This window comes from Vibrio sp. J1-1 (genome assembly GCF_021728395.1).
GTDB lineage: Bacteria > Pseudomonadota > Gammaproteobacteria > Enterobacterales > Vibrionaceae > Vibrio.
Map to the genome: position 1 here is coordinate 17339 of NZ_JAKKCM010000007.1, position 57671 is coordinate 75009.

The 57671-nt window shown below is 43.8% G+C and carries 48 protein-coding genes and 2 tRNA genes (1 of these 50 cut by a window edge); 21 read left to right on the forward strand and 29 right to left on the reverse strand.

The window, feature by feature from the left end:
- The first annotated feature begins 184 nt into the window (after nucleotides 1-184).
- Both L3V31_RS12485 and L3V31_RS12490 read left to right on the forward strand, forming a co-directional pair.
- Nucleotides 185-269: transfer RNA gene (locus L3V31_RS12485), tRNA-Tyr, on the forward strand.
- Nucleotides 270-375: 106 nt separating this feature from the next.
- Nucleotides 376-460, forward strand: a tRNA-Tyr gene (locus tag L3V31_RS12490).
- A 449-nt stretch (nucleotides 461-909) separates the two neighbouring features.
- Here L3V31_RS12490 and L3V31_RS12495 read toward each other — a convergent pair.
- Entirely contained in the window at nucleotides 910-1785 is an 876-nt protein-coding gene (locus L3V31_RS12495) for a Tim44 domain-containing protein (protein ID WP_237316353.1), read from the reverse strand.
- A 317-nt stretch (nucleotides 1786-2102) separates the two neighbouring features.
- On the opposite strand from L3V31_RS12495, the gene L3V31_RS12500 reads away from it, so the two are divergent.
- The 3 genes from L3V31_RS12500 (at nucleotide 2103) to L3V31_RS12510 (ending at nucleotide 5646) form a co-directional block, all read left to right on the forward strand.
- Nucleotides 2103-2696: a TetR-like C-terminal domain-containing protein gene (locus tag L3V31_RS12500; protein WP_237316354.1), complete on the forward strand. Its 594-nt coding sequence runs from the start codon at nucleotides 2103-2105 to the stop codon at nucleotides 2694-2696.
- Nucleotides 2697-2706: 10 nt separating this feature from the next.
- A complete protein-coding gene (locus L3V31_RS12505; protein WP_237316355.1) occupies nucleotides 2707-4581 on the forward strand; it encodes an MFS transporter in 1875 nt (624 codons plus the stop codon).
- A 132-nt stretch (nucleotides 4582-4713) separates the two neighbouring features.
- Complete coding sequence (locus tag L3V31_RS12510) at nucleotides 4714-5646, forward strand: putative sulfate exporter family transporter (RefSeq protein WP_237316356.1); 933 nt, start codon at nucleotides 4714-4716, stop codon at nucleotides 5644-5646.
- A 25-nt stretch (nucleotides 5647-5671) separates the two neighbouring features.
- Here L3V31_RS12510 and L3V31_RS12515 read toward each other — a convergent pair whose 3' ends face one another.
- From L3V31_RS12515 to L3V31_RS12545, 7 genes are all read right to left on the reverse strand, one after another.
- Entirely contained in the window at nucleotides 5672-5851 is a 180-nt protein-coding gene (locus tag L3V31_RS12515; protein ID WP_237316357.1) for a hypothetical protein, read from the reverse strand.
- Nucleotides 5852-5974: 123 nt separating this feature from the next.
- Nucleotides 5975-7408: an o-succinylbenzoate--CoA ligase gene (menE, locus tag L3V31_RS12520; RefSeq protein WP_237316358.1), complete on the reverse strand. Its 1434-nt coding sequence runs from the start codon at nucleotides 7406-7408 to the stop codon at nucleotides 5975-5977.
- Nucleotides 7393-8382, reverse strand: coding sequence for an o-succinylbenzoate synthase (gene menC, locus L3V31_RS12525; RefSeq protein WP_237316359.1), 990 nt, complete (start codon nucleotides 8380-8382; stop codon nucleotides 7393-7395). Before menC ends, menE begins: the two co-directional genes overlap by 16 nt.
- Nucleotides 8383-8505: 123 nt before the next feature.
- A complete protein-coding gene (gene menB / locus L3V31_RS12530; protein ID WP_237316360.1) occupies nucleotides 8506-9372 on the reverse strand; it encodes a 1,4-dihydroxy-2-naphthoyl-CoA synthase in 867 nt (288 codons plus the stop codon).
- 26 nt (nucleotides 9373-9398) lie between these two features.
- On the reverse strand, nucleotides 9399-10193 hold the full coding sequence (menH, locus tag L3V31_RS12535) for a 2-succinyl-6-hydroxy-2,4-cyclohexadiene-1-carboxylate synthase (protein WP_237316361.1): 795 nt from the start codon (nucleotides 10191-10193) through the stop codon (nucleotides 9399-9401).
- Nucleotides 10180-11889, reverse strand: a complete 1710-nt coding sequence (gene menD / locus L3V31_RS12540) for a 2-succinyl-5-enolpyruvyl-6-hydroxy-3-cyclohexene-1-carboxylic-acid synthase (protein WP_237316362.1) — start codon at nucleotides 11887-11889, stop codon at nucleotides 10180-10182. Before menD ends, menH begins: the two co-directional genes overlap by 14 nt.
- The gene (locus L3V31_RS12545; protein WP_237316363.1) at nucleotides 11886-13193 is read right to left on the reverse strand and encodes an isochorismate synthase; all 1308 of its coding nucleotides are present in this window, start codon (nucleotides 13191-13193) and stop codon (nucleotides 11886-11888) included. The genes menD and L3V31_RS12545 overlap by 4 nt, the downstream gene beginning before the upstream one ends.
- Before the next feature lie 217 nt (nucleotides 13194-13410).
- Here L3V31_RS12545 and L3V31_RS12550 point away from each other — a divergent pair, with 217 nt between their 5' ends.
- The 3 genes from L3V31_RS12550 to L3V31_RS12560 all read left to right on the forward strand — a co-directional run bounded on the left by L3V31_RS12550 (nucleotide 13411) and on the right by L3V31_RS12560 (nucleotide 16641).
- Nucleotides 13411-14625 carry a pyridoxal phosphate-dependent aminotransferase gene (locus L3V31_RS12550; RefSeq protein WP_014231230.1) on the forward strand — a complete coding sequence of 405 codons (1215 nt, stop codon included), beginning with the start codon at nucleotides 13411-13413 and terminating at the stop codon, nucleotides 14623-14625.
- 91 nt (nucleotides 14626-14716) lie between these two features.
- A complete protein-coding gene (gene yfbR / locus L3V31_RS12555; protein WP_014231229.1) occupies nucleotides 14717-15301 on the forward strand; it encodes a 5'-deoxynucleotidase in 585 nt (194 codons plus the stop codon).
- Between the two features lie 17 nt (nucleotides 15302-15318).
- Nucleotides 15319-16641, forward strand: a complete 1323-nt coding sequence (locus L3V31_RS12560) for an anti-phage deoxyguanosine triphosphatase (RefSeq protein WP_237316364.1) — start codon at nucleotides 15319-15321, stop codon at nucleotides 16639-16641.
- Here the strand turns inward: L3V31_RS12560 and L3V31_RS12565 are convergent.
- Complete coding sequence (locus tag L3V31_RS12565; RefSeq protein ID WP_237316365.1) at nucleotides 16638-17261, reverse strand: DTW domain-containing protein; 624 nt, start codon at nucleotides 17259-17261, stop codon at nucleotides 16638-16640. The two genes, L3V31_RS12560 and L3V31_RS12565, sit on opposite strands and share 4 nt — an antisense overlap.
- Nucleotides 17262-17264: 3 nt before the next feature.
- On the opposite strand from L3V31_RS12565, the gene rrtA reads away from it, so the two are divergent.
- A complete protein-coding gene (gene rrtA, locus L3V31_RS12570) occupies nucleotides 17265-17816 on the forward strand; it encodes a rhombosortase (RefSeq protein ID WP_237316366.1) in 552 nt (183 codons plus the stop codon).
- Nucleotides 17817-17897: 81 nt separating this feature from the next.
- Here the strand turns inward: rrtA and L3V31_RS12575 are convergent, their stop codons facing one another.
- The 8 genes from L3V31_RS12575 to L3V31_RS12610 all read right to left on the reverse strand — a co-directional run bounded on the left by L3V31_RS12575 (nucleotide 17898) and on the right by L3V31_RS12610 (nucleotide 27243).
- Complete coding sequence (locus L3V31_RS12575; protein ID WP_237316611.1) at nucleotides 17898-18182, reverse strand: ComEA family DNA-binding protein; 285 nt, start codon at nucleotides 18180-18182, stop codon at nucleotides 17898-17900.
- A 186-nt stretch (nucleotides 18183-18368) separates the two neighbouring features.
- A complete protein-coding gene (ppiD, locus tag L3V31_RS12580) occupies nucleotides 18369-20228 on the reverse strand; it encodes a peptidylprolyl isomerase (protein WP_237316367.1) in 1860 nt (619 codons plus the stop codon).
- A gap of 203 nt (nucleotides 20229-20431) precedes the next feature.
- Complete coding sequence (locus tag L3V31_RS12585; RefSeq protein WP_014231223.1) at nucleotides 20432-20704, reverse strand: HU family DNA-binding protein; 273 nt, start codon at nucleotides 20702-20704, stop codon at nucleotides 20432-20434.
- 191 nt (nucleotides 20705-20895) lie between these two features.
- Entirely contained in the window at nucleotides 20896-23247 is a 2352-nt protein-coding gene (gene lon, locus L3V31_RS12590) for an endopeptidase La (protein ID WP_237316368.1), read from the reverse strand.
- A 130-nt stretch (nucleotides 23248-23377) separates the two neighbouring features.
- On the reverse strand, nucleotides 23378-24658 hold the full coding sequence (gene clpX, locus L3V31_RS12595; RefSeq protein ID WP_014231221.1) for an ATP-dependent protease ATP-binding subunit ClpX: 1281 nt from the start codon (nucleotides 24656-24658) through the stop codon (nucleotides 23378-23380).
- A gap of 70 nt (nucleotides 24659-24728) precedes the next feature.
- Complete coding sequence (gene clpP, locus L3V31_RS12600; protein WP_237316369.1) at nucleotides 24729-25355, reverse strand: ATP-dependent Clp endopeptidase proteolytic subunit ClpP; 627 nt, start codon at nucleotides 25353-25355, stop codon at nucleotides 24729-24731.
- A 105-nt stretch (nucleotides 25356-25460) separates the two neighbouring features.
- Nucleotides 25461-26765 (reverse strand): trigger factor, encoded by a 1305-nt coding sequence (gene tig, locus L3V31_RS12605; RefSeq protein ID WP_237316370.1) that lies wholly within the window; start codon nucleotides 26763-26765, stop codon nucleotides 25461-25463.
- 292 nt (nucleotides 26766-27057) lie between these two features.
- Nucleotides 27058-27243 (reverse strand): hypothetical protein, encoded by a 186-nt coding sequence (locus tag L3V31_RS12610; RefSeq protein WP_237316371.1) that lies wholly within the window; start codon nucleotides 27241-27243, stop codon nucleotides 27058-27060.
- 46 nt (nucleotides 27244-27289) lie between these two features.
- Here L3V31_RS12610 and L3V31_RS12615 point away from each other — a divergent pair, with 46 nt between their 5' ends.
- The 3 genes from L3V31_RS12615 (at nucleotide 27290) to L3V31_RS12625 (ending at nucleotide 30696) form a co-directional block, all read left to right on the forward strand.
- Entirely contained in the window at nucleotides 27290-29098 is a 1809-nt protein-coding gene (locus L3V31_RS12615) for an ATP-binding protein (protein WP_237316372.1), read from the forward strand.
- 2 nt (nucleotides 29099-29100) lie between these two features.
- On the forward strand, nucleotides 29101-30438 hold the full coding sequence (locus L3V31_RS12620) for a sigma-54 dependent transcriptional regulator (RefSeq protein WP_237316373.1): 1338 nt from the start codon (nucleotides 29101-29103) through the stop codon (nucleotides 30436-30438).
- Between the two features lie 75 nt (nucleotides 30439-30513).
- Nucleotides 30514-30696, forward strand: a complete 183-nt coding sequence (locus tag L3V31_RS12625) for a hypothetical protein (protein ID WP_020336139.1) — start codon at nucleotides 30514-30516, stop codon at nucleotides 30694-30696.
- Between the two features lie 40 nt (nucleotides 30697-30736).
- Here the strand turns inward: L3V31_RS12625 and L3V31_RS12630 are convergent, their stop codons facing one another.
- The 6 genes from L3V31_RS12630 to L3V31_RS12655 form a co-directional block, all read right to left on the reverse strand.
- Complete coding sequence (locus L3V31_RS12630) at nucleotides 30737-32098, reverse strand: TRAP transporter large permease (RefSeq protein WP_237316374.1); 1362 nt, start codon at nucleotides 32096-32098, stop codon at nucleotides 30737-30739.
- A 3-nt stretch (nucleotides 32099-32101) separates the two neighbouring features.
- On the reverse strand, nucleotides 32102-32791 hold the full coding sequence (locus L3V31_RS12635) for a TRAP transporter small permease (protein WP_237316375.1): 690 nt from the start codon (nucleotides 32789-32791) through the stop codon (nucleotides 32102-32104).
- Nucleotides 32792-32860: 69 nt separating this feature from the next.
- Nucleotides 32861-33859, reverse strand: coding sequence for a TRAP transporter substrate-binding protein (locus L3V31_RS12640; protein WP_237316376.1), 999 nt, complete (start codon nucleotides 33857-33859; stop codon nucleotides 32861-32863).
- 292 nt (nucleotides 33860-34151) lie between these two features.
- Entirely contained in the window at nucleotides 34152-34313 is a 162-nt protein-coding gene (locus tag L3V31_RS12645; protein ID WP_237316377.1) for a hypothetical protein, read from the reverse strand.
- Between the two features lie 42 nt (nucleotides 34314-34355).
- Nucleotides 34356-35825: a protein adenylyltransferase SelO gene (locus L3V31_RS12650; RefSeq protein WP_237316378.1), complete on the reverse strand. Its 1470-nt coding sequence runs from the start codon at nucleotides 35823-35825 to the stop codon at nucleotides 34356-34358.
- A gap of 164 nt (nucleotides 35826-35989) precedes the next feature.
- Nucleotides 35990-37219, reverse strand: a complete 1230-nt coding sequence (locus L3V31_RS12655) for a DEAD/DEAH box helicase (protein ID WP_237316379.1) — start codon at nucleotides 37217-37219, stop codon at nucleotides 35990-35992.
- 194 nt (nucleotides 37220-37413) lie between these two features.
- On the opposite strand from L3V31_RS12655, the gene L3V31_RS12660 reads away from it, so the two are divergent.
- The 6 genes from L3V31_RS12660 to L3V31_RS12685 all read left to right on the forward strand — a co-directional run bounded on the left by L3V31_RS12660 (nucleotide 37414) and on the right by L3V31_RS12685 (nucleotide 46808).
- Entirely contained in the window at nucleotides 37414-38727 is a 1314-nt protein-coding gene (locus tag L3V31_RS12660) for a hemolysin family protein (RefSeq protein WP_237316380.1), read from the forward strand.
- A gap of 399 nt (nucleotides 38728-39126) precedes the next feature.
- Nucleotides 39127-40617, forward strand: coding sequence for a site-specific integrase (locus L3V31_RS12665; RefSeq protein ID WP_237316381.1), 1491 nt, complete (start codon nucleotides 39127-39129; stop codon nucleotides 40615-40617).
- 26 nt (nucleotides 40618-40643) lie between these two features.
- A complete protein-coding gene (locus L3V31_RS12670; RefSeq protein WP_237316382.1) occupies nucleotides 40644-43664 on the forward strand; it encodes a VPA1269 family protein in 3021 nt (1006 codons plus the stop codon).
- A 4-nt stretch (nucleotides 43665-43668) separates the two neighbouring features.
- On the forward strand, nucleotides 43669-44421 hold the full coding sequence (locus L3V31_RS12675) for a hypothetical protein (protein ID WP_237316383.1): 753 nt from the start codon (nucleotides 43669-43671) through the stop codon (nucleotides 44419-44421).
- Between the two features lie 381 nt (nucleotides 44422-44802).
- Nucleotides 44803-46200, forward strand: coding sequence for a hypothetical protein (locus L3V31_RS12680; protein WP_237316384.1), 1398 nt, complete (start codon nucleotides 44803-44805; stop codon nucleotides 46198-46200).
- A 206-nt stretch (nucleotides 46201-46406) separates the two neighbouring features.
- Nucleotides 46407-46808, forward strand: coding sequence for a hypothetical protein (locus L3V31_RS12685; RefSeq protein ID WP_237316385.1), 402 nt, complete (start codon nucleotides 46407-46409; stop codon nucleotides 46806-46808).
- 254 nt (nucleotides 46809-47062) lie between these two features.
- Here L3V31_RS12685 and L3V31_RS12690 read toward each other — a convergent pair whose 3' ends face one another.
- From L3V31_RS12690 to L3V31_RS12700, 3 genes are all read right to left on the reverse strand, one after another.
- Nucleotides 47063-49123, reverse strand: coding sequence for an ATP-binding protein (locus L3V31_RS12690; protein WP_237316386.1), 2061 nt, complete (start codon nucleotides 49121-49123; stop codon nucleotides 47063-47065).
- Between the two features lie 553 nt (nucleotides 49124-49676).
- Entirely contained in the window at nucleotides 49677-49955 is a 279-nt protein-coding gene (locus L3V31_RS12695) for a hypothetical protein (protein WP_237316387.1), read from the reverse strand.
- Nucleotides 49956-50061: 106 nt separating this feature from the next.
- Complete coding sequence (locus L3V31_RS12700; RefSeq protein ID WP_237316388.1) at nucleotides 50062-50694, reverse strand: DUF4145 domain-containing protein; 633 nt, start codon at nucleotides 50692-50694, stop codon at nucleotides 50062-50064.
- A gap of 225 nt (nucleotides 50695-50919) precedes the next feature.
- Between L3V31_RS12700 and L3V31_RS12705 the strand changes: the two genes are divergently transcribed.
- A complete protein-coding gene (locus L3V31_RS12705; RefSeq protein WP_237316389.1) occupies nucleotides 50920-51126 on the forward strand; it encodes a hypothetical protein in 207 nt (68 codons plus the stop codon).
- A gap of 221 nt (nucleotides 51127-51347) precedes the next feature.
- Here the strand turns inward: L3V31_RS12705 and L3V31_RS12710 are convergent, their stop codons facing one another.
- A complete protein-coding gene (locus L3V31_RS12710) occupies nucleotides 51348-51809 on the reverse strand; it encodes an NIF family HAD-type phosphatase (RefSeq protein ID WP_237316390.1) in 462 nt (153 codons plus the stop codon).
- A 311-nt stretch (nucleotides 51810-52120) separates the two neighbouring features.
- Nucleotides 52121-53359 (reverse strand): chromosome partitioning protein ParB, encoded by a 1239-nt coding sequence (locus L3V31_RS12715; protein WP_237316391.1) that lies wholly within the window; start codon nucleotides 53357-53359, stop codon nucleotides 52121-52123.
- 160 nt (nucleotides 53360-53519) lie between these two features.
- On the opposite strand from L3V31_RS12715, the gene L3V31_RS12720 reads away from it, so the two are divergent.
- Entirely contained in the window at nucleotides 53520-54722 is a 1203-nt protein-coding gene (locus tag L3V31_RS12720) for a hypothetical protein (RefSeq protein WP_237316392.1), read from the forward strand.
- A gap of 925 nt (nucleotides 54723-55647) precedes the next feature.
- Nucleotides 55648-56508, forward strand: coding sequence for a bifunctional methylenetetrahydrofolate dehydrogenase/methenyltetrahydrofolate cyclohydrolase FolD (folD, locus tag L3V31_RS12725; RefSeq protein WP_237316393.1), 861 nt, complete (start codon nucleotides 55648-55650; stop codon nucleotides 56506-56508).
- A 75-nt stretch (nucleotides 56509-56583) separates the two neighbouring features.
- Here the strand turns inward: folD and L3V31_RS12730 are convergent, their stop codons facing one another.
- Nucleotides 56584-57671, reverse strand: the 3' portion of a protein-coding gene (locus L3V31_RS12730; RefSeq protein WP_237316394.1) for a NupC/NupG family nucleoside CNT transporter. 112 nt of this gene lie beyond the right edge of the window; the window shows 1088 of its 1200 coding nt (coding positions 113-1200); the start codon falls outside the window, past its right edge — the gene reads right to left on this strand; the stop codon is at nucleotides 56584-56586.

The following is a 57671-nucleotide window of genomic DNA, read 5'->3' on the forward strand; positions in this document are numbered from 1 at the left end:
GTTCCCGAGTGGCCAAAGGGAGCAGACTGTAAATCTGCCGGCACTGCCTTCGATGGTTCGAATCCGTCCCCCTCCACCATATTTCTTCTTGTGACTTCCTTTCGGTTAATAGCCTTTGGATAGATTGTGAGAAAAACTTGAAAGACTGCGTTGGGAAAACAGCTTTTAAGTATAAAACTACCCTGGAGGGGTTCCCGAGTGGCCAAAGGGAGCAGACTGTAAATCTGCCGGCACTGCCTTCGATGGTTCGAATCCGTCCCCCTCCACCATATTTCTTCTTGTGACTTCCTTTCGGTTAATAGCCTTTGGATAGATTGCGAGAAACACTTGGAAAACGTGTTGGGAAAACAGCTTCTAAGTATAAAAAACAGCCCTGGAGGGGTTCCCGAGTGGCCAAAGGGAGCAGACTGTAAATCTGCCGGCACTGCCTTCGATGGTTCGAATCCGTCCCCCTCCACCATATTGAAAAGCCAGCTCATTGAGCTGGCTTTTTTCGTTCTGCTCTTCGTTAAGCTACAGACTTATAAACGTTATTTCCCTTCATTAACCTTCTCACTACTCATTCAGATACCGCTACCCCTCAACATAGCAAAAACACGGTAATAGCCGTTATTTATACCCATCTGGCTAATACTAATCGTAGTAAATAACAGGATAAGTTATTGCGCTAGGAGATGGATGGAGAGCAAGGTTTCGATTGCAGCAACGAGTTCATCGAATTGTAAGAGATCTAACGTGGCTATCAACTATGTTAACCAGCAAGAACAATGAGAGAAGTACAGGTATAGGTATCATTACAGGTATTGGTATAACAGCCCTACTAACCTAGATTTAATGATAACTTTAAGGCACAAAAAATCCCGCATGAAAGCGGGATTTTATTAACACTGAAATGAACGCTGTTGAAGACTAACCTTGTATACCAACAATCAGCCAAGGTGCGTTAGGTACCGTTAGGTCACGTTCAAGGTGCCAGATATCAGTGATATCTTCTTCGATACCTTCGACAGCATCGCGGTAACGACCACTAAACTGCAAGCTAAGCTCTGCTTTGTTTGCGTTGTGATCCGCACGAACAATCTCTGCATCAACGTACATGACATCCGTGTGTTGCTCGCCATCAAGTTTCGCGCGCTCTGCTTTTAGATCATCAAGTAAGCTCGGAGAAACATATTCTTCAATCGTTTCTAGCTGGTTGTGGTTCCATGCACCCTGTAGGATTCTGTAGTGTTCACGAGCACCATTAACAAATCCTGCCTGGTCAAAGCCCGGTGGAAAGTTATGTGGGACATCAGCTTGCGCACCGAAGCCACCAAAACCACCAGCATTTACGTTTGGCTGCTGCTCAAAGTTTTGGGTGTTCGGTTGTTCGAACTTTGAGCTGTTACCACCAAATGCAGGCTGCTGACGATGCTGATTCATACTGCCTTGCTTCGCCCCTAACATACCTCGCATCAGTTTAAAGATGAGGAAGGCAATCAAGCCAATAATAAGGATATCCATAAATTGGATCCCTTCAAAAGCACCACCAAAGAATGCTGCCAGAAGGCCACCAGCTAAAAGACCTCCGAGTAAACCACCCATTAAGCCTTTCTTACTTGAAGACTTGGCGGTTTGATCTTTACTTACAGTACTCGTGTTTGTTGTTTGCTTCTGTGTCGGCGCAGGTGCAGTCTTGTAGCTCTTTCCAAAAGACTTACCACCACCAAACTTTTTCGCTTCTGCAATAGGTGTTACAGCGACGGTGAACATTAGCAGAGCAACAATCGAAAATATGCGTTTCATCGTTATCCTTACAATTGACGAAAGTTATCCAAGAATGTGCCGAGCTGAACCATCATTTCTAGTGTTTCAGATATTGGCACGTCAAAGATGAATGTTGAATCATCATACTCCGTATGCATGCTCATTAAAACAACCTAACCCGTCTGACATGTATCAGAATATTGCCAAAGTTACACTCGCAGATCATTTGTTATGCAAGTATCAGTAACAACAGACAAATCCACCTCTCGTTATGCTCAATTGACTACAGGATTTATTGACGGTGAATAACTAGCCGACTATCATATTGAACAATGTTCAATAAAGCAGTTTGAAGTATGGCGCGCAGAAACGATCACACCAGAGAAGAGTTAATAAACCTGACCTTAGCAACCGTTAAAGATTTTTTAGAAGAGAACTCCTATCACGAGCTTAGTCTTCGTAAGATCGCTAACATGATCGGTTATGTGCCAAGTACATTAGTTAACATTTTCGGTAACTATAACTTACTTCTTCTACATGCTGTTGCTCAGACTCTGGATGAGTTATCACAGGAGTCAAGAAAAGCCACAAGTGGTTGTAAAGACGCAAACGAAGCACTGTTTGAACTCGCCTATTGTTACCACGACTTTGCCCTTAAGCATCCTTACCGCTGGCAGCTAGTCTTTGAGCATAATATGAACGGCGCAGAACTCCCTGAATGGCAAGCAAAACGCATTGATGATATGACGGGTATATTAGAATCACTTCTCGCGGAAATTGCGCCTCACCGCACAGACTCTGAAGTCATTCAGGCCAGTCGCGTGTTATGGTCTGGCGTACATGGGATAACCTTACTCAGCGTCGATGATAAATTTTTCTCTAGTGAACCAGTAGACGGTAAAGTGTTAATTAGTAACCTGCTATCTAACTACCTTAATAACTGGTCATAAAGGATTCGACATGTCATCGGACAGACATCCCTCCTTACTTAGACAAAGAAAGTTCCTGCCTTATTTTATTACTCAGTTTTTCGGCGCTTTCAATGACAACATTTTTAAGAACGTTTTACTGCTTTTTGTCGCCTTTGCTGGTGCCGGAGCATTGCCTATCTCCAGTAACCTGTTCATCAACTTAGCTGCAGGTTTGTTCATTCTTCCTTTCTTCTTGTTTTCTGCCTCAGCGGGTGTATTAGCTGACAAGTACGAGAAATCCTGGTTTATCCGCAAGGTAAAGTTATTCGAAATCGCGATCATGGTGTTGGGCGCTGTTGGCTTTATCACAGAAAGTTACGGCGTATTGTTACTGCTGCTGTTTTTGATGGGCACACAATCCGCGTTCTTTGGTCCGGTAAAGTACGCTCTTCTACCACAAAATCTAGATGAAAAAGAATTGGTGCCCGGTAACGCATTGGTCGAAGCTGGCACCTTTATTGCGATTCTGATTGGGACACTTGGCGCTGGTATTATTGCTTCCTCCGAAAATGCAAAATACATAGCGGCTTTCTGTGTAGTGGTATTTGCGCTGCTGGGCTATTTATCAAGTTGCTTTATTCCATTTTCAGCGGCAAGTGCGCCGAACCTGACCTTTCGTTGGCAGCCATACAAACAAACCAAACGCACTCTCTCAATCTGTAAGTCTGATCGGGTAGTCTTTCAATGTATTATGGCGATCAGCTGGTTCTGGTTCTTAGGTGCTGCTTATCTGACCCAGTTTCCAAACTTCACTAAAGTGTATCTAAACGGGACAGAGAGTGCGGTTTCCTTCTTACTTGCCCTATTCTCTATTGGTATTGCGTTTGGTTCACTGGTTTGTAACTGGATCTCCAACCATCGAATCGAAGTCGGTATCGTGCCGATTGGTGCACTTGGCATCACGATATTCGGTTATTTAATGGCAACCTCGATTCCAGGTGACCTACCTCAATTTCAGAACTTTAGCGAGTTCATCACCTTTCAGGGTTACTGGCCACTGTTTTTCTATTTATTGATGATTGGCGCATCAGGCGGGTTATTCATTGTTCCGCTTTACGCTTTAATGCAGCACAGAGCGAAAGAAACCGAACGTGCACAAGTCATCGCCGGGCTCAATATCTTTAACTCATTCTTTATGGTTGGCAGTGCCGTGTTAGGCATCGTCTGCTTGAGCGTACTTGAAATGACGATTCCCCAGTTGTTTGCGTTACTTGCAGCGCTCAACTTCCTCGTCGCTGTGTACCTATTTATGCAGGTGCCCATCTTCGTCGTGCGTTTTATCGTTTGGATGCTGACTCATACGATCTATCGGGTCAAACACAAGAACCTGCATCATTTGCCAGAAAGTGGTGGCGCACTGATCGTATGTAATCACGTCAGTTATATGGATGCGCTGCTGTTGAGTGCGGTATGTCCTCGTTTAATTCGCTTTGTCATGGAAGAAGATTACGCCAACCTACCTCCTGTCCGAGGCTTTTTACGTCGGGCAGGCGTTATCCCAATTTCCGCAAACAGCAGACAATCTATACGACGAGCATTTAGCGAGGTAGAAAACGCCTTATCTGAAGGCCATATCGTGTGTATCTTCCCTGAAGGCAAACTGACCTCTGATGGTGAAATACAAGAGTTTATGCGCGGTATTGATATTATTTTGCGTCGTAGCCCTGTACCAGTCATCCCTGTCGCACTAAAAGGACTGTGGGGTAGCTACTTTAGCCGATGCAAAGGGCGAGCCTGTAAAGGGCTTCCAACCAGGTTCTGGTCAAAACTGGAAATAGAAGCGGGCTCACCAGTTCAGCCAAGCGATGCAACAGCTCAATTTATGTTTGAGAAGGTGCGAGAACTGCGCGGTGATTGGCGCTGATAAGTCTCGTTAAATCTCTCCATTTGAACACGTGTTTAGAATAACTGAACATGTGTTCAAATCATTAAGACAAACTGACCATAAGCAATGCGATATACTCACTCTTTCACAAACGACAACGAATAATAAACTTTGAATAAAAAGTATCTTCTTTTTGGATTGGCGCTGCTATTTTGCCTTACCCCTTTGGTATCCTCGCCTATCGCGCTGGTTATTGGCTTTTTACTCGCTAGCTTTGGTTTTGTACCAAGCGAACTGCCGATCGCCTCTTTCACCAAGAAACTACTGTCTTATTCCATTATCGGTTTAGGGTTTGGCATTAATTTCGAGCAGGCCCTAGCCGTTACGTCAGATGGCATCGGTCTTATCATCGCAACCATTCTCGGTACATTGGTGATCGGTTCACTCATCGCCAAAGCCATAAAACTTGAGACAACTACAGCGTATTTAATTTCTTCCGGCACTGCCATTTGTGGTGGCAGCGCTATCGCAGCCGTTGCCCCCGCGATTAGAGCCAAAGATGAACAGATTGGTTTGGCACTGGCAACCGTCTTCGTCCTGAACTCAGTCGCCCTGTTCGTATTCCCCGTAATTGGCCATGCACTTGAGTTAGACCAACATACGTTTGGAACATGGGCAGCGATTGCCATTCACGATACCTCTTCTGTGGTGGGCGCGGCCTCGGCCTATGGTGAAGAAGCACTGACCACAGCAACGACCCTCAAATTATCTCGCGCGCTTTGGATCATCCCGGTTGCATTAATTAGTGCTGTCATTTTCTCCCGAGGTAATGGAGAAGATGGCTCAAGTAAGATAGCGATTCCTTACTTTATCTTTTGGTATTGCACAGCCATAGCGTTCAGTGACTTTGTACCTCAATTCGAGATGCTCTATCACGGTATCTTTACGGTTGCCAAGCAGGCACTGGTGGTGTGTTTATTCTTGATAGGATGCAGTATTTCCGTTTCCAAGCTAAAGTCTGCGGGTGCTAAGCCATTGCTGTTTGGCGTAAGCTTGTGGGTGTTGATTTCAGTATCATCACTGACATGGTTGATTGTTCACTGAGCCAATAAATCGTAGAAAGTATCAATCAAACGCTTTGTGACCTGGTTCCGTCTGACACACGATCACTTTGTTGCTTGTGAATAAAAACTAAAGCGATCGCGATGAGAAAGGCCGTCAATTCAGCTAGAGAACGAGCTAACCCTTCACTGTTTAGCGAAATGCCTATTTGTAGCAGAACTGCCACAATTAACACAGCCTTGACCATACTGAACCTTATGCTTTTATTCCCTAGAATGAAGCATAATTATGATTCAGTGTTATAAGGATACGAAATTCCCTTTACGACTAACACATAGCAAAATTGACTAACCCTACTTGGGGAGAATGGTCAATTCCCCTGCAGCCACTCTTTCACCGCTTTACGAGATACCTTTATTCCACCCTCTAATAACGTCTTCGGCATTGAGTAATATGCGATCGGCCACTTGAACTTCTCAAGTTTGGCCTGCAAGAAATGTTCGTAATATTCTGAACTCATCAACTCGTCAGTCTGAATAACGGCAACAGGTCGTTGACCAAACTCCGTATCTTCGACCGGCACCACAATACTTTGTACCACACTCTCAATCTGGTTTAGCACCGCTTCTATCTCTTCACAGTGAACATTCTCACCTCCGGAGATAAACTGATTATCAACCCGACCAATAATCTTCAGCTCATTGCCCTGCCATTTTCCCAAATCTTTGCTGTCAAACCAGCCTGATTCGTCAACCAGCGGCGTAATGTCACCTTGAAAAAAGTATCCAGATGCTAACGTTTGACCACCGATAAAGATACGGCTATCAACTAACTTAATGTCGCGATTTTTGAGTACGTGGCCTGCATTGCTGGTTTTGTCGATTTGCTTTGCCGTCACAGTAGATGCGGCTTCTGTCAAACCATAACCCAGCCAGGTTTCAATCCCCTGACCTGCTGCACGCAGTGCTAACTCATGATCGACATGGCTCCCTCCCAACAAGACATGGGACAAAGACGACTCGACCTTATCATCCAATAATCGTTTAAGTTGTGTCGGCACTAGTGAGGCATGAGAGACACCTAAAATATCCTGTAAAAGATGACCACCGCCAACCTTCAGAGTTGCACCAGCAAACAACCAACGATACACAATCGCCAGCCCAGAAACGTGATAGAGAGGCAGTGACAACAACCAAGTATCCTGCTGAGTGAACTTAAATTCACTCAACAAGCCTTGTGCTGAGGCGTAATGTTGTCGATGAGTATGCACCACGGCTTTAGGCACGCCTGTTGAGCCAGAAGTGAAGACAATCGATGCCGCATTGTCATGGTTATAGTCACTCTCTTGCTTGGCGTTTATGTGTTGCGATGTATTCTTTGGACAAGTAAGTAGTGTGCCGTTCAGAGCGGTTTGATCTTGTTTAGAATAAGAGGCGAACACCTCTTCGGTAAACCACATGAAACGCGGCAGTTTTGGCTTGTACAAAGTGTGCAACTTGCCGTTAAGAGCCTCAAACGGCTGTGGCATAGTTAATGCCGCAATAGCGCCTATCTGCTGCGCCGCCAGATATATCAACACCGTCTCAGTTTGATTCTTACCGACGAGCGTAACAACACATCCGCACCCTACTCCTTGCTCCCGCAAATAGTGAGCATAATGTTCAATACGGGATTCAAGCTGCTTCCAGCTAAAGGATTCTTCTGGTGTCTCTAGCGCAATCGAAAAAGGGCTCGTCTGAGCCCAGTAATTCCAAGGTGCAATCGCGCTATTTTCTGGAGCGAATGGCTCTACGCTGATTGCCACACTAACTCCTGCTCAGCGAGAGGGACAATTGGAAGTTCACAATCTGGCCAACCTCGCTCTAACTGTGCTTTAAACAGTCCGATAGTATCTAATCCCGGAACTTCATCAGGAAGTTGCCATTTCGCAAAGCGTGCAAGTTGAGTCAGTCCTAAGCTGGATTCTATACTTGAGCTGATTACAGCTTTCATCCCAAGCGCCTTTGCTTTTTCGATTAACTTAGTACAGAAGCCAACTGAGCCAATCAGCGTCGGCTTAATGATGATTGCCTTTACGCCGGTTAGATCTTCGAGACGGAAATCTTCACGACGAGTTGCATCCTGTAGGGTTTCATCCCAAGCGATGGCAATGCCAGTGTTAATAGCGAACGACAGACTGTCACCCGGCGAACGACAAGGTTCCTCTAAGAACGAGATCCGTTGACGCAACGATGGCGTTACATACTTGGCAAATTGCTGCGCTTTCTCTGGTGTCCACGCTCGATTAGCATCAAGTCGCAATGTAAGCTGAGGAATGGACTCCAGAAACAGGTTCACCAACATACCATCGCGAATAGGCTCGTAAAGCCCTACTTTGATCTTGGCGACTTTGTCGCCTTCCATCTCGTTCAATTTTGGAATCAGTTCGTCAGGATCACCAGAGCAAAGAGGTGCTGCTTGATATTGACCATCACGAGGCAACTCTCCCGCCAGTTCAAGTTGAGCCATTGACAAGCCGAAAGCAACCGACGGCACCATATTGGCATAATTAATCGGCAATCCGGCAACCCAACGCTCAGCCTGGTCCTGAAGCTGTAAACCCGCCTCATCGCTAGTTTCGTAGCTAAAACCCGCAAGAGGCGCGACTTCACCAAGGCCAACCTGCTCACCATCAGTTAACTCAATAACGTAACCGACACGCTCGGTCAATTTGTTATCACGCAGTATTACGCCACTATCCATGGGAAGGCAGTAACGGTAAATTTTCGCTTTACGCATAATCCTCTCCTACTAGTCCGTATAACCCAAGCATGCTGAAAAAATCAGCGTCCTCCCTGAGGGCGAGGCTCTTGGGCTCTAAATTCAATTCAGAGGAACACTCTGGCGCCTCTGCGATACGGATTAAGGGTTACGAGGGAATTTATCGAAGTCTGGGCGACGCTTCTCGTTAAAGGCGTTGCGACCTTCCTGGCCTTCATCAGTCATGTAGAACATCATGGTTGCGTTACCAGCCAGTTCTTGTAAGCCTGCCTGACCATCACAGTCTGCATTCAACGCCGCTTTCAGACAGCGCAGGGCCATTGGGCTGTGCTGAAGTACTTCACGACACCAGCGAACGGTTTCTTTCTCAATATCTTCCAGAGGCACGACGGTATTCACCAAGCCCATATCTAATGCTTCTTGAGCATTGTAGAAGCGACACAGGAACCAGATCTCGCGTGCTTTTTTCTGACCGACGATACGAGCCATGTAAGAAGCTCCCCAGCCGCCGTCAAACGAGCCAACTTTCGGGCCAGTCTGACCAAACTGCGCATTCTCAGCTGCAATGGTCAGGTCACACATCATGTGCAGAACATGACCACCACCGACTGCCCAGCCAGCAACGGAAGCAATGACAGGTTTTGGACAGGTACGGATGTCACGTTGGAAATCCAGAACATTTAAATGGTGGGTGCCCTGGTCATCTTTGTAACCGCCGTAATCACCACGGATCTTCTGGTCACCACCAGAACAGAACGCATCTTCACCCAAACCGGTTAAAATAATCACGCCAACAGCAGAGTCATAACGTGCATCTGCTAATGCATCAATCATCTCTTTCACTGTTTGAGGGCGGAACGCATTGCGCACTTGTGGACGCGCGATGGTTATTTTTGCGATGCCGTCTACAGACTTGTGATAATGGATATCGTCATATTTCTCACTGCAATCTTTCCATTCAACCGGAGCGTAAAGTTCTTCTTCAGAAATGCCTACTGTTTTTGCCATGGTGATTCCCATTGTTATCGTTACTCTCACTTTAAGTGAGATTGAATTATTTGCTTTATGTGCATCGCAAACTGTTTAGGTTGCTCTTGATGGACGTTGTGCCCCGCTCCCTCAATTTGTCGATACGTCAACCCGCTACTTGCTGCCAGTTGACAGAATTTTTTGTCTTTCGCACCACAAAGGTAATAAACCGGTACTGGTTGCGCTTGTAATGCTGGTAACAGATACGACTGTGTCGCCAGCGATGTCGCACGTAACATCTTCGCGACAGCAACGCCAAGATTAGCACTACGCTTTGCAATCAATGTTTGTCTTTGCTCATGGTTTAGTGAAGAAAACACCGCCTGCTGATACCAATCGCTCAAAACGTGTTCAACAGGCTCGGTTTCAAAGCGCAACGCCCAGCGATGGTCGTTTTCAAACCTCGATCGTTTCTCTGACTCTATTTGCAGCCCGAAGTTTCCCCCCTCAATAAACGCGGCGCAAATATTGAGATCTGGAAAGCAGTTCTTCGCTAATCCATGCATGGTAATTCGCCCACCCATGGAGTAGCCAATCAAAATAAGTGGTTGATGCGACGGAAATAATAAAGATAGTGTGGAATGAAGAGATTTGCAGCAATCATCTAAATTGGAGCAGCAAGTAGCCTGGCTAGTCCCATGGCCGGGTAGGTCTATTGTCACCCGATCAAACTCGGTCAACTCATCGATACAGGTTTGCCAATCCTCCCCACTTCCTAACAAGCCATGTAAAAACACCAAAGTAGGGAGTATGCCGCTTTGGTGTTTTCCAGTTGCCTTATAGTGTTTAGAGCTTAGCATGCAGATTTTTATTAAATATTTTAATAAGTTCCATCGCTTGGCTAGGTGGTGTTTGCACTTCTACCACCAGCGTACCTTGGCCATGCTCGAAGTGTTCTGAGACCAGTGCTTGATACTGCTCTAACGTTTTGGGCTGTTGGTAACTCAAGCCAAATTGTTTTGCTGCATGTTCAAACTGATAACCATGAGGCATTTGATAATAGGTCTGACGATGTTCTTGCGGCACAGGAAGAATATCAAAAATGGCACCACCATCATTATTGGTAATAACGATAACGGCAGGCTGTTTCGAGTGAGTAAATAGCGATAATGAATTGAGATCATACAACGCGGATGTATCACCAATATAAACCAGTAATGGATTGTTACGACAGCGCTGTACGCCAGATGCCGTCGCCAGAATCCCATCAATACCAGAAGCGCCACGATTGGAAAACACTTCACTATTACCCAAACGACCAAACATATCGACTAAACGGACAAACAGGCTATTGCCAAGAAAGACGTCTACGTTTTTCGCTCTTTGTTCGATATCAACCGCCACAGTAACTTCATTCAAGTCGACGGTCGATGCACTTAAAAATGAATTGCGAATGTGCTGGCTGATTTGCTCAACGTCTGTTTTTAACTGGTTTGCCCATCCAGACTCAATTGAATTGATAGGAGAGACGCGTTCCACCCAGCTTTGTGGCGATTCAACCCAATGCAATTGAGGAAGGTGGCTCTGGTTGTTACGACTTAAACGCGGTGAGATATACCAATACTGAACATCCCCACCTCGGGTAACCTGAGTTTCAATCCATTTATTCAATCGTTTCGAGATTATACGGCTGCCAAACTGAACAATCAGATCACACCGTTCCAACTGCTGCGCCAGATTCGGCAAGGTCAACCATAAATCGTAGTGCCCCCACTCTGAGCTGAGGCCACTTTGCGGATCGGCCAATACTGGCCAACCCACCTGTTGAGCAAATGAAAGTGCAGCTTCAGAATCTTCTAAAGGCAAGCTACCAATAATCACAACTCCCTTTTTATATTCCCAAGAAGGAATGTCGCTGACGGCTAGAGACACAAAACGCTGAGTGTAAGTGCAGCGACTCTCCCGCCAAGTAGTGACAGAACTGAGATAATGTTGATATTCGCTTTTAGAACCATTGGAGTAGAGAGGCTCAGGGAAAGCACAGTTAATATGCACTGCGCTCCCTTCCCGTTGCTGGGTAAACATCACTTCATCGATGGATGTTAGCAACCAGTTAAGCGGCGTAGTTTCAGTAGGACTTGGTAGATTCAAGCTCGCAGATACATGTTGAGAGAAAATCCCCAATTGATTGATGGCTTGATTCGCGCCACAACCGACTAGTTCAACCGGACGATCTGCGGTTAACAGCACCAGCTTTTCACCGGTTAATTTAGCTTCCGCGATCGCTGGCAGCAAGTTCGCGACGGCGGTACCCGATGTCACAATAACTGCTACCGGACTTTGACTGGCTTTCGCTAAGCCCAACGCCATAAAGCCTAATCCACGCTCATCGAAATGGGTATGAATCGTAAAATTAGGATTATCGGCTGCTTCTAGGGTCAACGGCGTTGAACGAGAACCCGGCGCGATGCAAACATGCTCAACGCCAAATCGATTCAGCTCTATCAGAAGTGTTTCAGACCAAATACGATTTAGTACGGCTTGATCATGACTCATGATGCCACTCCAAGCGGCGGGTGCTCAGAGATGAGCGTCAGCAACGTTGACATTTTCTTATCCAGTTCAGCCCATTCATTCTCAGCAACCGAGCCAGGTACAATCCCTGCCCCAGCAAACAGCTGAACTTGGTCTCCAAGCACCAACGCACTTCTTATCGCGACACAAAACTCTGCTCGTTCGTGACTAATGTATCCCATAGAACCTGCGTACCATCCTCGAGCAAACGGCTCATTTTCAAGGATAAACTGCATAGACTCTTGACGAGGTAAACCAGCGACGGCCGCCGTAGGTTGTAATGCAGAAAGCAACTGCACACCATTGATACCGGCCTTTAGATTTGCATGAATATTGCGTTTGAGATGCTGCACTTTTCTAAGTCGCACCAATCGGGGCTCCGTTTCCACCTCAACTGAGTCGGAATGAGGGGATAAACGCTCAACAATATCATCCACAACATACTGATTCTCTTTGAGGTTTTTTAGGTCTTGTGATAACCAATTAGCCAGTTCCATATCATGGGTAGCATTATCCCCACGACCAATGGTACCAGCTAAAGCTTCAGTATTAAGTTCATGACCAATCCGAGCATAGAGACGCTCTGGGGTAGAGCCCATAAAGCTGTGCTTACGATCCAAACTGAACAGAAAATGGAAGCTATGATGATTTTGGCTAGCGCTCGCTTTAAGCAATTGTGCTGCACTCAACTCGCTATCGAGATGAAGCGTGGAACGACGAGCCAGAACGACCTTTTTGAACTCATCATTTTCAATACCATTCAACACTTTGTCGACCAAGCCTCCCCACTCTGGCTGAGTCGGAGTATGCTCAATTAACCGAATATGGGTGGAGATTGGTGTTAAGGCTGCGACATCACAAGCCAGTTTGTGTAATCCCGCCAAGGTACGTGATTTATCTTCAGCAATATTAACTGCCAAAGACCATTGTTCATCAAACCGAATCAGTTCAATTTGGGGCAGGAAGAAAAAGGATGACATGCAGCGACGATTCTTCTCATGCTGACCGTCAAAAGAGCGACCGCCCCAAACCCGCTGCCCCTCTCCCAGAATCGTATAGGCTGAGCCTGGGTCGACAAAAGAATGCAATTGTCCTAAAGCGACAACTTCTTCACGAGTATCACGGGATTGCCAATAAAACTTAGGAAAAAGTGGTTGCGCATCAAGCCAATCAATCAATGAAAAGTGTGGTTTCTCGCCAAGAGGCTCAACCAAACGCATTGGATTGCTTTGTATTTTCTGAACTCGCTTGATAATTCTTTGTACGGCTTGATGGAACTGTGACAAATCAACCTCGTAGTCTGTGAGGATAAAGGGTAACTTATGGCTACTCTAAGTTTAGACCCAAAGCAAATCAAGGCTGTATGCGATCTTTTGCAATCTCGCAGAACAGCAAGTGTGAAAAACGCACCTGCAAACAGATAATTTTACAGATATATATTCTATTAAATTACAAATTATTGTATTTTAATAAAGAAATTAACGAATTTTTAGGAATTAGACAATGCAAAATATCGGGATGTCGTCAAAACTCGATAATGTCTGCTACGACATTAGGGGTCCTGTACTCAAACATGCTAAACGCATGGAAGAAGAAGGGCATAAAATCCTAAAGCTAAACATTGGTAACCCTGCCCCATTTGGTTTTGACGCCCCTGATGAGATTTTAGTCGATGTAATCCGAAATCTGCCAACTTCTCAAGGCTACTGCGATTCCAAAGGCATCTACTCAGCACGAAAAGCGGTCGTTCAGCATTATCAGCGTAAAGGCATTCGCTCTCTAGACGTAGAGGATGTCTATGTAGGCAACGGCGTGTCAGAGTTGATCATGATGTCGATGCAGGCACTGTTAAATAATGGTGACGAGCTGCTTATTCCTGCACCGGATTACCCATTGTGGACTGCTTCTGTGGCACTATCGGGTGGTAAACCGGTTCACTATATTTGTGATGAGGAATCAGACTGGTACCCAGATTTAGAAGATATCAAGAGTAAAATCACACCGAAGACTCGCGGCATCGTTTTAATCAACCCGAACAACCCTACGGGTGCAGTTTACAGCCGTGATTTCTTACTTGAATTCATTGAAATTGCGCGTCAGCACAATCTGATTATTTTTGCAGACGAAATCTACGATAAAGTACTTTACGACGGAGCGACACACACCTCGGTCGCAACACTGACTGAAGACGTACTTGTGATGACGTTCAACGGCCTGTCAAAAGCATACCGTGTCTGTGGTTTCCGTGGTGGCTGGATGTTCCTTACTGGGCCTAAGCACCTCGCGCCAGGCTATATAAAAGGCCTAGAGCTGCTCTCGTCAATGCGTTTATGTGCAAACGTGCCAATGCAGCACGCTATCCAGACCGCACTGGGTGGATACCAGAGTATCAATGAACTGATTTTGCCTGGTGGTCGCCTGCTCGAGCAGCGTAATCGCGCTTACGAGCTGATCACGCAAATTCCAGGGGTATCATGCGTTAAGCCGAAAGGCGCTATGTATCTGTTCCCAAAAATTGATACCAAGATGTACAACATCAAAAACGATCAGCAAATGGTGCTGGACTTCCTGAAACAAGAAAAAGTGCTTTTGGTTCAGGGCACCGGCTTTAACTGGCCGAAACCGGATCACTTCCGCATCGTGACACTCCCTCATGTCGAAGATCTTGAAACGGCAATCGGACGATTCGAACGTTTCTTAACGACCTATAGCCAGTAATGAATCACTGGTAGTAATTAGTGCTGATCTCTCATATGCTTAGAGGAACTCCTAGTGAGTTCCTTTTTTTACACCAGAAACGGAGAAAGCTATGAAAGAGAGCCATTTTTTCGCCCACTTGGCAAGAATGAAGCTGATCCAACGCTGGCCTTTGATGCGCTCTGTATCACCAGAAAACGTTTCGGAACATAGCTTGCAGGTCGCTTTTGTTGCCCACGCCCTCGCGTTAATCAAAAACAAGAAGTTCGGCGGTGCCCTGAACCCTGAACGCATTGCCCTTCTCGCGATGTATCACGATTCAAGTGAAGTTCTTACTGGTGATTTACCGACACCCGTTAAGTATTACAATCCAGAAATCGCGAAAGAGTATAAAAAAATTGAAGCCGCTGCAGAGCAAAAGCTTCTCTCTATGCTTCCTGAAGAATTTCATGAAGACTTCGCCCCGTTCCTTCTTTCTCACTCCGCACACGAAGAAGACGCAAAAATCGTCAAACAAGCGGATTCCATTTGCGCCTATCTTAAATGCTTAGAGGAATTGAGTGCAGGTAACCACGAGTTTGCTTTAGCGAAAAAACGACTTGAAGTGACACTTCAAGAGCGTCACACACCAGAAATGGATTACTTTCTGACTACCTTTGCACCAAGCTTTGAGTTGTCACTGGATGAAATCAGTTAAGGTCTTAGGAGATATTCGTGTCATTTGAATTGCACTCACAATGGCAGCAGCGCCATGACGATGAACATAAGATCCGTCGTGATGACCACAGAAGCCCGTATCAACGTGACAGAGCCCGAATTCTACACTCTGCCGCATTCCGTCGCCTACAGGCCAAAACACAGGTGCACGGCAACAGCCTAGAAGACTTTCACCGCACCCGACTAACCCACTCACTTGAAGCGGCTCAGCTGGGAACGGGAATCGTAGCGCAGCTCAAAAAGAAACAAGCAGAATTCCGTGATCTATTACCATCAGACAGCCTGATAGATTCGCTCTGTCTGGCGCATGACATCGGTCATCCACCTTACGGACATGGTGGTGAAATCGCACTGAATTACATGATGCGGGAACACGGTGGCTTTGAGGGGAATGCACAAACCTTTCGTATCGTGACCAAGCTAGAGCCATATACAGAACACTTTGGCATGAATTTGTCACGACGAGCTCTGCTTGGCTTAATAAAGTACCCCGCTCTAATTAGCCAAACTCGCTCAACCGTTTTACCACAGCCAGCCGAGCATCAGCGAAAACTTAAAGCACACGAATGGTACCCTGCTAAAGGAATATACGACTGTGATAAAGCATTGTTCGACTGGGTTCTTGAGCCTCTCACAGAGAATGACAAAGCTCAGCTTAGCCAAATGCGCTATGAGCCAGAATCCGATTTGGAACACAGAAAAACGCGCTTTAAATCGCTTGATTGCTCCATTATGGAGTTAGCGGATGATATCGCCTATGGCGTTCATGACTTAGAAGACGCGATTGTTCTCGGCATGGTAACGCGCCATCAGTGGCAGGAAGGCGCTGCGAGCCAGCTAGCCGATTGTGGTGACCCGTGGTTTGAGGCCCATATCGACTCCATTGGCCAAATGCTGTTTAGTGGTAAACACCACGAACGGAAAGACGCGATTGGCGGTATGGTCAATGCTTTGCTGACCAGTATTTCAATTAAGCCCGTGGATGTCGCCTTCGCTAGTCCGCTGCTAGCTTGGAATGCCTGTTTAGAGCCACAAACAGCAAAAGCACTGGATGTTTTGAAGCAATTCGTTAGTCAGTACGTCATTCAGGTTCCACAAGTACAAATTGTGGAGTACAAAGGCCAACAAATCATCATGGATATCTTTGAAGCACTGACGGCCGCGCCTGAACGTTTACTTCCGATACACACCAAAGAGCTTTGGTGTCAAGCTGGCACTGAAAGCGACAAAATGAGAGTCATCGCAGACTACATCTCTGCCATGACCGACAGCCATGCGCAGAAACTGCATCGACAATTATTCTCGTCGATCGTCCTTTAGTCGTTATTATCCTTCAGATAATTCTTTTCAAAAACGCCCGGAGGCATCTGGGCAATTTGAAACTCTATCATCTGTTCAAACACATTCAGCAGAGGCGTAAAGTTCTGCTTAGGTTCAAGTATTCTTAGTGCATAAAAGCCCGCTTCTACCGTCGATAAACTGTTCTGAGAAGGTGCTTTTCGAATCGTATACCCTCCCTGAAGGTTTTCAGGCAACTTCACCGTTGGCAAATCATGTAGATTGGTTGAAAGCTGCCACATTTTGTACGCTTTCTTCCAAGTTCCATCCAGTAAAATAAGGCGAATTTTCTTGTTGTTTATGCGCTTATCTTTAGCAAGTTCAGATAGGCATACGGATTGCTCTGATGGGTAGAGAATCAAGTGCTGATAATCGCAATCTGCGAGTAAGTTGTTTAACGTTTCATCCTGAGAAAAGTCTTCACCAATCAAACAAGTACAGTTTTCTAAGCTTATTTTTAGAATCCGTGCCGTACCAAGGGGACGATGCTCTTCACTACTATGTTGAAGAATGATAAGTTCGACTTCACTTTCTAGCGGTACAATCCAAGAGCAAATACAAGCTTTGCGCGATTTTCCACACTGAGAACAATAACGAGACATAGAGTGAACCTTTATACATTGCTGACAATCATCAGCGTTATCTGCTTAGCACTACAATTTGAACCAATGACGAGCCTGAGTGAGTGGCACGCCTATAATATTCGACACGGTGAATGGTGGCGAATCGTAACAGGAAATTTAACTCACACCAACTTTGCTCATTTAGGCATGAACTTGGCAGGTCTATGGGTTATTAGCTTTATTTTCCGCCCAAGTACGAAAAACTTCCTGATTGTATTTCTACTTCTATGTACTTTCGTCGGTGCGTTGAACTTGCTGACCAGTATGTCTGTCTATGTAGGACTTTCTGGTGTACTACACGGTCTGTTTGGCTTTTGGGCGTTAAGAGAAGTATTCGAAGCAAGAAGAAGCAGTTTATTACTAGTAGGTGGTTTGATAGCTAAAGTGGTTTGGGAACAGCTTTACGGCCCATCAACAAGTACTGCAGCAATGATTGGTGCGCGCGTCGCAATTGATGCACATCTATTTGGGGCCATCGGGGGGCTGAGTATGGCACTGCTGGAAAAAGGCAGTCATCGCCGTTTGTTTGGGTAAAACCCGAACCAAGAAAGAGCTTGGCTCGGGAAAACAGTAACCGGATACTAAACTCAATACTACGGTCAGAAAGTGCCGAGGCTAGAGGAGGATGCGACCTTGGTTTTTCTGCAAAGTAGCATCTCCGATTCCCTTAACATTCCCTAAGTCACTAACTGTTTTGAATGGGCCATGCTCTGTACGGTAATCCACAATATCTTGCGCTTTCTTTTCACCAATCCCTTTCAGCATTGTTGCAATCTCTTCTGCCGTCGCTGAATTTATGTTTACGGTAATTTCGATTCCTTCATATTTATCCGCTGTTGTATCTGCTGCCAACCCAAACGGTGCAAATACGCATAACAATAAAGCTAAAACCCATTTCATATTAAACATATGCTTTCCCTATTAGTTGTGATAACAATTTCAGCGATGGTTTCATGTTCTGCTGGTTAAAAACATCGGAACTAATTTAGGTTAAGCTCGCTATTCGTTGAAGTTGGTTGAACAGAAAATAAAACGGGCCGCTTGTGCGACCCGTTTTAGTTGACATGCAAATTACATTATTAATGCTTAGTTGCTCACAACAAAGTACTCGATGTCTGTATTAGCTCGAAGCACTGCCAATACAGAAGACAGGTCTTGTTGCGAAGATGAACGTGCCATCTGCATCGCTACTTGTTCCTCTAGGTCACTGTCTAGTTCAGAGTTAACCGCATCTAGTTCAATAACCACAACGTTACCTTCTATATCTTTCGATTGAGCGTATACAGGCTTACCTTCAACTGGTTTTGCCATTGCAAATACAGTCTGTGCGTACGGAGAGCGACGATCTACTGTCTCTTTATCACCAAACGCTAAGTTATTTTCAGCAAGCACTTCCGTTTTGCCTTCTTTTAGAGCTGTCACTACTTTTGTACCAAGCTCTAGTGCACCTTGCTCACCTTTAACGCGTGAAAGTTCAGTAACAACTTGGTCTTTCACCTCATCAAGAGGAAGGACCGTCTCAGGGCGAACGTCTTCAACACGAACAACGACAATATGTTCAGGTGCCACTTCAATCGCTTCAGAGTTAAGGCCATCTTCTTTTACTTCTGGGCTTAAAATAGCTTGCATCACTGCAGGATTACGAAGTACTTCTGGGGCGTCCGCTTGAGAGATAAAGCCAGTAGTTTTCACTTCTTGATCAACCGCTTTTGATGCATCGTCCAGTGAATCTGGGTATTCAAAGGCTACACGTTCAAGCTCATTTTGTAGCTCATAGAATTTATCAACGGCTTTCTGATCAACCAATTCTTGTCTTATTTCAGACTCAACATCAGCGAATGGTGTCGCCACTGAATCCTTCAGCTCTTCAAGCTTAATAATATGGTAACCAAAATCAGATTTAACCAGCCCTGATACATCGCCAACTTTCTCAAGTGCGAAAGCCGCTTTCTCGAACGCCGGGTCCATCACATCACGCTCGATCCAACCTAAGTCACCGCCATTTTCAGCGCTGCCAAAGTCATCAGATTTTTCTTCTGCAAGTGCTGCAAATTCAGCACCGTTATTTAGCTCATCCAAAATAGCTTGAGCTTTCGCTTCATCACCACCTTCTACAAGGATATGAGCGACGCGGCGCTGCTCTTCTGAAGAGTATTTATCAAGATGTTCGTCGTAGTACTTCTGCACTTCTTCTTCAGACACTTCGGTCTGTTTTTTCAGTGCTTCAGCGGACAGCTCAACGTAAGCAACTTTAGCTTGCTCTGGGCGAGTAAAGTTATCTTGGTTAGCTTTGTAGTAATCTTGAATTTCTTCATCGGTTAATTCTACGTTTTTCGCAAACTCTTCGAAATCGATAACAATAGTGCGGATATCACGAGTTTGAGTGAAAAGCTCACCTTGAACTTGTACTTCACCAGGAAGAGTGAACTCACTGGTTTGTAGAGCGTTAAGCAGCTGCTCACGTACTAGCTCACGACGCATGTATTCAGCAAAGGTATCTGGAGAGAAACCTGCGCGACGTAAAGACGCTTGGTAGATTTCCTGATCGAATTGGCCGTTTGACTGGAACTGAGGCATTTCCAGAATCATGCTACGAACCTGTTCATCGCTGATACGCAGACCAAGAGCTTCTGCTTGTTGGTCTAGCAACACATCATTGATCATACGATCAAGAACAGATTTGCGGAAAGATTCAACGTATGCCGGATCTGCCAGCATTTGAGAGAAGTAGTCACCCAATTGAGCTTGCATGCGATTCCGCTCATTTTGGTAAGCCATCTCGAACTCGCCACGAGGGATATCCGTGTTACCAACTTTCGCTGCTGCGTTGTTACTGCCACCAACAATGTAGCTGCCTACACCTGCGAATACGAAAGAAAGGATAATAAGCCCAAGGATAATTTTGACCGCGATGCTATTCACGCCTTCGCGTAGTCGATCCATCATAATTTAATTGCTCTCCACAATTGAAGCCTACTGCTTCTATCTAATAGAAATAATGCCGCAATAGTACCAGAAAAAGAAATGCGCATCAGTATGATGCGCATAATTTAAGAAAGTTCGGCCCGAAGTTTGTAAATTTTTGTTCGAAACGAATTGTTTGAGCAAAAGTTATTCAAATAGCCTTTATAGAGTCAAAGCCCTATGAATTAGTTGACTGAATCTTTTAGCGCTTTACCAGCCTTGAATGAAGGCACTTTTGCTTCTGCGATTTGGATTTCTTCACCAGTCTTTGGATTACGACCTGTACGTGCAGCACGAGTACGAACGCTGAAAGTACCGAAGCCAACTAGAGCAACTTGGTCACCTGTTTGAAGCGTACCGCTTACTGCTTCAATGAATGCATCTAGTGCACGACCTGCTGACGCTTTAGAAATATCTGCATTTTCTGCGATTTGTTCAACTAACTGAGTTTTATTCACTGTAATTTCCCCTTTGTGCCATCTGTGATTATTTTTGTGATGACTTTTCGTTCCATAATTAATAAATATGCCTCACCCCTTATACATAAAGGGCTGAGAGCTATCAAAACTAACTTAGCGCCCAAAAAAAACGCTGACAAGCCTTTTTAGGCTTATCAGCGCAAACTTTTACTTATTTTTGCTACACATCACTATTTTTTAGCTTCAAACTCAACGCCCGTCGGGTCTCGCTCGAGTGCAACTTTCAGTACTTCATCAATCCACTGAACCGGGATAACTGTCAGATCTGCGATAACATTCTCTGGAATCTCTTCCAAATCACGCTCGTTATCTTTTGGAATCAGTACCGTTTTAATGCCGCCACGATGTGCCGCAAGTAATTTTTCTTTTAGGCCACCGATAGGTAAAACTTCACCACGCAGTGTAATTTCACCCGTCATCGCCACTTCCGCTTTCACCGGGTTGCCCGTTAACGCAGAAACCAGAGCTGTACACATTGCCGTACCAGCACTTGGACCATCTTTTGGTGTCGCACCTTCAGGGACATGCACGTGGATGTCTTTCTTCTCGTAGAAATCGGTGTTGATACCCAGTTTTTCCGCACGAGAACGAACCACAGTCATTGCCGCTTGAATAGATTCTTGCATGACATCGCCAAGTGAACCTGTCTGTGTCAGTTTACCTTTGCCCGGCATAGACTGAGTTTCAATTGTTAGTAAATCACCACCAACTTCAGTCCAGGCCAAACCAGTCACCTGACCAATACGGTTGCTTTCGTCGGCTTTACCATAGTCGAATCGTTGAACGCCTAAGTACTCTTTCAGGTTGTCCATTGAGACTGTCACTGACTTGATGTCTTTATCCAGCAGGATGTTCTTGACTGCCTTACGACAGATCTTAGAAATCTCACGCTCAAGATTACGTACACCCGCTTCACGCGTGTAGAAACGAATGATGCCGACAATCGCCGAGTCCTCGATAACAATCTCGTTTGGTTTCAAACCATTACGCTTCAACTGCTTTTCTACCAAGTGGCGTTTCGCGATGTTCAGCTTTTCATCTTCTGTGTAACCAGAAAGGCGGATAACTTCCATACGGTCAAGAAGCGGACCAGGGATATTCATCGAGTTAGACGTCGCAACAAACATCACATCAGACAGGTCGTAATCCACTTCTAAGTAGTGATCGTTAAACGAGTTGTTTTGCTCAGGATCCAGAACTTCTAGCAGTGCAGATGCTGGGTCACCGCGCATGTCAGAAGACATCTTGTCGATCTCATCAAGAAGGAATAGCGGGTTTCTAACCCCAACTTTAGACATTTTCTGGATAAGCTTACCCGGTAGTGAGCCGATGTAAGTACGACGGTGACCACGAATCTCAGCTTCGTCACGCACACCACCAAGTGCCATACGAACGTATTTACGTCCAGTAGCAGACGCAATCGAGCGACCAAGAGAGGTTTTACCCACACCAGGAGGACCAACAAGACAAAGGATCGGTCCTTTAAGCTTGTTAATACGGTTTTGTACTGCCAAGTATTCCAGGATACGCTCTTTAACGCGCTCCAGACCGTAATGGTCTTCGTTCAGAATCTCTTCTGCCTTGGCCAGGTTCTTTTTCACTTTAGAACGCTTAGCCCAAGGAACGCTCACCATCCAATCGATGTAGCTACGCACCACTGTTGCTTCCGCAGACATTGGAGACATCATCTTAAGCTTCTGCAGCTCTTGTTCTGTCTTTTCGCGTGCCTCTTGAGGCATTTTAGATTCTTCGATTTTGTTCTGCAGCGTTTCGAACTCATCCGGCGCGTCTTCCATCTCACCCAGTTCTTTCTGAATCGCTTTCATTTGCTCATTCAGATAGTACTCACGCTGAGACTTTTCCATTTGCTTTTTAACGCGGCCACGAATGCGCTTTTCAACTTGTAGCAGATCAATCTCTGATTCCATTTGGCCCATAAGGAATTCCAAACGCTCAGTAACATCGATGATCTCAAGCACTTGTTGCTTGTCTACCAGTTTTAGTGGCATATGAGCAGCGATGGTATCCGCCAGACGTGCTGCTTCATCAATCCCATTTAACGAAGTCAGAACTTCTGGCGGGATCTTTTTGTTTAGTTTGATAAAGCCTTCGAACTGGTTGATCGCACTACGAACAATAACTTCTTGCTCGCGTTCGTCCAGCTCAGGTGTCACAATGAACTCCGCCTCAGCTAAGAAAAAATCGCTCTCTTTAAAGTGATTAATCTTCGCACGTTGCTGACCTTCAACCAGTACTTTTACTGTGCCATCAGGAAGCTTCAAAAGCTGAAGAATGGTGGCTACCGTACCTACGTCGAATAGGTCGTCAACCGTTGGCTCGTCGGTATCCGCTTGCTTTTGTGCCACAAGCAGAACTTGTTTGTTGGTTTCCATCGCCGTTTCAAGACAGCTAATCGATTTTTCACGACCAACAAACAATGGAATTACCATGTGCGGGTAGACCACTACGTCACGTAGAGGTAGTACCGGGATCTCGATACTCTCGGAACGTTCCAAGTTCATATAATTCTCTCTTCCGCTTTCACGTTTAACGTATTACTTAAGGCAGTATATGGGGGCTAATTGTTTGGATTCAATAAGAGAAATAAAAAAAGGAGGTAATTACTTACCTCCTTTTTATTCGTGGCTAGATTTACTCCGCCCCAGCGGCCTGGTTATCGGCGTTGCTGTAAATTAGCAGCGGTTCTGACTCACCATTGATGACTGACTCATCAATAACCACTTTGCTCACATCTGTTGCAGATGGTAGCTCGTACATGGTTTCAAGCAGAACACCTTCTAAAATTGAACGTAGACCACGAGCACCAGTTTTACGCTCCATCGCTTTCTTAGCAATCGCGCGTAGTGCATCTTCACGGAACTCAAGCTCTGCATTTTCTAGCTCAAACAATGCTGCATACTGCTTAGTCAGCGCGTTCTTCGGTTCACATAGAATCTGAATCAGCGCCTCTTCATCAAGCTCAGTCAACGTTGTTGTCACAGGCAGACGGCCAATGAATTCAGGAATCAGACCGTATTTCACTAAATCTTCAGGCTCAACCTGAGTAAATAGTTCACCGACTGTTTTGGTTTCATTCTTAGAGCGAACTTCCGCACCAAAACCGATACCAGTACCTGTTGCTACACGCTGTTCAATCACTTTATCCAAGCCTGCAAATGCACCACCACAGATGAACAAGATCTTAGACGTGTCCACTTGGAGGAACTCTTGCTGAGGATGCTTACGACCACCTTGTGGCGGAACAGAAGCAACCGTGCCTTCAATAAGTTTTAGCAGTGCCTGCTGAACACCTTCACCTGATACGTCACGCGTAATAGATGGGTTTTCAGCTTTGCGAGAAATTTTATCAATTTCATCAATGTATACGATGCCACGTTCAGCCTTAGCTACATCGTAATCACATTTTTGCAGAAGCTTTTGGATGATGTTTTCAACGTCTTCACCCACGTAACCAGCTTCGGTTAGTGTAGTGGCGTCAGCCATTGTAAATGGCACATCCAAGAATCGAGCTAGTGTCTCAGCAAGCAATGTTTTACCACTACCTGTAGGACCAATCAGTAGGATGTTACTCTTACCAAGCTCTACACCTTCGCTCGTTGTATCACCATTACGTAAACGCTTGTAGTGGTTATATACCGCAACTGCAAGCACTTTTTTCGCGTAATCTTGTCCGATCACATAGTCGTCTAGGTGTTCGCGGATCTGTTTAGGCGTTGGTAACGCTTCAGATTCTTTCTTAGGGAGAACATCCTTAATTTCTTCGCGAATTATATCGTTACATAAGTCGACACATTCGTCGCAAATGTATACTGACGGACCTGCGATTAGCTTGCGAACTTCGTGCTGACTTTTGCCGCAGAAAGAACAGTACAGCAATTTACCGCTGCCACTTTCTTTGCTTTTATCTGTCATTCGCTAACCTCTTAGCCTTTACTCTTCATGAATCAGTGTATATCAATTTTTGCCAAATTGCGCTGGCAAATTACTCGCCGCGGTGGCTTAACACTGCATCCACCAAACCATATTCTACAGACTGTTCCGCTGACATAAAGTTGTCACGGTCAGTATCGCGCTCAATAACTTCAAGTGGCTGGCCGGTATGCTCAGCTAACAAGCGGTTCAGCTTGTTCTTAATTGATAAGATTTCTTGTGCGTGAATTTGAATATCAGAAGCCTGACCCTGGAAACCGCCCAGTGGTTGGTGAATCATCACGCGCGAATTCGGTAGAGCGTAACGCTTACCTGGTGCCCCACCAGCGAGTAAAAATGCGCCCATTGAAGCAGCTTGCCCCATACATACTGTGCTTACATTTGGTTTGATAAACTGCATCGTGTCGTAAATAGACATACCCGCTGTTACGCTGCCGCCTGGGGAGTTGATGTATAGGAAAATATCTTTATCTGGATTTTCAGATTCTAGGAAAAGTAGTTGAGCCACGACAAGGTTTGCCATGTGGTCTTCCACTTGACCTGTTAAAAAAATCACACGCTCTTTTAACAATCGGGAATAGATGTCGTAAGAACGTTCGCCTCGGGAAGTTTGTTCAACCACCATTGGTACTAGTGCGTCCATAATTGGCGACATTGCATTTTTTTCTTGGTAGCTCATATTCTTATGTCCCTAAAATAAATGGCCCGGATGATGAGTATCATACGGACCATTGTTAGCAGAATAGTTAACGTGAAGTCAACCTTCTACGCAAGATATTGCTTATTAAGCAGGTTGTTGCTGGTTAAGTAGCTCGTTGAAGCCTACTTCTTTCTCAGAAACTTGTGCTTTAGCGATGATCGCGTCGATTGCTTGCTCTTCTAGAGCTACGTTACGCATGTTGTTCATCATTTGCTCGTTTTGCTCGTAGTAAGCCATAACTTCTGATGGATCTTCGTATGCTGTAGCCATCTCTTCGATTAGCGCTTTAACTTTTTCGTCGTCCGCTTTTAGCTCTTCAGACTTGATAACTTCACCAAGTAGAAGACCTACAACTACGCGACGTTTAGCTTGCTCTTCGAACAGTTCACGTGGAAGCTGTGCAGCTGCTTCTGGGTTACCACCGAAGCGTTGTGCAGCTTGTTGGCGTAGAACTTGAATTTCTTGCTCGATAAGTGCAGAAGGAACGTCGATGTCGTTTTGCTCAACTAGACCGTCAAGTGCTTGCTCTTTGATACGGTTCTTAACTGCTTGCTTAAGTTCGCGCTCCATGTTCTTACGAACTTCAGCTTTAAGAGCGTCAACACCGCCTTCAGCAACACCGAACTTAGAAACGAATTCGTCGTTTAGTTCTGGAAGCTCACGCGCTTCAACTTTGTTCACTTTGATAGCGAATTTCGCTGCTTTACCTTTTAGGTTTTCAGCGTGGTAATCTTCTGGGAAAGTCACGTCGATGTCGAATTCCATACCAGCAGTCTTACCTGCGATACCGTCTTCAAAACCTGGAATCATGCGACCAGCGCCCATTTCTAGTGGGAAGTTCTCAGCTTTACCGCCTTCGAACTCTTCACCGTCAATAGAACCAACGAAGTCGATGCTTACGCGCTTGCCTTCTTCTGCTGCTTCTTCAACTTCAGTCCAAGTTGCTTGCTGCTTACGTAGAGTATCGATCATCTCTTCTACGTCTGCATCTTTAACTTCAGTTAGAGGCTTCTCAACAGCAATGTTTTCTAGGCCTTTAAGTTCAACTTCTGGGTAAACTTCAAAAGTTGCTGTGAAAACTAGGTCTGCACCTTCTTTGTTTTCTACAGGAGCGAAAGTTGGCGCGCCAGCTGGGTTGATTTTCTCTTTTACGATCGCTTCGATGAAGTGACGTTGCATAACTTCACCAAGAACGTCTTGACGTACTGCTTTGCCGTACATCTGAGCAACCATTTTTAGAGGCACTTTACCCTTACGGAAACCATCGAAACGACGGTTTTTAGCGATGTTGCGTAGTTCAGCTGTTACAGCGTCTTCGATGTTTGCAGCTGGAACAGTAATGTTTAGACGGCGCTCTAGGCCCTCTAGCGTTTCAACAGTAACTTGCATTATATATAAACCTCTAAAGTGGCTCGGTTTTCCGAGCGTATGAGCGTAACTCACCGGAGTTGACGCTTCATCCTTGTGTTGTGTTCTGTCCGAGCACCTAATTTAAATCGAGTATCGATACTGTTCATCAGTACCGGACTAATCAGTGATATCTTCAGTGTCATCACCAAAGGTATCTCCTATTAGCCTCAGGACAGAATTTTAGACGCGACATTCTAGCGATCTGTTACTACCCTGTCGAGCCAATAGCCACTATGTGGACATTGTCTGCACTAAATTCTCGAATGTTGCCTCATTTTTTGTAAAAAATGCGATAAAACACCCGCATCAGAAACATCGGCATATCTAGAATGGGGACAATAGCGACTTTTTCAAGGGAATCGACCGCTTTTTTTATTGAAAAGCGTAAAAAGAGATCTTGCTCTTGTTTTACTCCACAGAGTTGGTAAGTAAATCCCCAATCTAATCTACAAGCCATTAACATTTCTGGATTACAAAGAAGTAGCCTAGTCAGGAACAAAGGGATGCCACAACGAAACCGTATTCTACTGATTTTTTTCGCCTTATATTTCCTATGCGCGTTTGTTGGTGGCCACTGGGTCTGGAAAAACAGTTACCAATCGCTACTGGATAAACACCAGTCTCAGCTTGAACAGTTTTCTAGTCACATAAAGAACAAATTGGATAAGTACGCCCATATCCCCAACCTCCTGGCAAAAGATGCACCTTTGTTTGAGGCATTGCTGCACCCGAAAAATAGCGCTCAACTTGAAGTGACGAATCGCTACTTAGAATCAGTAAATCAAGTCATTGCGGCTTCCGACACTTATCTCATTGATCAATGGGGTACCACTATTGCGGCCAGTAACTGGCGTAAAGAACGCTCTTTCATTGGGCGAAACTTCGCATTCCGGCCTTATTTCAAACAAGCCATTATCGGTGAGCAGAGCCAATACTATGCGTTGGGTTCAACGTCGGGTAAACGGGGTTACTACTACTCTTCTCCCATCATTTACGCTGGCGGCGTGATTGGCGTTGTGGTCGTAAAAATGGACTTGAGTAAGATCGAAGACAACTGGCAGCAACCAGATAGCGTATTCGTCGCCAGTGATCCTCACGGAATTGTGTTCATGAGCAGCAGAACTGACTGGCTACTCAAAAGTTTGCAACCTCTTAATGATGCTGAGAAAAAACAAGTTTGGGCTAGCCGACAATATCTCGAAACACAAATTCGTAGTTTAAATTTCGTCGGCGACCTGAACTTAAACGTGACCGAATTAAAACAAGGTTACCCATACAATAAAGGCACTCTGGTGGTTTCTTCTCTCGACCTTCCCGAGATCAAACTGACCATGAGGGTATTGTCGCCTAAACAATCTATCGTTTGGATAACATTGGGTTACTTGCTAGTACTTACTCTCATTTTTACCGTTCTATTCCTTATCGGCCAGCTGATTTATCACCGCCAACAACGTCATCTACAACTCGAACTGATTCAGCAAGAAGCCAATCAAAAACTGGAATATCAAGTAATGACTCGAACTGCGGAGTTGCAAGCAGAGATCGCTCAGCGAACAGAAACAGAGCAAACGCTGCGTGTCACTCAGGATGAGTTGGTTCAGGCTGCAAAGCTTGCTGTACTTGGTCAGATGTCCGCAAGTATCAGCCATGAACTGAATAATCCCCTTGCGGCCATTCGCAGCTTCGCTGAAAACGGTAAGCTATTCTTAAAAAAAGAGAAGTTCGAACGGGTCGAAGATAATTTAAGTCGTATTTCAGCGCTCACCGATCGTATGGCTAATATCAGTCAACAACTGCGCTCATTTGCCAAGAAAACCAGTGGCAGTGAACTAACCAAAACTCGCCTGTTACCTGTCGTCGCCTCAGCGAAGGAGTTGATGAAGCCCTCTTTTAAATCAGCTCGGGTTAACTTATCTACCAAACTAATGGCACAGGATGCAGAGGTTTTTATCAACACGATTCAACTGGAACAAGTGCTGGTAAACCTTCTGAGTAACGCGATCGAAGCCGTCAAAGAGCAAGAAAATAAACAGGTGTGGCTTTCTATAGAACATGACCAGAGCCGGAATCAGATCATGGTTCATATTGATGATAATGGCCCAGGGATCGGACAGCGCTCTCTCACCGAGCTTTGTGAGCCATTTTTGACCACCAAGAAAAATGGCCTAGGTTTGGGACTGTCAATATCACAGCAAATATTGAGTGGAATGAACGGCCAATTAAGTGCGCACAACCAAGCGCAGGGCGGCGCTCGGTTCTCAGTTTGTTTGCCTGTTGTTGCTATATACGCCGAAAAAGATTCAGAGGAATAATTATGTGTCAGGTGTTTTTTATTGATGATGAAGCGGATCTCAGGCTAGCAATAGAACAGACGTTCGAATTAGCCGATATTGACGCGCAATTTTTCCCCGATGCAGAGTCCGCACTGCTAGCGATGAAAAACGGGGCTGAACCAGGCGTGGTTATCACTGATATCTGTTTACCGGGAATATCAGGAATGAATTTACTGAATACTCTGGTGCAAACAGACAACAACCTGCCGGTGATCATGATTACTGGGCATGGTGACATCTCAATGGCGGTTAATGCATTACATCAAGGTGCCTACGACTTTATCGAAAAACCATTTTCTCCCGAGCAGTTGGTTGAAACGGTCAAGCGAGCTATCGAAAAGCGCCAGCTTACGAATGAAAACGAGAAGTTACGGCAATCACTCAAAGCCAGTCAGGCTCTCGGCCCGCGAATTATCGGCGAAACCGCCAGTATCCAGATGCTACGTGATACTATCACCCACATTGCCGATACTGATGCCGATATTTTGTTGTTCGGTGAGACAGGCACGGGTAAAGAGCTCATTGCTCGCTCATTACACGAACAAAGCTTACGCAGAAATCATAACTTTGTCGCCGTAAACTGTGGCGCGGTACCAGAAAACCTCATTGAAAGTGAGCTCTACGGGCATGAAAAAGGCGCATTTACCGGCGCAGAAAGTCGCCGGATTGGTAAGTTCGAATTCGCTCAGGGGGGCACGTTATTCCTGGATGAAATCGAATCCATGCCCATTCAAGCACAAGTTCGACTGCTCCGTGTTCTTCAAGAGCGTGTTATCGAGCGAGTAGGCTCAAACGAACTTCTCCCCCTCGACATTCGTGTAATAGCGGCGACCAAAGTGGATTTAAAACGTGCTGCCGAAGAAGGAACATTTCGCCAAGATCTCTACTATCGACTGAATGTCGTTACACTGGATTTGCCCCCTCTGCGGATGCGCAAAGAGGATATCCCTGCGCTCTTCCATCACTTTTTGCTCGTGGCGGCCTCTCGATACGGCAAAAGCTCCCCGAGCTTATCATCTCAAGATCTGGCGACATTGATGGCGCATGACTGGCCGGGTAATGTGCGAGAGCTGAGAAATGCAGCGGAACGTTTTGTGCTGCTTGGGAAATTGATTCAGCTTGGAGATGCAAGCCCGGTGCAGACTCTTTCCACTAGCTTGGCAGAGCAAGTGGCAGAATTCGAGAAAGCGGCAATCGAGCGCGCATTACTCGAGCACAATGGCAGCATCAAGCAAACCATGACGCAATTGAATGTTCCCCGTAAAACACTGTATGACAAAATGCAACGCTATCAGATAGATAAAGATCTGTATAAATAAAACCCGCAACCACATTTGTTCCTTTACTCAACGTATCTCATACTATTTATAGTTCCATGGATGGTAGCGCTGAGCATGAATGAGAAAACGAAGATACCTGTAATTAGGGAGACTGTGGTTGTCGACGGACATTATCAGGAAGAGCGACGTTCTGGAGAGGATCGCAGGAAGAACAAACAAAAGTGGCATGGCTACGAGCGGAGAATAAACTCTCAGCCCAGAAGACATGACCACAAATCAATAGACGAAGAGGTGTGACATGTCACACCTCTTTGTTGCATTAACGAGTCTGAAACCGTTACTTGGTAATAATCTCCGGCCCCATTAGCGTCGTTGGTAACCAGGTTGAAACCCATGGTATGTAAGTAACGATAATCAAGAACAGGAACATTACAGCCACCCAAGGCAACGCCGCTTTAACTACGCTCATCATCGACATTTTAGCCACCCCTGCAGTAACAAAGAGGTTCAGCCCGACTGGCGGCGTGATCATCCCAATCTCCATGTTCACCACCATCATGATACCCAAGTGGATAGGATCAATGCCTAAAGCAATGGCAATCGGAAATACCAGTGGAGCCACAATGATCAACAAACCAGACGGTTCCATAAACTGGCCGCCAATCAAGAGCAGTACGTTTACCACGATCAAGAATGTGATTGGCCCCAAACCTGCGGAAAGCATTGATTCAGTGATCATCTGAGGAATGCGCTCTTCGGTCAGTACATGTTTTAAGATCAACGCATTAGCAATGATAAACAACAGCATGATCGTCAGCTTGCCAGCTTCAAACAAGGTTTGCTTGGTGTCGTGGTGCACAAAGCTCTGAAGGACTTTCACAATGGCAGGTTTAGTATTCTGTTTATCCGCAAATGGCCCCATATCCCTATAAACAAAGTTAGCGATTAAGAAGGAGTATACCGCTGCCACTGCCGCTGCTTCAGTTGGAGTAAAAATGCCGCCGTAGATGCCTCCGAGAATAATGACAACCAGCATCAGCCCCCAGATTGCATCTTTAGCCGCCGAGAAGGCTTCTTTCCAGCCAACAAACGGTTGTTTCGGTAAGTTCTTAACTCGTGCTGCAATGTAGATTGCAATCATCAACATCACACCAGCTAACAGCCCCGGAATAACGCCGCCTAAGAACATACGACCAACGGATACGTCTGTCGCTGCTGCATACACAACCATTACGATTGAAGGTGGAATTAGAATACCAAGTGTGCCCGCGTTACAGATAACACCTGCGGCAAAGTCTTTGGAGTAACCGTTTTTGATCATACCAGCGATAACGATGCTACCAATCGCAACAACCGTCGCTGGTGACGAGCCTGACAGCGCTGCAAACATCATACACGCCACAACAGAAGCCATGGCAAGACCACCTCGGAACCAGCCGACCATTGCAATCGCAAAACGAATAATGCGTTTCGCTACACCGCCTGTGGACATAAAGCTGGATGCAAGGATGAAAAACGGGATAGCAAGTAAAGTGTAGTGTCCTTCAAACGCATTAAAAAGCGTCTGAGCTACTGATGCCAGCGACGCATCTGAGTGCCACATCAAAAATAAAATACTGGATAAGCCCAGTGATACCGCGATCGGAACGCCCAAGAGCATGAAGCCAATCACCATCAAGAATAACCATAAAATATCCATAGGTTAGCGCTCCTTGTTCTTATTGTTATCTTGGCTTTTGTCTTTGCCTTGTGTGGGTTCCATCACATCGCCCGCATCTTTAAGCTCTTCTTTAAGTGCTTCTAACTCTTCTTCACCTTCATGACTGGAAATAATACGGTCAAGCTTACCAGTCAGTATCTGGTATGCCGCCTGGGCAAAACGAAACGTCAGCAAAGCCATACCAATTGGCAGCGCCATATACGGGATAAATCGAGGGAGCTTCTCATAACGCTCACCTTCGTTGAGCCAATCAGCCATGAACTGCAGCATTTCTGGCATTGGAATATCATCCGTCTCGTACCATGCACGCTCTGTGGCGAACGGGTACCAGTAATTCCATGAGCCAATAAGTAGTAGTATTGAAAAGGCCAAACAGCATGACACGGCAAGCAAAGCACAAGCTTTTCTAAAACGTTCAGGTAACAAGTTAATCACCACATCAACACCAATGTGAAAATGCTTTTTCACGCCGTATGACGCACCTACGAGAACCATCCAGGCAAAAAGAAAAACGGTAACTTCAAGCGCCCAAAGAATATTGTCATTGAATACGTAACGCATCACGACGTTGACAAATGTCAGTATCGTCATCGTGCCGAGGAAGAAGGCAATCAAGGCTTCTTCAACCTTGTCGGTAAACTGACCGACTTTCGAAAAAAATGAGTGTTCCATAACGGTACATCGCTCGAATCGGGTAAGTTTGGCTCCCGACGAACGGGAGCCGCTTATCATTATGTTGATTTATTTCTGGTTGGCCGCTAACGCCGCTTCAATTAACTCTGAACCAATATCTTTTTCAAATTTGTTCCAAACGGGTTTAAGTGCGGTTACCCACTCTTCACGCTGTTCTGGCGTCAGCTCTCGAACCACACCACCAGCTTCGATAACGTATTGTTTGTTTTGTTGCTCTACGCGGTTCGACTCCGCATTACGGGTTTGAGTGACCTCTTTAAGAATGGTCGCTAACTGGTCACGCACGTCGCCTGGAAGTCCATCCCACCACTTCGTCGAAGTAACCACTAGATAATCCAAAATGCCGTGGTTGGTTTCAGTCGTTCCGTCTTGAACCTCGAAGAACTTTTTACCGTAGATATTCGACCAGGTATTTTCCTGACCATCGATAACTTTGGTTTGCAAGCCACCGTACACTTCGGCAAATGACATTTTTTGTGGGTTAGCACCCAATTGCTCAAACTGTGCAACCAATACATCTGAAGCCTGAACGCGGAATTTAAGCCCCTTAGCGTCTTCCGGACTAATCAACGGCTTGTTGGCTGAAATTTGCTTCATACCGTTGTGCCAGAACTCTAAACCTCTGATGCCTCGTCGGTTCATCGCGTTCTTAAGATTTTCACCCGCTTCAGAGTTTTGGAAACGGTCAACAGCGTCTACGTCATCAAATAGGAAAGGAAGGTCGAAAAGGCGGAATTTTTTGGTGAATTTTTCAAACTTAGACAGTGAAGGTGCGGCAAGTTGTACGTCCCCATTCAACATAGCCTCAAGTACTTTATCATCATCGTAAAGCGTCGAGTTAGGAAACACTTGCATACACGCTTTACCGTTCATCTCTTCATTGACACGCTTTTCAAGCAGAGAGGCAGCGATCCCTTTAGGGTGCTTATCGGTGTTAGTTACGTGACTGAACTTGATGACCATTTCACCTGGATCACAGTTTGCAGCAGCGTTAAAACTGGTAACAGCAAGAATTGAGGCAGTTAGTAGGGTAACAGGCTTAAACATTATTATTCTCCTTGATAAATGAACAACCCCATCACTGGGTGTTGATGCAACTACCAAAGCAAGTACCGAACCACTTTTTTTATCACACTTTTATCAAACAAAATCAGACAGTTAAATCGAGCATATTCAAGGTACATTTACCTAGATCACAAAATCATTTTTGAAATGGGTGAAATCTACCCACGCCAATGTATTAAGTGGGTGGATTTACACACATTCATGAATCGGTAAATAAAAATGGTAGCCAATTGGCTGCCATTAAGAATCTACGAATTCCTGATTTGTATTGCTCTTATCGTTGGTGATACTCGATACGCTGTTCTGTGGATGCGGCTAACTCTTGATTTTCACTGTCCGTAATATGTTCCGGATGCAAGCCAATCACTATCTCTTTGCCCTCTTGTTTTCTAACGGAAGCTGGCAGCTTGTTGTGAATTTCTTGCGGTGTACCCATTCATTGCACTCATCTTATTAACAACACACCCAAATAAACCCCTTATGATGAGCAGCTTATTTCCATTTTTTTGCCCCACTCTGGCGGCAATTTCGCGTACTCTTCAAACTCAGGCTGAGAATCATAAGGATGACGAAGTAGTGCGGCCAAACGGTTGACTTCACTGAAATCACCTTCTTCTGCTTTATCTATCGCCAACTGTGCTAAGTAGTTACGAAGAATGTATTTAGGATTAGCACGGCGCATTTGTTCACAACGTTGTTCTGTGGTGATTTGGCTGCCCAGCTGATCGACTTCCAACTCACATCGTGCCAGATAAAGCTCCAACCACGCTTGAGCCGCTTCACGGTCTATAAACAAATCAATAACGTCTTGAGGTGATTTTTTGTCTAAGTTAGATAGCGTTCTAAAGAAGCGCGTATAGTCTGCTTTGTTCTGGTTGAGTAACTCAAACATCGATTCAAACAAGCGGGAATCTTCATCAATTCTGGTTTGTAAACCAAGCTTACTACGCATCAAGCGACTAAATTGCTGGCTTAAACGAACCTCAAACTGGCCAAGTGCTGCTTCTAAATCAGCACGCTCCACCAGTGGAGACAACGCGTGGGCCAACGCAGAAAGATTCCAAAGCGCGACTCGTGGCTGTTGGTCAAACGCATAGCGTCCCTGATAGTCAGAATGATTACAGATATAGCCAGGATCGTAGTCATCCAAAAAGCCAAACGGTCCATAATCAAATGTTTGGCCAAGGATAGACATGTTGTCGGTGTTCATAACGCCGTGAGCAAAGCCAAAGGCTTGCCATTTCGCAATCATGTCCGCTGTTTTCTCTACGATCTTGGCAAACATCGCAGCGTATGGTTTTTCAGCTTGAGCGCATTCAGGTAGGTGCCATTCAATGACCTTATCCGCCAACAGTTTTTGCTCTGCCAGCTGATTGGTGTAAAAGAAGTGCTCAAAGTGTCCAAACCGAATGTGAGTTTCCGCCATACGAATTAACATCGCGCCGTTTTCAGTTTTTTCGCGATAGACAGGCGTGTCACTCACCATCATACCAAGCGCACGGGTAGTCGGGATCCCTAGCCCTTGCATCGCTTCACTACAAAGGTACTCACGAATAGTCGAACGCAGTACTGCTCTGCCGTCCCCCATTCGCGAGTAAGGAGTGAGACCTGCGCCTTTTAGGTGGATGTCAAACCAAGTGCCATCCTGTCGTTGGATTTCTGCCAACAACAACCCACGACCATCGCCTAAATCCGGGTTATATACACCAAATTGGTGCCCTGCATATTTCATCGCTAATGGACGAAATTCATCAAAGTTTGCTTGGCCAGAAAATACCTCTAGCAGCTCTTCATCAGGTATAGGGGGCAAACCAAACTGCTGCGCAAATTCACTGTTCCAAACCACCCATTGAGAATTCAATAACGGTTGTGGCTCTACGAAAGTGAAAAACGCCGAAGGCAGCTGGCTATAACGATGGGTGAAATTGACCCCTTGCCAAATGGACATATTGGGTTCCTTATCTAAAAAGACTAACTACTAATCAGTATACGTCCGATCCCAATTGCCATTCAGCCATGAAATCAACATGGGTATTTGATTCATCTATAGCTCAGAAACAAATAAGCCACTCATTGAAAGCGGCTTATTATTAAACGGTATGTACCCAGCTATTAATCTCTCGTCTGACTTCTATCAGATCGTGGACGGTCTTCCTGAGGCTTACGCTTATTCTTTGGGACGTAATTAAGAATTGAAATTGGCACAGGCTTTCTTGGCGCAAATCCTTCAATTTCTACCCGCTCTAGCAAATGACCTAGACGGCTTTCAATCATGCACAAGTTTTTGAAGTCGTCCTTTGATACCAGTGAAATCGCTTCACCTTGCGCACCAGCACGACCAGTTCGTCCAATTCGGTGTACATATTCATCCGCAGGGAAAGGTAAATCGTAGTTAATAACCACAGGCAGATTATCAATATCAATACCGCGTGCCGCAACACCTGTCGCGACCAAGTACTGGATCTCCCCTGCTTTAAACTGCTCAATTAGCTCCTGACGCACACGCTGATTGCGCCCACTGTGGAACGCTTCCGCAACGATGCCACGCTTCTCCAGTTGGCTGACTAATTTTGCAGCGCCATGCTTGGTTTCGATAAAGATCAGAACTTGTGACCAATCATTCTCTTTTAGCATGTGGCTTAATAATGACGATTTCATGTCTTTATCGACGGTTGTAATCCACTGCTTAATGTTTGACTTCGACGCGCTATGTTTGGCAATTGTAATCTCTTCTGGATCGACAATCGCATTCTTAGCCAGGTCTCGAACTGGGTTCGAAAGCGTTGCAGAGAACAGCAGGCTCTGTACATCCTCAGGCATGCAATCGACGATTTTATCTATTGCATTGATGAAGCCCATATCCAGCATCTTGTCTGCTTCATCTAAAACCAGCATCTCTACTTCATCAAAGTGAATCGATCGTTGACCGTAAAGGTCAATTAAACGCCCCGGCGTACTGACAACAATGTCCACACCTTCAATTAATGCTTTCTTCTGCGGTGCGTATTCCACGCCACCGAACATCGCCATTGAGCGTAATGGCAGGTTCTTACCGTAAGCTTCAATACTTTGGTGTACCTGCAGAGCTAGCTCACGCGTTGGCGTAAGAATGATGGCACGCGCACGTTTTTTACGCAGCGTTTCACCCTGACTGAGCTTCTCTAAGATTGGTAATACAAAGCTGGCTGTTTTACCGGTACCGGTTTGTGCTGCTGCGATCAAATTACGCCCGCGAAGTACAATCGGAATGGCTTTTTGCTGAATAGAAGTCGGTTTTTCATAACCCAGCGCCGTCACTGCGTCAGTGATTGGTGCACTTAAACCAAGCTTAGAAAATGGCATAGAAACGTCTCAACAGAGGAAATGGGCGCGTAGTGTATCAGTAACAGAATGATTAATCAGCATAGCTGTACTGAGAAGTTCTACCCTATAAATAAAACATAAGCTTAGCAAGAAAACGGGATTTATCCGCTACTTCACATTTACTCAGCCGGAATCTCGCTATGCTACTAACGTGTGGATGACTGGAAGGCTTCATGGATATTTTATTGCTAGTAGGATTGATAGGATTAATCACGCTCAATGGCGTCTTCGCGATGTCGGAAATTGCGTTGGTCGCTGCCAAAACAAGCCGCCTCAGAACAATGGCTGAAAGCAGCAAACGCGCAACAATAGCTTTAGAACTCAAAAATAACCCGACACAATTTTTATCAACGATCCAAATCGGCATCACTGTGATTGGCCTACTCAGCGGCATCTTTGGCGAAGCCACGCTTTCTGTTCCTTTTGGACAATGGTTAGTCAGCCAAGGGTTAGAAAAAGAGATTGCCAATTTTGTATCTACGTTTAGTGTGGTTTTGTTGATCACATACTTCGCCATTGTGATAGGTGAATTGGTACCCAAACGTATTGCTCAAAATAATGCAGAAATGATCGCTATCAATGTGGCTTACCCAATCCACTGGTTAGCCAAATTAACCCGACCCTTTGTTTTTCTTTTGACCTTTACCACTGACACCTTGCTCAGAATATTGAGGCAAAGTGAGAGCAAGAGTGAAGTCGTCACCGAAGAGGATATCGTCGCCATCGTCAGCGAAGGCTCCGAGTCCGGCGCCATTGAGCCTCAGGAACAATTGATGATCCGCAATCTTCTCCATCTTAACGATCGCCTTGCACTTTCATTGATGACGCCACGCTCTGATATCCACTACCTAGACGCGACACTTCCTATTGATGCAACCCTAAAAAACCTTCGACAAACCCAGCACTCGGTTTGGCCAATATGCAAAGGAGGCCTAGATACCATCATTGGTACGATTTCTTCCAAAGTGTTGCTGGATGAGTATGACAAGATCTCCATTGAACGGCTCAATAAACGTCTAAAACAACCGCGTTTTGTACCGGAGTCTATGAAAGGACTGCCTTTACTGAACTATATGCAACAAACCAGTACCGAGATGGTATTTATCGTCGACGAGTATGGTGACGTGCAAGGTTTGGTGACGCTCTATGACTTACTCAAATCCATCGCCGGAGAGCTAGGTATGGAACCGCAACAACTATGGGCGAAACAACAAAAAGACGGCAGTTGGTTGATGGATGCACTCATCCCATTGAATGAACTCAAAAACAAACTCCAACTTAGCAACATCGAAGGGGAAGAGAGCGAAGGTTTTCAAACCTTAAATGGCTTTCTTACCTGGTTAATAGACCGCGTGCCATCTCAAGGAGAAATCATCGAATACCAGAACTGGCGATTCGAAGTGCTACTGATGAAAAGTAACCGCATCGTGCAGGTAAAAGCATCGCATAAAGAACCAGCGGTAAATTCAGAAGACTCAGCAGAGTAAACCGACAATACGATATAACCCGCCTAGAAAAGGCGTAGTGTTAAAGCTTAATTGAAAAGCGTTTCCAAGAGCTCACATTAAACTTCACACTTACTTGACTATTTCGCCAACTACAAACGCCAAAAATGACAAAGCCCCGATAACTCATCGAGCTATCGGGGCTTTTGAAAAATGGCACGCCCTGTAGGATTCGAACCTACGACCACATCCTTAGAAGGGACGTGCTCATTTAACACCCTAATCAATACTTACCACATATTACCACTTCCCCCTCGTTTTTAACAATTTCGCGCTAAAATATCGATTTGAAAGAAATTTCATCCTTCAACTAAATTTGCGTTACCCCTAGCTTTTAGTTACCATTTAATCATAAAGCGTGAGAATAAAGGTAAGTAATGCATGAAGGAATTTGCTCCATCAGGTCGGTATCACTTTGTTGTGAAGCAAAAGGTGGCTACTGTCCCTGCCACTGCGTTTCCTGTGTTATATCTCGAATCCGAAAATGGTTATAAGATCCTGTGGTCACTAGTCAGGTATTTTCTTGCGTATTCCTCTAGGAGTGAAACTTGGATGCGGGATACAGCCCGTGCCATTGGTTTATTTTATGATTATTGCACTGCATGTCGTAACAACTCGATAGGTCAGACTACACAGCTACGTAATTTTATGTCTAGCCTTGAAAACGGAACGATAGGCAATGATGAGAAAGACCCTACTGGGCTGTATTGGGCTCCAACAGGTGTAGATAAGGCAAAAAGGTTGCGAAGCTCCCTATCAAGATTCATCAACTGGGTAATCGAAGATGAGAGAAATGCAAAAGGTGTGACTGCATTCATACCGCCTGTAAACCAGAGCGAAAAGTTAACTCTGTCCCTATTGAAATCCGCCCAAAACATTATTGGCCGCAGTTTCATGGCGCACACCAAAGATAGAAATACAGTAGCTGAGAGTTTGATGGAGTCACGTGAAACATTCGGCTATGAGTTTGAAGATGACCCAAAAACTTACTTCAATGCAGAAAGTGAGGCTAAAAGTTTTCCTGTCGAACTTATTGCACCACTAATGGAGTATGGGTTTGTAAAAAATCCTTTAGCTACAGATCCCTTTAAGCGTGAAGATATCACTGCAAAAATGATTACCCTACTGCTTCTGTTCGGCGGTATGAGGAAAAGTGAACCGTTACATTTATGGTTTAACGATGTTCTGCCAACAGGTGAATTTAAGTGCCAAATCAGGCTTCATCACCCTAGTTTAGCCAAGACAAACTTAATTGGTGAAGGAAGTAAGACTAGAATGCATTATCTTAAAGAACGAGGGATGTTACCTAGGCACAAAACAAACAATCCTAAGTCACTCAAGGCCGGATGGAAAAAACTTGCTGTAGATAAGAAATCCTATCGTGCAGACATGTTCTGGTTACACCAGTCAGCAGAAGCTTTATTCTCTACTTTGTACCCTATGTATCTAACGTACCGAAGTAAATTGATGGAGATCTATCAAAAGACTCACGATCACGACCATCCATTTTTATTTGTATCTGCGGGGGTAGATAACAGAACTGGGGAGAGTTATGTAGGAGCTCCATATTCAATCAGCCAATTTGAAAAGAGCTTTCAAAAAGCATTAGATAGACTCGAATTGCATATGGGTATAAAAATCCCTCGTGGAAAAGATGCAGCAATGAACCCTCATTCACTTCGCCATTTCTATGCTCAGGCCCTTAAGGATTCTGGAGTAGAGCCAAAAATCATACAGAAATGTTTGCACCATCGCACCATCAACTCACAACAAGCCTACAAGGGCATAACAACACAGAAAATCAGGGAAACCCTAAGTCACTATTCTATAAGCGGTCCAATGGATAACATATTACGAATTAGTGGAATTTAGTCACAACTATGGAAAGCCCCAAGAATATGCAGAAATTGAAAGGAATCGAGTTCAGAGAATCTGTAACTGATTACGAGCAAGCTACGATCAGTGCTATGTTTTTTCAGCCAAAGTTTCATCAAGGCAACAAAGCACGCACCGCGCACGATGAAGGAATGAGCACCCTGAGTCGTCTTCTTAAAAATGGAAAAGTGAAGCTTAATAGCCTTTTGTTTTATCAAAATGTTGGAAATAATCAGCGCTTCAATGCTGCACAGTTCGTAAAGGGACGGAACTCCAATTTATATAAAGAGTTTGCCATTATTTCCGACAAGCTAAATCTTAATGGAAGAATCCAAAGCGAAGACAGTCTTAAGACGGCGGAAAAGCGCTTCCAAGAATCCGTAGAGTTTTTGCAATACCTCACTAATACGAACTCAATTGGCGATATCACCATTGAGATGTTTAAGCAGTTCATTCTTCCTGTTCGGACGCAGAATAACAGGTGGCATGAAGATACAAGTCCACATATTCACAAGGCACTGCGGTCGATGGCACTCTGTCTCGATGATCAATTCAATTGTGCTGAATACATAAAATGCGTTGAAGTCCAGCGTATTGATACTTTGGCTAAGATGAAAGATCTCTTTTCAAGACCCGATAAACACATGAGAAAGTGGGTTGATTCTTGGCATGAGTTCTTAGATGCAAAAAATGCATTTTCAACAAAAGGCTTCAAAGATGCCGCCACAAAAATGCGTGACTACCTTGAAGAGACCTATGCATCAGATAGTTGTTCCCCATTTCCTGATGAGCCATTACTTTACTTTGCAAAGTATCGCGGCGAAGAATTCTATAATTGGTTAAACGACCTCGTTGAAAAAGGTAAGATCACAAGTAAAGCCTTAATCAATACAATAAGTGCGTTAAACTCATACGCAAACTGGTTTATCGCTACCTATATGTCAGATACAGATGAAAATGGTGAATTAGTAACGCTCGGTCACCCGCTTTTAAGCAGCCACAGACTGAACCAAATAATTCAAGCACATGGAGCTGAAGATAATGGTGATATCAAATTAAGCGAATCTTCGAAACCCTGTCCTCCGCTATGGATGGTTCTTAAGCTTAAAGAAATCCTGACTGAAAACGATTACGAATGGGCTAAATCCTTAACCTCTCAATACAACGATAGCATTGTTGATGAGAATGGAGACCCTGTTTGGATTCCAGTGATTACATTCCTCTATCTAGTCATGCTTGAAATTCCTCTGCGCAAAATCCAAGTATTACGTCTTGATTCAGGCGAAGGTGATATGTGGAGGTACGATGCTCAATCTGACATTTGGGCAAAAAACGACCACCAGCTTGCAAACTACTGGAAGAACACTGGTGCCAAAGTGCCGAATCGAGGTGCATTTAGAAGAAAATTAATCAATGGGATCTTAAAACCTGAGTTTGCTTTATATGTCAATTCAAATAAAACGGCTGATAAAAACGTCGGTTTTGGTGAAAAGTCAGGCTATGAAATTCCATGGAAAAACCCGCATGTCATCAAGTACCTTGATGAATTGAGGATTTGGCAAGAAAAGTACAATCCAGCGGCTGCACCTGTTAGGTATAAAGACATCCCAACAACTGTATTTGAAGGTGATCCTGCAAAAAAAGTACTGGCATCAATTCCTGATCGATTCTATTTGTTTCGCGCAGCTAAAGATATTAAGAATGGCAACCGTCAAATGCCGCCGACGATTCGCATGCTACACGAGTTCTGGGTCAGGTTAATGGATGAATTGGAGAAGCGACTGCATGAAGAAGGTGTGGATTGCCAAATTATTCTCTCTCGAAACCCAAAAACTAATGCTGCCCAACAAGCGCTATACTCCCCTCATGGTCTGCGTCTTGCCGGGCTAACTTCTCTTGCTCAACAAGGTGTGCCAATTGAGATTTTAAGTAAAATTGTGGCAGGACACAAAAGCATTCTGATGACTATCTACTATCAGAAATTCCACCCAAACCACATTAGCGAAATCCTAAATGAAGCTAGCCGCGATTTAGAGCTCCAATATCAGAAGAGCTTTCAGAGCTGGTTGAGAGATGCGTCTTGGATTCAGGTTGCGGAATATGCAGCCTATAATTCAGAGGATGCAATTGAGGGAGTTCAGTCTGCTGTTGCTCGTTGCACAGCTTCTCTGTGGAGCAGTACCAACCTAGGCTTATGTCCATATAATGGCACCCGATGCCACGATGGCGGTGCTTGTGTCCGTAAAAATGGTAAAGGGCGAAACATTCATCTACCTATTGAAGATAAAAACTGTGTGATGTGTAGACACTTCATTACAGGCTTGCCTTGGTTAACTGAACTTTGGGTGCACGGCAATGCACTTATCCTAAAATCAGAGAAGATCTCGAAAGACTTAGAGGAACTCCAGCAAGAGGAGCGAGAGCTCAAGGTCAAGCGCAAAAATTTGGTTCAAGATGGAGAAGAAGTACCTTCGGGATTGCGTATAAAAATAACAAAGCTTCAAACCCTACATGAAAAGAAATCAATTAATCTTGATAATATTTTCAAGGAGTTACATGCAACTCACAACCTAGTCGAGAAGGTAAAGAAGCTTCCTAAAGCTCCGATTTTTGAAGAGGGCGAAAGTGAAAATAACAGCGCCCCAGCTCTACTAATGAATAGTGACTCAGAGTTTGACGTGGACTATGTGGAAGCACCTAACAACTTCCAGAATCTGGACTTCGTAATTCAAGCAAGCCGTTTTTACAAGCATGAGAAAAATATGGATTTTGAGCGCGAACGTGAAATGTTTATGGATGAAATCTTGCTAAGGAATGGATATGAGCCATTGATGTTAATGAATTTGACAAAAGAAGAGAAACAGCAGTCCGCTGATGCCTTCGCAAAGCTCTTGGTAACAAAGGTTGATTCTGAAATGCTCCAACTCTTAAAGGATGGTCGGATTAAGCTATCGGAGCTTGGGCTTGAAAAGGATACTCTTGAAGCATTCCCAGTGAACATCCCTAAAAATTTAATAGCTCAATCAGCGGCACTACCGAGTTAAGAAGATGAAAAATCAAGATATTATGTCAAACAATGATGTAGAAAAATTGTATGAAAAACTTTTTGAAAACACAAGTAGAGAGCAAGTAAAAACAAATCTGAAGAGCATCCATGATATCTGCGAAAAAATGGTGGGGGTGAATGCATCTCCATCAGTTCCAGCAGTAGTTAAGGCTCTGGCGAGTAAGGGTATCATCGTTTCTGAACGTTCAATTTACAACCGAAGAGCGGGCAAGAATCCTTACCCAATTCTAATTGATGCTTGGGTTAAAGTAGCTCAAGGGAAAAAGCTCGGAATTGAGGCCGTTGTGAAAGCTAGCACTGCGTCACAAACTGATAACAGTATCACCGTAAATAGCCCCAATGCCCTTCTTACCGAGGATGACCTACTGAAAATCTCTGACCCTGTATTGCGGTACAAGATTTCCATTTTATATGGTCAGATGACTTCTTTGACTAAGCAAAATGCTGCAATACGCGAACTACGTGGATTACCAGCAGTCTACCCAGACCACATTACACAAATGTCAGATAATAAAATCGATGCAAAGTCTAAACTCAACGTCCCCTCACAACAGCTAAATAGCTTAGATGTGGAAATTCTAACGAACCTTCTGGATGGCCAAAGTGGGAGATTTTACTTTGATACTGAGGGTACACTTTATGCGGGAAGGCCAATTAGAACTCATACAGCATTATCAGATCCGGGGCTCAAGGATGTACTTGAAAAACTCCTTCCCAAAAAACTGATTACATAGTTCCAAAACTTGTTCATTTGGCTATTTACGATGTGGAGTTATGACAGAAAAACTCCACAGTTTGTGGTTTGTAAGTAGCAAGTCTTGAACTCAAGCGCCATAAAACATCCACTCTAATACATGTATGCCTCGTAGTGTTTTAGTTGCCTTTATAGCAGCATTAACGAAGTAACATTATGACCTATTTTTTATCAAAAATTGTCGACGACTTTTAGTTTTTCCTAACTTACCTTCAAAAGCTACCAGAACCAGATGATAAATTACTAAGAGAATTCGTTGTACACATAGAAGCTGGATTAGATAGCTTTCGTCAGGTACTATCCGTGTAGAAATAATTCTTTATTTTCAATGCCTTGTTTTTCTTAATGTATAAGGGAATGTATGACAACAATCGCAATTCCACGTGTAAGTGATAATTTGTTACTCCAAGTTTTCATGAATGACATTCTGTCGCATTATGAACAGCTAGGATTGGATCCTACTTCTACGGTTTCAGTGACAATCGCTCGCAACTTATTTACTGTACAAGCGGTCAATGGAATAAACGAAAACGGATCGCTAAAGGACGAGTTCTTAGAATCGTTGAGATCTTCAGCAAGCACGAGTTGCTCCATTGAAAAAGTTACTCTTAATGACCCCACAAAAAGTTTTGGCTCGATTACATATCAACGCTCTCCAGAGTCACTTGTAGATAAATTAGTTGTTACGAACAATTCAAACCAAAAGTTCCCGGCTGATTTGGTGAGTGTATACATTCGTTTACAAGAAAAGCTTCAGATGAATATCAGCTCCGCATCAACAGGAGAGATTCCATCTGATGTTTTTAGCGCTCACCACGAAGTGCTCACCAAACTGGAAGGGTTAAACGCAGTCCTTATTGATAGACAGCACGAAAAAATTCGTGCATTAGATGATGAAAAATCACAGTTTTTGGATCAGAAACTCGATGAGTTCAATACTAAGCATGAAAACTTAGAAGCAGATTATGCTTCAAAGATCCAGAGGCTGGAAAAAGAGCATAAAACTAGAAGTGAAGAGCTTGATGCAAGAGCTAAACTCATTGAAGACGCAGATAATACGACGGCTAGACGGAAAACCACTACGTCGATGCTTGAGGATGTCCAAGAGAAGGCCAAATACTTCAACTTTTCTTCATCTGTTACCGTGAGATCAGTTTGGGCAATTGCTTTAGCTGCATTATTATTGGTCGCTGGTGCTTACGGAACTTACATGAGTGCCTTAGAACTGAAGGAGCTTCATTATGAGTATCCTAGTGGGAAAACCCTAAAAACAGAGTCAGGTTATAGAGAGGTAACTCAAGAGGTTGTCGAAGCGCAACAAAAATCGATCAAAGAGTCAAATTACATTTGGTTCTTGTATGTTAGAGCCTTTTTTAGCTCAGCATTGTTTATTTCTTCGACGATATATATGATCAAATGGTTTAACTCATGGGCAAATAGAATCGCTCAACAAGAGTTAGAAAACCAACAATTCGTGCGAGATTTGAATAGAGCTCACTTGGCTGTCGAAATGTGTCTTGAGTGGAACGATAAAAAAGATGGGGATATCCCAGAGCGTCTGCTAGTTTCTCTAACTGAGGGCTTGTTTAAAGACAAAACACAGCCTAATCATGAGATTCATCATCCAGTAGAGCAGTTAGCTTCAGCTCTAATCAGAAGTACAGAATCAATAAAACTTCCTCTTGGTTCTGGTGAGTTAGATATTAATGGTAAGAAACTTTCAAACCAAAAGCCAACACTGCCGCAAATTGATAAATGAAAGAGTTCCATATGATACTACTGTAGGTACTTATGAGCCCTCGGGATGGGAGGCTGCTAGTTTTTACTCCTTTCCCATTCATATATAAAGTTCTCAATGCTTCCCAAAATCCATCTTTGACTTATTTAATTTAATGCCTCTATTATAAAATTAAACATATATCCATGTGGCAGCAATTGCCATATCAAATAGTGAAGATTTAAAAGATGGCTAAGATAATTGCTGGTATCATTTTTATCGCGCTTGTTTGGTTTATTGTTTCTTCTGGCGGAGACAAGATTATTAAGGATCAATATGTTCGCACTTTATTTTGTGCTGCTATAACAGGAGATCAAGCGACAGAAAAAGAGCTTGTCAGGTTACATGAGCTAATCCTTAAAGATGGAAGGGATATCAATAAAAGCGATATGGAAGCAGCCAGTATACATTGGCAAGTTATGTTCGACGTTGATTCATTGGCAGAGTTAATTGCTAGTCCCAAGTTTCAAATTTCCTGTCATCATGACGCTTGCCTCCTTGAAGGACATAACCGGAAGCAATGCTCTGAGGATTTGATAGATGCTTGTTTCCAATACAACCTGAGCAAAAAGGAATGCTTGGACTTGTAGTAGGTTAAAGATTTCCTGTAAACCGCATAAATTGTACTAACTCTACATCCCGCAGCTCACTTTCGGACATTTCGGCGGTAGAAAAGATGTGACTACAATAAAAAAGAGGTCGTATAGACCTCTTGAATTGGTTAGCAATGTCGAGAGAAGTATTGAAGGTATTGCCACTTGTTACTTCCCGAGAGAGGGTTGTGTGTGGAGCAGTATAGGTAATGTTAGATTAGTCAAACTTATTTAGTTAACATTAAGTTTGATTATCTGCATTTATTTGGCAGATATTGTCTAATGTACATGTCTAAAAGAGAGTTTAACTCTTTGTCGGCTGCATTATGCTTTTGGGGGCTTCTAGCCTTTCTCAGGTGTTTTTCGAGAAACTTAAAGGAAAGTTTAATAACTATCTTTCGATGCTCGGAAAACAGTTCTTTCGTCCAATTAAGCTCTCTCCCTTTACTTAGATTACTATCAAAATCCCGACAAATAATGAAAGCAATATTGCCATAATCGTTAGCTAAGTACGAGTTGACTTGCCTATATTCCGCCGCACCAAGTTCCCTGTAGTTTTTCACTTCAAATATTACTTGGCGAGACTTGTAGTCCTGAAGGACCCTCATCCAAAACGCGGACTCTCCTAAGTTAGTTGCAACCATATCTCGTTGCTGTAAAGCATTTTTATTTGGGTGAGCTTCAATATTTGTCAAGGAGCCTGCAAAAACTATTTTCAGTGCCTTTAGTACCCAGCTTTCGAAATCATATGCGCCTGATTTTCCTTCAGGTATATTTTTAACCTCCTCTAACAAAGCCCCAATCCGCTGCTTACGTTGGTCATCTGATATTGAGGTCACTTCTATATCGTACTCATCATTGATATCCTCAGCCTCGTCTAACTTAAGTTCAGCTTGGGTGGTGGATAAAGACAACCAGTAGCAAGGGTGTATTAGTAGCCGTATGTTTTCGGAAAATTCTCTATCAGGATCTTTTCCATCATGGCAAAACACGAAGGAAGCTGACTGTTCATTATGAATCCCAATAAATCCAACACTGTACAGTCTTTGAAGAACTTGACTTGAGTTTTCAAAAAGGAATATATCTCTTTGTTTCTCTCTACCTAAAGAATCTTTCTTTAATACATTAGAAATAAGTTGTAATGCGATGTCCCCGCTAACCTCAGAAGACGAGCCATAAAATGCTGATGTAAACTCTTCAAGAGATGGAAAGATTTGCTCATACTCCTTATGCAAATCATAAAGTCTATTTTGTGAGATAGTTTTTGCTGTTGACTCAATATCTTCGAGTATTATCTCTTGCCGACCTTGAGAGTTTGCTCGCAGGAAAGCCTCATTTAGAAGCACTAAAATATCTCTAGGCCTATATAAAGTAAGCTTTAACGCAGCTCTAAAACCCTCTCTACCTTTTAACTCTCTTGCAGTAAATCGACCCCATATTTTTGTGTTGTTCTCTATATCTACTTCATACGCTACTCTAATTCGATTGCACACCAAGTTAAACAAGCTATATTCATCCCAATGAAGTCTAAGAGACTGCCCTTCAATATTTCGAGTAAAATCAGGATCTAATTTGGATATAGCTCGATAAATATTGTCACGCACAAACGCAAAAGCTACTACCTTCTCTTCTAGCTTAGTTTTTATGTCAATTACTGATTGCACAAACCCATCAATAATAGCCACCCCAAGGTTATCAGGGCTATAACCTTCATCGAGCCTATCAGCAAAAATGACATATTGAACTTTGGATTTATCAAGAGCATCTAAGATAACTTCTTCTAATAAATCCAACTCTAACAAATCAGCTAAATCAGCTATCCGAGATTGCGGTGTTTGTTCCGTCCTAAGCAAAGATTGAAGTTTTTTTCTAATTTTCGAAGAAATATTTCGGCGCTTAGGGCCCCAACCAGCAATATGGTGAGCTATGGGTTGAGCGTCTAAATTACTCTTAAACTTATAGTGATTAGCTAGGTCGGTCACTACCTCCATGTACATAGCGTAACGCCAAGCCATCTTGGTCCCCGCCTTTACATGCAAATAGTTTTCCCCAAAGAGGTTGAATAAGTCTCGCAATCCAATGATTTGCTCTTCGTCGGGAGAGACGGATAAGGTAATAGTTCTAGGTTTCGACTCCCAATGCTTTTTTAGCTTAAATGCTAATGCACTTTTCCCAGTCCCCCTTCGACCAACTACTATTGGCCTGTCATAAGATTCAACTAATGCCTTATAATCAGCGGATTCATAGTAAGCAGCCTCAAGCATCCTCGTGTCATTTTCAGCCCGAATATCTCCTAAAATATTTCCTTTCACTTTACTATCCTTCAAAGCCTTAACGCTGCATCTATTGTTTTAAGACAATATCAAAACTGTTGAACAAGTTCGATTAAAGTCTTCTACTGAAATTTGCAACCTTGAAGCAGTTAACAGTCTGTATTCGGACTAGAAATCTCACTACGATTTAACTCTCTAGCCACAGAACTCAAATTTTAGTACAAAGTTAGTTAGACCTTATAATAAGCTTAATTACTCTGCTGAAAGGCCTGTTTAAAGCTAAATTATAAAATCCCGCCTTAAGTCATATCGGGAAGATCTGCGCTTTTGTAACAAGGTAATTTATAGGTTAGAAATGTGCGGGAGCTTCCGATGGCTTAGAGATAGACCACTACACTCGGCGAACCAACCAATGGGCAAGTGCGTTTTAGGTAGTTGCAAAGGATTTATTCCTAGTTGCCAACACTTTTTGGACAAAGACGTATTTGCCATGATCTCTACCAGCACACCTCGGGAAAAAAGTGTTTTTGCGCAATTGCTAATTTAACAAAATTAAAATTATCTACAGTATGGCAAAATCGTTTAGTACACCTTATGAGAGCTGCTCTGCTAGAACAAATTTTATATCTGATTTTTCTCGTTCAAATAACGTTTTAACCGAATCCCAAAATTCAATTTTATCATCGAGTTGTGATTCAATCGTTATTACTCCATCCACTTCTTGAATAGAAGTTATTGAAGTAACTAATATCAAATCATCAATGAGACAGTTGTAATGCTCTTCAAAATTATCTTGATTCGTATTAGGAAATGGACAATCAAAGCCAACATCTTCAATTACTGGTTTTCTAACTGTAATCCGGTACTTCATGTAATCTCCTTATGCATAGCGCAAAGCTCAGTGGCACGCACATCGAACTCGCAATAGACTCATAACGTCAGACGCAATGTATTGCGAGTCACTCTTGAATAGTTCTTTATGCCTTGTTATCTCGTTTGTAAACAGCATCAATAGCCCCTTGTGGCAGGCCACCGAATAAACTATCAACATGCTTCGGTTGGGTAATTTGATTGTCTACGATGAGGTTAACTAGTCCAAAAAGTACATTGACTGTCTGTGGGTCATCATCTAGCGATAACTCCCCCGGATGAACGGCATTATTGCCAACTACCCGAACATAATCTAGAGCTTGCTGAACTCTAACAGGCAGACCATGTTCAACTAATTTTCCAATATCTTTATTAATATTCTTTCCATCACCACCTAAATGCGTCATAAGTTCCTGAATGCATAATCGTAAAAGTGCAGCAGCACCTCTGGGCGAGTTTACTGCAATTTCCCGAGCTTCCAAATATACTTCCCGGCACTCTTCTGGCATATCTTCATTAGGCAATGGAGCAGATAACAACGAAGGATAGATCATTTTTTTCGGATACCCATTTTCACCATCAAGCCAAATGGACACTCTAGAGCATCGATGGCAAATGGCTGATTTTGCGGATATATAATAACCATTACGGCGCAATTCATCCCAATGCATCGCAGCATACGCATTACAATGGGGACATGTAAAAGCGTCTTTACCCAATTCAGGACTTTCATAACTCATAAATCCATTTTCCTATAATTCTGTGAAGTCATTGAATAGCCACTCAATTGATTGGCAACTTAATTTATTCTAAAAGTATTAGATTAAATAAGTCAAAGGAGTACTTCAGGAACTTCGGAACTGAATAATTTCAACAAACGAAGGGGGAAGATGGGTTGACGTAAAAATTAAACTCCTGAGAGCTAGACTGACAATAAAAATAAACAACTAAAACAGGTGAATACCATGATGATAATATATCAGTGTGATAACGTAATAACTGTTACTGATGATTTACTCGTTTATATCGACACCCCATTTACTGACCGAACTTTAGATTTAAAAAATAGTGATGTTATAGAAGATCTCAAAGAAACGCTGCATGATTGCAATGAGAGCTTGGATTGGCTCACCGATTTCTTGAAAGAAAAATATCCAGAATGGTTCATCTAAAACCGAATCTAACTATAGAAATAAGGGGGGAAATACCACCAATGATAGCGGCAACACGTCTCTCGACAAAAGTTTGTCAGCGCTTTTACTAAATGAGCAATTCATAAATAGATACAAGTATGAAAAGTCGTTTAACTCAGTGTCCAGTTTTGATTGTGCCACTCCGTTTGATCTGCTCCAGCAATACTGGGGGCTGTCCAACATTTTTTTATGTTCAAAGTTTAGCCTTTATGTTTATGGCACAAAGCGGGTGGAAGCTTAGCATTGAGTTGCTCAAGAACAGCCAACAATTTAGAGTCTGATTCTGGGTAAGGACTAGCAAATTGTTGAATCTCAATCCACTGTTTATCTTGCCCATCCACAATATATTCCTCCACATCGTCAACTAATATGACTTTCTCTATTTTAACATTAGGAATAAAACTCAGATTTTTCTTATTACCACTCCAATGAATGTATTCTATTGAGGAGAACCAGTTTGGAGCATAACCCTCTGATACCAATAAATTCGAAATTTGTCGAAACCGTGGTTCACTTACAGTAGTAAACACAACAACACGATCAGTGATTTCACGACATCCATTCAAAAATACATATAGATCCGGTCTAGGGATTTGGCTAATTGCATTGGAGATCAACGTCCCCTCAAGATCCAGAGCTATAACCTCAATATCATGTACCATAAATTGTTACTCTGATTTTAACGCCTTCACGCTGCGCCAAGAAGAACTAAAACAATACTTTGCTAACCCTGACCGCGAGTATTACCTCGCCCCTGAAGGTTACACAGCTAATAGAGCTTGAGCAGCGTGATTACTACAAAGAGACAAATATTTGGGTTACCTACAAGGGACAGGAGCTCGTTGGAAGCTCCTGTTTGCCCCATCATGATTTCATCTAAGGCATTTCTTTAAGTTTACGGGCGAACTCGAAGAGCCAACAACGGGAAAAGGAATATCTATGTGTTACCTAAATTCCTCTAGTTTTGGTGGTATCAACTCCGTTCTTTTATGGTGCTTTTCATATTAGCTTGCTGCGAAATTCGCTTAGGTGCAACTCCTTTTATAAGGCACGGGACTGTAAAAGCTTCATTTATATTACCCGCCGATTGTACTGGTATTTTGTTACCATCCTCGTCTTTTCTGAAGCGAGCCACTCGACGAACGCTTACCTTGTTGCCAACCACAGGAATTCCTAAATGCAAGTTCCAGCCTTTGAATATAGCGGACAACTTACAAAGCAATGAGTAAGAGCTAGATTCATGAATTAATGACTGAAGATAATTGCGAACTTGGTATTCAATATCGTCTTCGGACTCTAGACCCAGTGATGAAATTATACGAGTTAAATAGGTTTCCGGAGATAGGGGTAACGATTGATTTTGCGGAGCATCCTTTAGCTTTTGCTTTATCAAACAGTGTGCAAATGCGTAGATTGCTTCTGATGCTTGGCTTTCAAGTTTATGTCGTTTAACAACTTTCGCTACAAAATCCACTGATAATGCAAGTTCCTCGTTTTTCTCAACATAAGCTAATATTTCAGCAGGCTGAAAAGAAGTTCCTTGAGTACCTCGAAACGCATAAGGGTTAGACGTAATTTCGAACGCTTTCGATAGCATAGCTACACGAGACAATACGTTTGCATTCACCTTGACGCCTGCCATTTCTAAAACTTGAGATCGTGAACGCATATTACCGACATCGATATGGGCAAATGATAGTGCATCAGTAACGCCATAAGTTACTGGTGCAATAAAACCTACCCCAGCTTCATATGATGCCTCTAGGCGATGATGTCCATTTAGTATCTCCCCGTCATCAGAAATGATAATCGGCTCACCAGTCAAACACCATTGTCCACTTTTCATATCCTCAGCATATTTTTTTACCTTTGCCCTGCTCAGCTTTCGATTTTTGTTTTTCGTATTGATCGCACCTCTTTGAGAAAACTTAAGCATGTCTCTAGCAAGCTGAGGAGTAATATAGAGAACGATATGCCTTAAAGTGGTTTGTACAGACCTAAGCCCCGAGTAATAGCGAGCTTTTGATTTAAAAATATCCTCTACTTTATCCGAGGAAAGCACAGTTGTCGCTGCATTCACTAACCGCTTTGAGCTTGCAAGATAGCTGGTACTTTCCTTGTCTTCATATCGTTCGACCAAGCTATCAACGATGGATGTTTCCAAGTCTTCATCTGATATCTCGTCGGAACTATTTATTTTTTTATTTACCATATGGTAGCCCTCTTTGTTGCCACAAAATTATTGCCGAAAAACACTTTGAGATTGGTTGGTAATTAAGATTAACGACATTTATTATTGATCCGACATGCACGTCGGATCAATTTTTATTTTTGATTTAGACTTCGAAAGTTAGGTAAATGGATGAAAAAACTTGAAACTTTCAGAAAAAAAAATTAGCGGGATACTGCTCTCATCGGGAGAGCGAACAATAAAAACTCTTATTACTACAATGCCAATTGTTGAAGTTAGCTCTTACTTTTCTGTCGGTAGTTTTTTACCTGAATTAAAGTGGGTTGCCGATGCTGCCATTAACACAACAAATGCTGACAAGGTTCAATCAATCCAAACTGAGCTAGAAAAGCTAGGGTCCTGTGACGCTACAATCGCACCATTAACACTGACGTTTGCTGTTATGGGAAAACCTAACCTTCAAGGAGATTGTGGCGGAATGTCTTCTTTGGAGTACGATTCGTCGGAAGCTTTTATTGTTGGCAACGTATTGAGCTTGGTTGCTATATGTAAAATATTGGGGCTTAAAACGTTTCTATTTAGCTCAAGGCTCAGTATTAAAGAGGCGAATTCTAAGAGTGAATTTAGACAGCGTTTAGCGATGGAGAGTATTGAGGTTCGTGTAATTTTTGATGATCAGCTAGGTTTGACTAGTGATGAGGTGATTGAACTATTTAAGCAGAACCGTCTTTTCGATTCTTCAATGAGTTTACCTCACCTTACGGATGGCAAACGTGTTCTATCCGACGAAGATTATCCAATAAAGCCTTTCATTGAACAAGTGATCAGTGAAACGAAAATGCAGTCTTATGGCGGCGTAAAGTTTGATGCAAAACACATAAAGGTTTCAGATCGCTATATCACGACGCAATACGTTTTGTTTAAAATGATCGTCGGTGCCGTCGCAGGTATTGGAACACAAGAGTACAGTAAAATGTCAAAGGATCTCACTCTAGCAACCGGAGAAAACCTGACCTCCGCACTTTCTAAAGGATATGTTGATTTTATCATCACCTTCTTCAAAGAGTGGCTTGAATCTCAGAAGAACGCATTTATACGTAATCGCTCAGGATACCAATTGTCACCGCAAGTTTGGCAAGCTTTAGGTTTAACGATACATCAGCTAGTTTCCGATGGGGCTTCAAAAGAGCAGTTAAAAGTAGCGGGTAAAGTTCTGGGTCAGTTAGACTACAGTAAAAGCGCTAAACATTGGAATGAATGCTCTGTTATGGAATTGGATTCCAAAGGGAGACTGTACAAAAATGCTGCTAACTCAACACGCCAATTTAGAGTTGGGCTATTTGAGTATTTTTTAGATGTATTGAAAACAGCAGAGAATGAATAGTAGCTCTTTATTTACGTGTATAAGTCAGGTCTACCTGTCATTTTACTCAAGGATAAGTAAGCAGATATTGGGTGATTGCTTTCAATAAATATATGTGCGCTGTAAGCCATCACATCTGCTGGCGCACGATAATTTGGGGCAAAAAAAAACGGCGCAGCAATAACAATTGCTACACCGTCATGTGTATGGCGTCCCCAGTAGGATTCGAACCTACGACCACATGCTTAGCTTACCACCACAGTTTTCACTGCCACCCTAAAGTGTTTGTAGTCTGGACTATATCATCACCATTGAAACCTATTTCTAGGAAATCCGAAGATTTTACACTTTAGGTGGAGGGCGCTAGTGATGTATTACGCAATGAGTTCGCATTGCACCATCTAGTCTCTGCACCGTCTCTACACGCCTGTAGAGCTTGGCTCAAGATTGCCACCGCCATTACGCGCTGAGGTTTCCTTGAATTCACCCTCTGCACTGTAGAGGTTTCCCAATACAGGCTCCTTTCTTAAAGGCACGTGCTCTATCCAACTGAGCTATGGGGACTAATTTTTTAACGTTATCACATTTAAAAAATGTGGTAACTGATATTTCTTTGTAGTAACTCACAAATAACCCAAATGGTAAAGTTACCACTACCTAAACCCTTGATAATCATTTACTCACTCACTTAGTGGTAACTTTTTGGGGGTTAGTAGTGCTCTATCCAGCTGAGCTAAGGGCGCGCTACAGGGAAAGGATTATACGAGTTCAAACGGGTAAATCAACGGCTTTTAGTAACATTCTGATCTGAATGCCTAAAAAAAGGTCACTGAAGCATTAGATGCTCAAAAACACTCTGGAGCAAACGTTTGCGTATGGATGTTAAATAGAAATTCTGCGACAATGCGCCGCAGATTATCTGCCTTTTAAATTTATAAGGAAAGTCATGACTGCTCAAAATATAGATGGGACCCTTATTTCTCAAACTGTTCGTTCTGAAGTGGCAGCACGTGTAAAAGCTCGCGTTGAAGCTGGATTACGTGCCCCTGGCCTTGCAGTTGTTCTAGTTGGTGAAGACCCTGCTTCTCAAGTTTACGTAGGCAGTAAGCGCCGCGCTTGTGAAGAAGTGGGGTTTGTTTCCAAGTCTTTTGACCTTCCTGCATCAACCACTGAAGCAGAATTGCTAACGTTGATCGATGAGTTAAACAATGACAACGAAATTGATGGTATTTTAGTTCAGCTTCCGCTTCCCGCAGGTATTGATAGCACTCACGTTTTAGAACGTATTCACCCAGAAAAAGATGTTGATGGTTTCCATCCTTATAACGTAGGTCGTCTTGCTCAGCGAATTCCTAAACTGCGCTCTTGTACGCCAAAAGGCATTATTACCTTACTCGAGCGATACAATATTAATCTTCGTGGTAAGCACGCGGTTGTTGTCGGCGCTTCAAATATTGTTGGCCGTCCAATGACTCTTGAGCTTCTGCTGGCGGGCTGCACAACTACAACCTGTCACCGCTTTACGAAAGACCTAGAGAGCTACGTTCGTCAAGCAGACGTTGTCGTTGTCGCTGTAGGTAAGCCAAACTTCATTCCTGGTGACTGGATTAAGAAAGGCGCTGTGGTTGTCGATGTGGGTATCAACCGCCTAGACTCTGGTAAATTGGTTGGCGACGTGGAATACGATAAAGCACGTGAAAGCGCGAGCTTCATTACTCCGGTACCTGGTGGCGTTGGCCCAATGACAGTAGCAAGTCTGATTGAAAACACCATGCTAGCCTGCGAGCAGTTCCATACTGACAAGTAACGGCAGAATACTAAGTACGACAAAGGCTCCTATCGGAGCCTTTTTCTTTTTGTTGTAAAAATTCAGTCTTAGTCGTTAAAGACTCAAAATCACACCGGCAATGGACGCACTCATCAAATTCGCCATCACGCCCGCGACAATCGCGCGGAATCCGTGTTTAGAAACAAAAGCACGTTTTTCTGGTACTAGTGAACCTAAACCACCAATGAGCATTGCCATGCTTGAGATGTTTGCAAAGCCACATAGTGCGAACGTCACGATCGCTTGAGAATGTGCACTTAGTTCAGACTTCACTTCTGCAAGTTGGATGAAAGCAACGAATTCATTCACTACGATCTTATTACCAATCAGAGAGCCTGCAGTTATCGCCTCTGCCCATGGCACACCTAATAGCCATGCAACTGGTGCAAACACGTAGCCTAGAACCAACTCAAAACTCAGTGGTGTGCCAATAAGATCACCAAACCAACCCAGAATTCCGTTGAGCAAGGCAATCACACTGATAAACGCCAATAGTGTGCCACCAACCGCAACAGCGATACGAACACCCGCCATTGCACCATCTGCCAGGGCCTCAACCACATTGGTTGCGCGTGGAATCTCAACTTGGCTAAGATCAATTTCCTCAGCTTGGTTTGTGTCTTCGGGCATCAGGATTTTAGCCATTAACAATCCAGCAGGCGCAGACATAAACGCCGCCGCAATCAAGTAATTTAAGTCCACGCCTAAAGATGCATAGCCTACCAACGTACCACCAGCGACCGAAGCCAATCCGCCAGTCATTACCGCAAAAAACTGTGAATCCGTCATATGCTTTAGATAAGGCTTCACCATTAATGGCGCTTCAATCGTACCAACAAAGATATTGGCTGTAGCAGATAAAGACTCCGCGCGACCAATGCCTAACAGCTTTTGGATACCGCCACCAATAAAGTTAATCATTCTTGGCATCACACCAATGTGATAAAGGCCGGCAATCAGTGAGGAGAAGAAAATGATGATGCCCAAAACATTAATCGCGAAGGTGAAACCGCCTGTCGCCAAATTACCGAACAAAAACGCGATGCCTTCCTGACCATAGTTGATTAAGTTAGATACAACGCTGCTCACTGAGTTTAGAGCGTCTCGCCCTGCTGGTACATACAGAACCAATAGTGCAAACA

What these genes read in the sequence shown, in the direction of transcription:
- L3V31_RS12495 (WP_237316353.1), bottom strand. Translation starts at nt 1,785, where the DNA reads ATGAAACGCATATTTTCGATTGTTGCTCTGCTAATGTTCACCGTCGCT.
- L3V31_RS12500 (WP_237316354.1), top strand. Translation starts at nt 2,103, where the DNA reads ATGGCGCGCAGAAACGATCACACCAGAGAAGAGTTAATAAACCTGACC.
- L3V31_RS12505 (WP_237316355.1), top strand. Translation starts at nt 2,707, where the DNA reads ATGTCATCGGACAGACATCCCTCCTTACTTAGACAAAGAAAGTTCCTG.
- L3V31_RS12515 (WP_237316357.1), bottom strand. Translation starts at nt 5,851, where the DNA reads ATGGTCAAGGCTGTGTTAATTGTGGCAGTTCTGCTACAAATAGGCATT.
- menC (WP_237316359.1), bottom strand. Translation starts at nt 8,382, where the DNA reads ATGCGTAAAGCGAAAATTTACCGTTACTGCCTTCCCATGGATAGTGGC.
- menB (WP_237316360.1), bottom strand. Translation starts at nt 9,372, where the DNA reads ATGGCAAAAACAGTAGGCATTTCTGAAGAAGAACTTTACGCTCCGGTT.
- menH (WP_237316361.1), bottom strand. Translation starts at nt 10,193, where the DNA reads ATGCTAAGCTCTAAACACTATAAGGCAACTGGAAAACACCAAAGCGGC.
- menD (WP_237316362.1), bottom strand. Translation starts at nt 11,889, where the DNA reads ATGAGTCATGATCAAGCCGTACTAAATCGTATTTGGTCTGAAACACTT.
- L3V31_RS12550 (WP_014231230.1), top strand. Translation starts at nt 13,411, where the DNA reads ATGCAAAATATCGGGATGTCGTCAAAACTCGATAATGTCTGCTACGAC.
- yfbR (WP_014231229.1), top strand. Translation starts at nt 14,717, where the DNA reads ATGAAAGAGAGCCATTTTTTCGCCCACTTGGCAAGAATGAAGCTGATC.
- L3V31_RS12565 (WP_237316365.1), bottom strand. Translation starts at nt 17,261, where the DNA reads ATGTCTCGTTATTGTTCTCAGTGTGGAAAATCGCGCAAAGCTTGTATT.
- L3V31_RS12575 (WP_237316611.1), bottom strand. Translation starts at nt 18,182, where the DNA reads ATGAAATGGGTTTTAGCTTTATTGTTATGCGTATTTGCACCGTTTGGG.
- ppiD (WP_237316367.1), bottom strand. Translation starts at nt 20,228, where the DNA reads ATGATGGATCGACTACGCGAAGGCGTGAATAGCATCGCGGTCAAAATT.
- lon (WP_237316368.1), bottom strand. Translation starts at nt 23,247, where the DNA reads ATGAACTTGGAACGTTCCGAGAGTATCGAGATCCCGGTACTACCTCTA.
- clpX (WP_014231221.1), bottom strand. Translation starts at nt 24,658, where the DNA reads ATGACAGATAAAAGCAAAGAAAGTGGCAGCGGTAAATTGCTGTACTGT.
- clpP (WP_237316369.1), bottom strand. Translation starts at nt 25,355, where the DNA reads ATGAGCTACCAAGAAAAAAATGCAATGTCGCCAATTATGGACGCACTA.
- tig (WP_237316370.1), bottom strand. Translation starts at nt 26,765, where the DNA reads ATGCAAGTTACTGTTGAAACGCTAGAGGGCCTAGAGCGCCGTCTAAAC.
- L3V31_RS12610 (WP_237316371.1), bottom strand. Translation starts at nt 27,243, where the DNA reads ATGGCTTGTAGATTAGATTGGGGATTTACTTACCAACTCTGTGGAGTA.
- L3V31_RS12615 (WP_237316372.1), top strand. Translation starts at nt 27,290, where the DNA reads ATGCCACAACGAAACCGTATTCTACTGATTTTTTTCGCCTTATATTTC.
- L3V31_RS12620 (WP_237316373.1), top strand. Translation starts at nt 29,101, where the DNA reads ATGTGTCAGGTGTTTTTTATTGATGATGAAGCGGATCTCAGGCTAGCA.
- L3V31_RS12625 (WP_020336139.1), top strand. Translation starts at nt 30,514, where the DNA reads ATGAATGAGAAAACGAAGATACCTGTAATTAGGGAGACTGTGGTTGTC.
- L3V31_RS12630 (WP_237316374.1), bottom strand. Translation starts at nt 32,098, where the DNA reads ATGGATATTTTATGGTTATTCTTGATGGTGATTGGCTTCATGCTCTTG.
- L3V31_RS12635 (WP_237316375.1), bottom strand. Translation starts at nt 32,791, where the DNA reads ATGGAACACTCATTTTTTTCGAAAGTCGGTCAGTTTACCGACAAGGTT.
- L3V31_RS12640 (WP_237316376.1), bottom strand. Translation starts at nt 33,859, where the DNA reads ATGTTTAAGCCTGTTACCCTACTAACTGCCTCAATTCTTGCTGTTACC.
- L3V31_RS12645 (WP_237316377.1), bottom strand. Translation starts at nt 34,313, where the DNA reads ATGGGTACACCGCAAGAAATTCACAACAAGCTGCCAGCTTCCGTTAGA.
- L3V31_RS12650 (WP_237316378.1), bottom strand. Translation starts at nt 35,825, where the DNA reads ATGTCCATTTGGCAAGGGGTCAATTTCACCCATCGTTATAGCCAGCTG.
- L3V31_RS12655 (WP_237316379.1), bottom strand. Translation starts at nt 37,219, where the DNA reads ATGCCATTTTCTAAGCTTGGTTTAAGTGCACCAATCACTGACGCAGTG.
- L3V31_RS12660 (WP_237316380.1), top strand. Translation starts at nt 37,414, where the DNA reads ATGGATATTTTATTGCTAGTAGGATTGATAGGATTAATCACGCTCAAT.
- L3V31_RS12665 (WP_237316381.1), top strand. Translation starts at nt 39,127, where the DNA reads ATGAAGGAATTTGCTCCATCAGGTCGGTATCACTTTGTTGTGAAGCAA.
- L3V31_RS12670 (WP_237316382.1), top strand. Translation starts at nt 40,644, where the DNA reads ATGCAGAAATTGAAAGGAATCGAGTTCAGAGAATCTGTAACTGATTAC.
- L3V31_RS12675 (WP_237316383.1), top strand. Translation starts at nt 43,669, where the DNA reads ATGAAAAATCAAGATATTATGTCAAACAATGATGTAGAAAAATTGTAT.
- L3V31_RS12680 (WP_237316384.1), top strand. Translation starts at nt 44,803, where the DNA reads ATGACAACAATCGCAATTCCACGTGTAAGTGATAATTTGTTACTCCAA.
- L3V31_RS12685 (WP_237316385.1), top strand. Translation starts at nt 46,407, where the DNA reads ATGGCTAAGATAATTGCTGGTATCATTTTTATCGCGCTTGTTTGGTTT.
- L3V31_RS12695 (WP_237316387.1), bottom strand. Translation starts at nt 49,955, where the DNA reads ATGAAGTACCGGATTACAGTTAGAAAACCAGTAATTGAAGATGTTGGC.
- L3V31_RS12700 (WP_237316388.1), bottom strand. Translation starts at nt 50,694, where the DNA reads ATGAGTTATGAAAGTCCTGAATTGGGTAAAGACGCTTTTACATGTCCC.
- L3V31_RS12705 (WP_237316389.1), top strand. Translation starts at nt 50,920, where the DNA reads ATGATGATAATATATCAGTGTGATAACGTAATAACTGTTACTGATGAT.
- L3V31_RS12710 (WP_237316390.1), bottom strand. Translation starts at nt 51,809, where the DNA reads ATGGTACATGATATTGAGGTTATAGCTCTGGATCTTGAGGGGACGTTG.
- L3V31_RS12715 (WP_237316391.1), bottom strand. Translation starts at nt 53,359, where the DNA reads ATGGTAAATAAAAAAATAAATAGTTCCGACGAGATATCAGATGAAGAC.
- folD (WP_237316393.1), top strand. Translation starts at nt 55,648, where the DNA reads ATGACTGCTCAAAATATAGATGGGACCCTTATTTCTCAAACTGTTCGT.